Source organism: Bradyrhizobium lupini (assembly GCF_040939785.1).
Lineage (GTDB): Bacteria > Pseudomonadota > Alphaproteobacteria > Rhizobiales > Xanthobacteraceae > Bradyrhizobium > Bradyrhizobium canariense_D.
Genome location: NZ_CP162553.1, coordinates 2,094,308 through 2,151,415, shown reverse-complemented (window position 1 = coordinate 2,151,415; position 57,108 = coordinate 2,094,308). Strand labels below are relative to the sequence as shown.

Annotated in this window: 52 protein-coding genes and 2 pseudogenes; 27 read left to right on the top strand and 27 right to left on the bottom strand. The window is 61.2% G+C overall.

Translation table 11 applies throughout. From position 1 onward, the window contains the following. Positions 1-188: 188 nt before the first annotated feature. From AB3L03_RS10415 to ybaK, 3 genes are all read left to right on the top strand, one after another. Positions 189-1,898 (top strand): NADH-ubiquinone oxidoreductase-F iron-sulfur binding region domain-containing protein, encoded by a 1,710-nt coding sequence (locus AB3L03_RS10415; RefSeq protein WP_247410604.1) that lies wholly within the window; start codon positions 189-191, stop codon positions 1,896-1,898. Then, the gene (fdhF, locus tag AB3L03_RS10410) at positions 1,895-4,663 is read left to right on the top strand and encodes a formate dehydrogenase subunit alpha (protein WP_368508534.1); all 2,769 of its coding nucleotides are present in this window, start codon (positions 1,895-1,897) and stop codon (positions 4,661-4,663) included. Before AB3L03_RS10415 ends, fdhF begins: the two co-directional genes overlap by 4 nt. A gap of 245 nt (positions 4,664-4,908) precedes the next feature. Then, positions 4,909-5,382, top strand: coding sequence for a Cys-tRNA(Pro) deacylase (gene ybaK / locus AB3L03_RS10405; protein ID WP_204513746.1), 474 nt, complete (start codon positions 4,909-4,911; stop codon positions 5,380-5,382). Positions 5,383-5,394: 12 nt separating this feature from the next. Here the strand turns inward: ybaK and AB3L03_RS10400 are convergent, their stop codons facing one another. Beyond that, positions 5,395-6,078, bottom strand: coding sequence for a GntR family transcriptional regulator (locus AB3L03_RS10400; protein WP_085350046.1), 684 nt, complete (start codon positions 6,076-6,078; stop codon positions 5,395-5,397). Between the two features lie 154 nt (positions 6,079-6,232). Here AB3L03_RS10400 and tcuA point away from each other — a divergent pair. The 3 genes and pseudogenes from tcuA to tcuB all read left to right on the top strand — a co-directional run bounded on the left by tcuA (position 6,233) and on the right by tcuB (position 9,791). Further along, positions 6,233-7,623: pseudogene (gene tcuA, locus AB3L03_RS10395) on the top strand (FAD-dependent tricarballylate dehydrogenase TcuA). A gap of 28 nt (positions 7,624-7,651) precedes the next feature. After that, a complete protein-coding gene (locus AB3L03_RS10390; protein ID WP_085384376.1) occupies positions 7,652-8,680 on the top strand; it encodes an esterase in 1,029 nt (342 codons plus the stop codon). Positions 8,681-8,684: 4 nt separating this feature from the next. Then, a complete protein-coding gene (tcuB, locus tag AB3L03_RS10385; protein WP_026233095.1) occupies positions 8,685-9,791 on the top strand; it encodes a tricarballylate utilization 4Fe-4S protein TcuB in 1,107 nt (368 codons plus the stop codon). Positions 9,792-9,863: 72 nt separating this feature from the next. Here the strand turns inward: tcuB and AB3L03_RS10380 are convergent, their stop codons facing one another. Both AB3L03_RS10380 and AB3L03_RS10375 read right to left on the bottom strand, forming a co-directional pair. Continuing rightward, positions 9,864-13,268: an acyl-[ACP]--phospholipid O-acyltransferase gene (locus tag AB3L03_RS10380; RefSeq protein ID WP_085350043.1), complete on the bottom strand. Its 3,405-nt coding sequence runs from the start codon at positions 13,266-13,268 to the stop codon at positions 9,864-9,866. 219 nt (positions 13,269-13,487) lie between these two features. Continuing rightward, a complete protein-coding gene (locus AB3L03_RS10375; RefSeq protein ID WP_018456143.1) occupies positions 13,488-13,754 on the bottom strand; it encodes a hypothetical protein in 267 nt (88 codons plus the stop codon). Positions 13,755-13,805: 51 nt separating this feature from the next. Between AB3L03_RS10375 and AB3L03_RS10370 the strand changes: the two genes are divergently transcribed. Continuing rightward, entirely contained in the window at positions 13,806-14,426 is a 621-nt protein-coding gene (locus tag AB3L03_RS10370; RefSeq protein WP_085384372.1) for a TetR/AcrR family transcriptional regulator, read from the top strand. 14 nt (positions 14,427-14,440) lie between these two features. On the opposite strand, the gene AB3L03_RS10365 is transcribed toward AB3L03_RS10370, so the two are convergent. From AB3L03_RS10365 to AB3L03_RS10355, 3 genes are all read right to left on the bottom strand, one after another. Continuing rightward, the gene (locus AB3L03_RS10365; protein ID WP_085350042.1) at positions 14,441-15,748 is read right to left on the bottom strand and encodes a GGDEF domain-containing protein; all 1,308 of its coding nucleotides are present in this window, start codon (positions 15,746-15,748) and stop codon (positions 14,441-14,443) included. 246 nt (positions 15,749-15,994) lie between these two features. Then, positions 15,995-17,299 carry a nicotinate phosphoribosyltransferase gene (gene pncB, locus AB3L03_RS10360; RefSeq protein WP_368508533.1) on the bottom strand — a complete coding sequence of 435 codons (1,305 nt, stop codon included), beginning with the start codon at positions 17,297-17,299 and terminating at the stop codon, positions 15,995-15,997. Positions 17,300-17,350: 51 nt separating this feature from the next. Beyond that, positions 17,351-18,295 carry a LysR family transcriptional regulator gene (locus tag AB3L03_RS10355; protein WP_166517555.1) on the bottom strand — a complete coding sequence of 315 codons (945 nt, stop codon included), beginning with the start codon at positions 18,293-18,295 and terminating at the stop codon, positions 17,351-17,353. A gap of 95 nt (positions 18,296-18,390) precedes the next feature. Here AB3L03_RS10355 and AB3L03_RS10350 point away from each other — a divergent pair, with 95 nt between their 5' ends. Both AB3L03_RS10350 and pcaG read left to right on the top strand, forming a co-directional pair. Continuing rightward, positions 18,391-19,044, top strand: a complete 654-nt coding sequence (locus AB3L03_RS10350; protein WP_368508532.1) for a protocatechuate 3,4-dioxygenase subunit beta — start codon at positions 18,391-18,393, stop codon at positions 19,042-19,044. A gap of 4 nt (positions 19,045-19,048) precedes the next feature. Next, positions 19,049-19,675, top strand: a complete 627-nt coding sequence (gene pcaG, locus AB3L03_RS10345; protein ID WP_026233093.1) for a protocatechuate 3,4-dioxygenase subunit alpha — start codon at positions 19,049-19,051, stop codon at positions 19,673-19,675. Between the two features lie 18 nt (positions 19,676-19,693). Here the strand turns inward: pcaG and AB3L03_RS10340 are convergent, their stop codons facing one another. Together AB3L03_RS10340 and AB3L03_RS10335 are read right to left on the bottom strand one after the other, a co-directional pair. Further along, complete coding sequence (locus AB3L03_RS10340) at positions 19,694-20,305, bottom strand: NYN domain-containing protein (RefSeq protein WP_018456136.1); 612 nt, start codon at positions 20,303-20,305, stop codon at positions 19,694-19,696. Positions 20,306-20,665: 360 nt separating this feature from the next. Continuing rightward, on the bottom strand, positions 20,666-21,571 hold the full coding sequence (locus AB3L03_RS10335) for a helix-turn-helix domain-containing protein (protein ID WP_368508531.1): 906 nt from the start codon (positions 21,569-21,571) through the stop codon (positions 20,666-20,668). A 48-nt stretch (positions 21,572-21,619) separates the two neighbouring features. On the opposite strand from AB3L03_RS10335, the gene pobA reads away from it, so the two are divergent. Then, positions 21,620-22,792, top strand: a complete 1,173-nt coding sequence (gene pobA / locus AB3L03_RS10330; protein ID WP_085359785.1) for a 4-hydroxybenzoate 3-monooxygenase — start codon at positions 21,620-21,622, stop codon at positions 22,790-22,792. Between the two features lie 35 nt (positions 22,793-22,827). Here pobA and AB3L03_RS10325 read toward each other — a convergent pair whose 3' ends face one another. Next, positions 22,828-24,969, bottom strand: coding sequence for an adenylate/guanylate cyclase domain-containing protein (locus AB3L03_RS10325; RefSeq protein WP_368508530.1), 2,142 nt, complete (start codon positions 24,967-24,969; stop codon positions 22,828-22,830). A gap of 18 nt (positions 24,970-24,987) precedes the next feature. Further along, positions 24,988-25,659 (bottom strand): hypothetical protein, encoded by a 672-nt coding sequence (locus AB3L03_RS10320; protein ID WP_085384366.1) that lies wholly within the window; start codon positions 25,657-25,659, stop codon positions 24,988-24,990. Between the two features lie 152 nt (positions 25,660-25,811). Between AB3L03_RS10320 and AB3L03_RS10315 the strand changes: the two genes are divergently transcribed. Then, the gene (locus AB3L03_RS10315; RefSeq protein ID WP_161494832.1) at positions 25,812-26,147 is read left to right on the top strand and encodes a hypothetical protein; all 336 of its coding nucleotides are present in this window, start codon (positions 25,812-25,814) and stop codon (positions 26,145-26,147) included. Positions 26,148-26,248: 101 nt separating this feature from the next. Beyond that, on the top strand, positions 26,249-26,707 hold the full coding sequence (locus AB3L03_RS10310; protein WP_085359789.1) for a hypothetical protein: 459 nt from the start codon (positions 26,249-26,251) through the stop codon (positions 26,705-26,707). Positions 26,708-26,747: 40 nt separating this feature from the next. Here AB3L03_RS10310 and galE read toward each other — a convergent pair whose 3' ends face one another. Next, entirely contained in the window at positions 26,748-27,740 is a 993-nt protein-coding gene (gene galE / locus AB3L03_RS10305) for a UDP-glucose 4-epimerase GalE (protein WP_204513753.1), read from the bottom strand. Positions 27,741-27,769: 29 nt separating this feature from the next. Then, a complete protein-coding gene (locus AB3L03_RS10300; RefSeq protein WP_268738914.1) occupies positions 27,770-27,895 on the bottom strand; it encodes a hypothetical protein in 126 nt (41 codons plus the stop codon). Between the two features lie 239 nt (positions 27,896-28,134). Between AB3L03_RS10300 and AB3L03_RS10295 the strand changes: the two genes are divergently transcribed. Together AB3L03_RS10295 and AB3L03_RS10290 are read left to right on the top strand one after the other, a co-directional pair. Next, positions 28,135-28,419: a hypothetical protein gene (locus tag AB3L03_RS10295; protein WP_085384365.1), complete on the top strand. Its 285-nt coding sequence runs from the start codon at positions 28,135-28,137 to the stop codon at positions 28,417-28,419. A gap of 196 nt (positions 28,420-28,615) precedes the next feature. After that, positions 28,616-29,013: pseudogene (locus tag AB3L03_RS10290) on the top strand (CHRD domain-containing protein). Positions 29,014-29,057: 44 nt separating this feature from the next. On the opposite strand, the gene AB3L03_RS10285 reads toward AB3L03_RS10290, so the two are convergent. The 3 genes from AB3L03_RS10285 to AB3L03_RS10275 form a co-directional block, all read right to left on the bottom strand. Continuing rightward, the gene (locus AB3L03_RS10285; protein ID WP_204513754.1) at positions 29,058-29,423 is read right to left on the bottom strand and encodes a VanZ family protein; all 366 of its coding nucleotides are present in this window, start codon (positions 29,421-29,423) and stop codon (positions 29,058-29,060) included. A 115-nt stretch (positions 29,424-29,538) separates the two neighbouring features. Further along, the gene (locus AB3L03_RS10280; RefSeq protein ID WP_368508529.1) at positions 29,539-31,089 is read right to left on the bottom strand and encodes an EAL domain-containing protein; all 1,551 of its coding nucleotides are present in this window, start codon (positions 31,087-31,089) and stop codon (positions 29,539-29,541) included. A 639-nt stretch (positions 31,090-31,728) separates the two neighbouring features. Beyond that, the gene (locus tag AB3L03_RS10275; RefSeq protein ID WP_162847250.1) at positions 31,729-31,902 is read right to left on the bottom strand and encodes a hypothetical protein; all 174 of its coding nucleotides are present in this window, start codon (positions 31,900-31,902) and stop codon (positions 31,729-31,731) included. A 999-nt stretch (positions 31,903-32,901) separates the two neighbouring features. On the opposite strand from AB3L03_RS10275, the gene AB3L03_RS10270 reads away from it, so the two are divergent. The 3 genes from AB3L03_RS10270 (at position 32,902) to AB3L03_RS10260 (ending at position 34,114) form a co-directional block, all read left to right on the top strand. After that, positions 32,902-33,177: a hypothetical protein gene (locus tag AB3L03_RS10270; protein WP_018456121.1), complete on the top strand. Its 276-nt coding sequence runs from the start codon at positions 32,902-32,904 to the stop codon at positions 33,175-33,177. A gap of 41 nt (positions 33,178-33,218) precedes the next feature. Then, entirely contained in the window at positions 33,219-33,635 is a 417-nt protein-coding gene (locus AB3L03_RS10265) for a hypothetical protein (RefSeq protein WP_368508528.1), read from the top strand. Between the two features lie 203 nt (positions 33,636-33,838). Next, on the top strand, positions 33,839-34,114 hold the full coding sequence (locus tag AB3L03_RS10260) for a hypothetical protein (protein ID WP_083926416.1): 276 nt from the start codon (positions 33,839-33,841) through the stop codon (positions 34,112-34,114). Between the two features lie 20 nt (positions 34,115-34,134). Here the strand turns inward: AB3L03_RS10260 and AB3L03_RS10255 are convergent, their stop codons facing one another. Further along, complete coding sequence (locus AB3L03_RS10255; protein ID WP_018456118.1) at positions 34,135-35,358, bottom strand: hypothetical protein; 1,224 nt, start codon at positions 35,356-35,358, stop codon at positions 34,135-34,137. Positions 35,359-35,462: 104 nt separating this feature from the next. Here AB3L03_RS10255 and AB3L03_RS10250 point away from each other — a divergent pair, with 104 nt between their 5' ends. Beyond that, complete coding sequence (locus AB3L03_RS10250; protein WP_231188852.1) at positions 35,463-35,795, top strand: hypothetical protein; 333 nt, start codon at positions 35,463-35,465, stop codon at positions 35,793-35,795. A 323-nt stretch (positions 35,796-36,118) separates the two neighbouring features. Here AB3L03_RS10250 and AB3L03_RS10245 read toward each other — a convergent pair whose 3' ends face one another. Continuing rightward, on the bottom strand, positions 36,119-36,511 hold the full coding sequence (locus AB3L03_RS10245) for a hypothetical protein (protein WP_204513756.1): 393 nt from the start codon (positions 36,509-36,511) through the stop codon (positions 36,119-36,121). Positions 36,512-36,716: 205 nt separating this feature from the next. Between AB3L03_RS10245 and AB3L03_RS10240 the strand changes: the two genes are divergently transcribed. After that, positions 36,717-37,103, top strand: a complete 387-nt coding sequence (locus tag AB3L03_RS10240; RefSeq protein ID WP_231188851.1) for a hypothetical protein — start codon at positions 36,717-36,719, stop codon at positions 37,101-37,103. A 41-nt stretch (positions 37,104-37,144) separates the two neighbouring features. Here the strand turns inward: AB3L03_RS10240 and AB3L03_RS10235 are convergent, their stop codons facing one another. Continuing rightward, the gene (locus tag AB3L03_RS10235) at positions 37,145-37,684 is read right to left on the bottom strand and encodes a hypothetical protein (RefSeq protein ID WP_231188850.1); all 540 of its coding nucleotides are present in this window, start codon (positions 37,682-37,684) and stop codon (positions 37,145-37,147) included. A gap of 183 nt (positions 37,685-37,867) precedes the next feature. Then, entirely contained in the window at positions 37,868-38,605 is a 738-nt protein-coding gene (locus AB3L03_RS10230; RefSeq protein ID WP_085359805.1) for a metallophosphoesterase family protein, read from the bottom strand. Between the two features lie 192 nt (positions 38,606-38,797). On the opposite strand from AB3L03_RS10230, the gene AB3L03_RS10225 reads away from it, so the two are divergent. Beyond that, entirely contained in the window at positions 38,798-39,421 is a 624-nt protein-coding gene (locus tag AB3L03_RS10225) for a transglutaminase-like cysteine peptidase (protein WP_085359807.1), read from the top strand. Between the two features lie 10 nt (positions 39,422-39,431). Here AB3L03_RS10225 and AB3L03_RS10220 read toward each other — a convergent pair whose 3' ends face one another. From AB3L03_RS10220 to AB3L03_RS10210, 3 genes are all read right to left on the bottom strand, one after another. Then, a complete protein-coding gene (locus AB3L03_RS10220; protein WP_085359809.1) occupies positions 39,432-40,712 on the bottom strand; it encodes a hypothetical protein in 1,281 nt (426 codons plus the stop codon). A gap of 171 nt (positions 40,713-40,883) precedes the next feature. Beyond that, on the bottom strand, positions 40,884-41,159 hold the full coding sequence (locus AB3L03_RS10215) for a hypothetical protein (RefSeq protein ID WP_085359811.1): 276 nt from the start codon (positions 41,157-41,159) through the stop codon (positions 40,884-40,886). Positions 41,160-41,233: 74 nt separating this feature from the next. Beyond that, the gene (locus AB3L03_RS10210; protein ID WP_094183325.1) at positions 41,234-41,695 is read right to left on the bottom strand and encodes a hypothetical protein; all 462 of its coding nucleotides are present in this window, start codon (positions 41,693-41,695) and stop codon (positions 41,234-41,236) included. 390 nt (positions 41,696-42,085) lie between these two features. On the opposite strand from AB3L03_RS10210, the gene AB3L03_RS10205 reads away from it, so the two are divergent. The 7 genes from AB3L03_RS10205 to AB3L03_RS10175 all read left to right on the top strand — a co-directional run bounded on the left by AB3L03_RS10205 (position 42,086) and on the right by AB3L03_RS10175 (position 49,609). Next, complete coding sequence (locus AB3L03_RS10205) at positions 42,086-43,288, top strand: polysaccharide biosynthesis/export family protein (RefSeq protein WP_085359815.1); 1,203 nt, start codon at positions 42,086-42,088, stop codon at positions 43,286-43,288. 219 nt (positions 43,289-43,507) lie between these two features. Further along, positions 43,508-44,026 carry a hypothetical protein gene (locus AB3L03_RS10200; protein ID WP_368508527.1) on the top strand — a complete coding sequence of 173 codons (519 nt, stop codon included), beginning with the start codon at positions 43,508-43,510 and terminating at the stop codon, positions 44,024-44,026. 23 nt (positions 44,027-44,049) lie between these two features. Further along, positions 44,050-45,537 (top strand): O-antigen ligase family protein, encoded by a 1,488-nt coding sequence (locus tag AB3L03_RS10195; RefSeq protein ID WP_368508526.1) that lies wholly within the window; start codon positions 44,050-44,052, stop codon positions 45,535-45,537. Positions 45,538-45,673: 136 nt separating this feature from the next. Beyond that, the gene (locus AB3L03_RS10190) at positions 45,674-46,297 is read left to right on the top strand and encodes a hypothetical protein (RefSeq protein WP_368508525.1); all 624 of its coding nucleotides are present in this window, start codon (positions 45,674-45,676) and stop codon (positions 46,295-46,297) included. Positions 46,298-46,577: 280 nt separating this feature from the next. Further along, entirely contained in the window at positions 46,578-48,311 is a 1,734-nt protein-coding gene (locus AB3L03_RS10185; RefSeq protein WP_368508524.1) for a GumC family protein, read from the top strand. Next, the gene (locus AB3L03_RS10180) at positions 48,308-48,823 is read left to right on the top strand and encodes a CpsD/CapB family tyrosine-protein kinase (RefSeq protein ID WP_368508523.1); all 516 of its coding nucleotides are present in this window, start codon (positions 48,308-48,310) and stop codon (positions 48,821-48,823) included. Before AB3L03_RS10185 ends, AB3L03_RS10180 begins: the two co-directional genes overlap by 4 nt. A gap of 69 nt (positions 48,824-48,892) precedes the next feature. Then, positions 48,893-49,609, top strand: a complete 717-nt coding sequence (locus AB3L03_RS10175) for a hypothetical protein (RefSeq protein WP_368508522.1) — start codon at positions 48,893-48,895, stop codon at positions 49,607-49,609. 430 nt (positions 49,610-50,039) lie between these two features. Here the strand turns inward: AB3L03_RS10175 and AB3L03_RS10170 are convergent, their stop codons facing one another. The 5 genes from AB3L03_RS10170 to AB3L03_RS10150 all read right to left on the bottom strand — a co-directional run bounded on the left by AB3L03_RS10170 (position 50,040) and on the right by AB3L03_RS10150 (position 56,698). Beyond that, positions 50,040-51,932: a right-handed parallel beta-helix repeat-containing protein gene (locus AB3L03_RS10170; RefSeq protein ID WP_368508521.1), complete on the bottom strand. Its 1,893-nt coding sequence runs from the start codon at positions 51,930-51,932 to the stop codon at positions 50,040-50,042. A 62-nt stretch (positions 51,933-51,994) separates the two neighbouring features. Then, a complete protein-coding gene (locus AB3L03_RS10165) occupies positions 51,995-53,257 on the bottom strand; it encodes a hypothetical protein (RefSeq protein WP_368508520.1) in 1,263 nt (420 codons plus the stop codon). Between the two features lie 98 nt (positions 53,258-53,355). Next, positions 53,356-54,204 carry a hypothetical protein gene (locus tag AB3L03_RS10160; protein WP_368508519.1) on the bottom strand — a complete coding sequence of 283 codons (849 nt, stop codon included), beginning with the start codon at positions 54,202-54,204 and terminating at the stop codon, positions 53,356-53,358. After that, on the bottom strand, positions 54,204-55,319 hold the full coding sequence (locus AB3L03_RS10155) for a glycosyltransferase family 4 protein (RefSeq protein ID WP_368508518.1): 1,116 nt from the start codon (positions 55,317-55,319) through the stop codon (positions 54,204-54,206). Before AB3L03_RS10155 ends, AB3L03_RS10160 begins: the two co-directional genes overlap by 1 nt. After that, a complete protein-coding gene (locus tag AB3L03_RS10150; RefSeq protein WP_368508517.1) occupies positions 55,316-56,698 on the bottom strand; it encodes an oligosaccharide flippase family protein in 1,383 nt (460 codons plus the stop codon). Before AB3L03_RS10150 ends, AB3L03_RS10155 begins: the two co-directional genes overlap by 4 nt. Between the last annotated feature and the right edge of the window lie 410 nt (positions 56,699-57,108).

Sequence of the window (57,108 nt, the reverse complement as noted above, 5' to 3'; positions counted from 1 at the left end):
ATCATTCTAGAGACGCTCTAAATTCTCTTGCATCTGGCATACCAGAGATTAGAGTTGCGTCGAATTTGGCTTGATCGGCGGGACGCAGGAACCGGTGGTTCCGTTTGATCGAGTCGGGAAATGAAGACTGATCGCCTTGGCGGTCCGGTCCAAACTCATCACGCATTTGAAGAGAACGCGACGTCTCCATGAGCAGCAACGACGACGTTCACAAGGTTCGCGAGTTCGAACATCCCGGCCAGGGACGGAAGCGCGCCAAATCCACACCCAAGGGACGGCAGGTCGATCCCACCGCCTCTCATGAGATCGCGCAGTTGCTCGGCGACCGACCGCGGCGTCGCGACCTGTTGATCGAATATCTGCACCTGATCCAGGATCAGTACCGCCAGATCTCGGCCGCGCATCTCGCCGCGCTCGCCGACGAGATGAAGCTCGCCTTCGCCGAAGTGTTCGAGACCGCGACCTTCTATGCGCATTTCGACGTGGTGAAGGAAGGCGAGCCCGATATCGCGCCGCTGACGATCCGGGTCTGCGATTCGCTGACCTGCGCGATGCTCGGCGGAGAGAAGCTGCTCGCGGATTTGCAAGACGCGTCGGGTCCCGGCATCCGCGTGGTGCGTGCGCCCTGCGTCGGCCGCTGCGATACGGCGCCTGCCGCGGAAGTCGGACACAACTTTGTTGACCATGCGACGGTGGCCAATGTCATGGCGGCGGCGAAGGCTGGCGACACCCACGCGCATCTGCCCAAATATATCGGCTATGACGCCTATGTCGCCGGCGGCGGCTACAAGCTGCTCAATCGCCTGTGCTCGGGCGAACTACCGACGGACGACCTGCTGAAGGCGCTCGACGACGCCTCGTTGCGCGGTCTCGGCGGCGCCGGCTTCCCGACGGGACGTAAATGGCGCGCGGTGCTTGGTGAACCCGGCCCGCGCCTGATGGCGATCAACGGCGACGAGGGCGAGCCCGGCACGTTCAAGGATCGCGTCTATCTCGAGAGCGATCCGCACCGTTTCCTCGAGGGCATGCTGATCGGTGCGCATGTGGTGCAGGCCTCGGATATCTACATCTACCTGCGCGACGAATATCCGGCCTCGCGCGAAATCCTCGAACGTGAGATCGCGAAGCTGCCGCCGGGCGGTCCGACGCTGCACATGCGCCGCGGCGCTGGCGCCTATATCTGCGGCGAGGAATCCTCGCTGCTGGAAAGCATCGAGGGCAAGCGCGGCTTACCGAGGCACAAGCCGCCTTATCCATTCCAGGTCGGTCTGTTCGGCCTGCCGACCTTGATCAACAATATTGAGACCTTGTGGTGGGTGCGCGACATCATCGAGAAGGGCGCCGACTGGTGGAAGGGCCACGGCCGGCATGAGCGGCACGGCCTGCGCAGCTTCTCGGTTTCGGGCCGCGTCAAGAATCCCGGCATGAAGCTCGCGCCTGCTGGCATCACCGTGCGCGAGTTGATCGACGAATATTGCGGCGGCATGGCCGATGGCCATCAGTTCTACGCGTACCTCCCGGGTGGTGCGTCCGGCGGCATCCTGCCGGCGGCGATGGACGACATCCCGCTCGATTTCGGCACGCTTGAAAAATACGGCTGCTTCATCGGCTCTGCCGCGATCGTGATCCTGTCGCAAAAGGACAGCGTGCGCGCGGCCGCATTGAACCTGATGAAGTTCTTCGAGGACGAGAGCTGCGGCCAGTGCACGCCGTGTCGCGTCGGAACCCAGAAGGCCGCGCTGCTGATGCAGCAACCGGTCTGGAACCGCGCTCTCCTGGACGAATTGAGCCAGGCGATGCGCGATGCCTCGATCTGCGGGCTCGGACAGGCGGCATCGAATCCGCTTGCCACCGTGATTAAATATTTCCCTGACGAGTTCAAGGAAGCGGCCGAATGACGAAGATTACGTTCGAGCTCGACGGCAAGCAGGTCGAGGCCAATGCAGGCGAGACGATCTGGCAAGTCGCAAAACGCCAGGGTCGCGAGATTCCGCATCTGTGCTACTCGCCCGCGCCGGATTATCGCCCCGACGGCAATTGCCGCGCCTGCATGGTCGAGATCGAGGGCGAGCGCGTGCTCGCGGCGTCCTGCAAGCGCACGCCATCGGTCGGCATGAAGGTGAAGACCGAGAGCGCGCGCGCGGTTTCCGCGCAAAAAATGGTCATGGAGCTGCTGGTCGCCGACCAGCCGGCGCGCGAGACCTCGCACGATCCGGACTCCAAATTCTGGCACTGGGCCGAAACCACTGGGGTCACCGAGAGTCGCTTCCCCGCCGCCGAGCGTTGGGCGACCGACGCCAGCCATCCGGCCATGCGCGTCAATCTTGACGCCTGTATCCAGTGCGGCCTGTGCGTGCGCGCCTGCCGCGAGGTCCAGGTCAACGACGTCATCGGCATGGCCTATCGTAGTCACGGCTCGAAAATCGTGTTCGATTTCGACGATCCCATGGGCGAGTCCACTTGCGTCGCCTGCGGCGAATGTGTGCAGGCCTGTCCGACCGGGGCCCTGATGCCGGCCGTAATGCTGGACGAGAAGCAGACCCGTGTCGTCTATGCCGACAAGAAGGTGGATCTGCTCTGCCCGTTCTGCGGCGTTGGTTGCCAGGTGACCTATGAGGTCAAGGACGAGAAGGTGATCTATGCCGAGGGCCGTGACGGCCCCGCCAACCGCAACCGCCTTTGCGTCAAGGGCCGCTTCGGCTTCGACTACATCCATCATCCGCATCGCCTGACCAAGCCGCTGGTGCGGCTGCCCAACGCGAAGAAGGATTCCAACGACCAGGTTGATCCGGCCAATCCGTTCACGCATTTCCGCGAAGCGAGCTGGGAAGAAGCGCTCGACATCGCGGCCAAAGGCCTGGTCAAGATCCGCGACGAGAAGGGCGTGAAGGCGCTGGCCGGCTTCGGTTCGGCGAAGGGCTCCAACGAGGAGGCCTATCTGTTCCAGAAGCTGGTGCGCACCGGCTTCGGCTCGAACAATGTCGACCATTGCACCCGTCTGTGCCACGCCTCGTCGGTCGCGGCGCTGTTCGAAGGTCTGAGCTCGGGCGCCGTGTCGGCGCCGTTCTCGGCTGCGATGGACGCCGAAGTCATCATCGTGATCGGCGCCAACCCGACCGTGAATCATCCGGTCGCCGCGACCTTCATCAAGAACGCGGTCAAGCAGAACGGCGCAAAGCTATTCGTCATGGACCCGCGCCGGCAGACGCTGTCGCGCCATGCGACCAAGCATCTGCAGTTCAAGCCGGGCTCCGACGTCGCCATGCTGAACGCGATGATCCACACGATCATCACCGAAGGGCTGACCGACGATCAGTACATCGCCGGCTACACCGAGGGGTTCGAGGAGCTCAAGGAGAAGATCAAGGAGTTCACACCGGAGAAGATGGAGCCGATCTGCGGTGTCCCGGCGCAGACCCTGCGCGAGGTCGCGCGAACCTATGCGCGGGCAAAATCGTCGATCATCTTCTGGGGCATGGGCATCAGCCAGCATGTCCACGGCACCGACAATGCGCGCTGCCTGATTGCGCTGGCGCTGATCACCGGCCAGGTCGGGCGTCCCGGCACCGGCCTGCATCCGCTGCGCGGCCAGAACAACGTGCAGGGCGCTTCCGATGCCGGTCTGATCCCGATGTTCCTGCCGGATTATCAGCCGGTCGGCCGCGACGACATGCGCGGCGCCTTCGAGAAGCTGTGGGGCCAGGATCTCGATCCCGTGCGCGGTCTGACCGTGGTCGAGATCATGAACGCGATCCATGCCGGCGAGATCAAGGGCATGTATATCGAGGGCGAAAATCCAGCGATGTCCGACCCCGATCTCCAGCATGCGCGCCAGGCGCTTGCCATGCTCGACCATCTCGTGGTGCAGGATCTCTTCGTCACGGAGACCGCGTTCCACGCCGACGTCATCCTGCCGGCCTCGGCGTTCGCCGAAAAGGAAGGCTCCTTCACCAACACCGATCGCCGCGTGCAGCTCGCACGCCAGGTGATCAAGCCGCCGGGCGATGCGCGGCAGGATCTCTGGATCATCCAGGAGATCGGCAAGCGCATGGGGCTGCCGTGGAATTATGCCGGTCCCGGCGAGGTCTTCACCGAGATGGCGGAGTTGATGCCGTCGCTGAAGAACATCACCTGGGAGCGGCTGGTGCGCGAAGGCGCGGTGACCTATCCCGTCGACGGTCCCGACGTGCCCGGCAACGAGATCATCTTCACCACGGGCTTCCCGACCGCCAGCGGCCGCGGCAAGATCGTTCCGGCTCACGTCATCCCGCCGGACGAGATCCCCGACACCGAATATCCGATGGTGCTCTCGACCGGCCGCGTGCTCGAGCATTGGCACACCGGCTCGATGACCCGCCGCGCGCAGGTGCTTGACCAGATCGAGCCCGAGGCGGTCGCGTTCATGTCGCCGAAGGACATGCACAGGAAGAAGCTCGCGCCGGGCGATTTCATCCGGCTCGAGACCCGCCGCGGCGCGGTCGAGGTCAAGGTCCGCTCCGACCGCGACGTGCCCGAGAACATGGTGTTCATGCCGTTCTGCTACGCTGAGGCGGCGGCCAATCTCCTGACCAACCCGGCGCTCGATCCGTTCGGCAAGATCCCGGAGTTCAAGTTCTGCGCGGCCAGGGCGGAGCGGGCCGAGATGCGCGACGCGGCGGAGTAGGCTGCGCGCTCGCCGGTTATTTGGCGGCACAATGCCTGCGGTGTCGTCCCGGCGAAGGCCGGGACCCACACCGCGAGGTGTCTCGTTAGCGGATGGTGGGCGTACCGAACGACGAGTCTTCTCCAAACTCCTCCCTGTGGTTATGGGTCCCGGCCTTCGCCGGGACGACGCTGAGGCTGTGGTGCATGTGTCCATCCGTGTCGCCGTCCCTTCGCTTCTCGCAGCGGCGGTGCTAGACATCGTCCATGTCCAAAGCCACCCCAGCCACACGCGCGCTCACGGCCGCCGGTGTTGCCTTCACTGTCCACACCTACGACTACGATCCCGACGCCGAGAGCATCGGCCTTCAGGCTGCATCCGCACTCGGCGAGGATCCCGCGCGCGTCTTGAAGACGCTGATGGCGCTGGTCGACGGCAAGCCGGTCTGCGTGATCGTCCCGTCCGATCAGGAAGTCTCGATGAAGAAGCTCGCCGCTGTTGTTAGCGGCAAGTCGGCGCAGATGATGAAGCCGCCTGAGGCCGAGCGCCTCACCGGCTACAAGGTTGGCGGCATCAGCCCATTCGGGCAGCGGAAGCCTGTGCGCACCGTGATCGAGCAGAGCGCGCTCGCGGATGATTACGTGTACGTGAATGGCGGTCAGCGCGGACTGCAGGTGCGGCTCAGTCCGGGCGATGTGCGGGACGTGTTGAAGGCGATCGTCGCGGAACTGGTCGCCTGAGGCGGCGCTCTGCTATTGTTTTTGCAACAGCTTCAGCCGACAGCGCAGCGCTTCGCGGATGTGTGTGCGCGCGAGCTGCTCCGCTTTGCCGCCGTCGCGAGCCGCGATGGCGTCGATGATGGCCTGGTGCTCGCCGTGGCTGGTCGACGGGCGACCGGATACGGTGAACGTGGTTGGACCGAGCAGGGCGATCCAGTCCTGCAATTCCCGCGAAGCGTTGTCGAGATAGCGGTTGCGCGCGGCGCGGCAGATCGCCTCGTGGAAGGCGCGGTTGAGCCGCGCCATCTCGGCGGGATCAGTCCCCGAGGCTTCCACGAAGGTCTGCTCGATGTCCCTGAGCGCGTCGACCTCGGTCGCAGACGCGTGCTCGGCGGCAAGTCGGGCGGCGGCGCCCTCCATGATCTCGCGCATGGCGTAGAGCTCGAGCACCTCGGAGATGTCGAGGTTGCGTACGATCAGGCCGCGGCCGCCGGCAGGTTCGACGAACCCGCGCGCGGCAAGCCGCCCGAGAGCTTCCCGCACCGGGGTGCGGCTGACCTTCAGCCGCTGGGCGACCTCTTCCTCGCGCAGGCGGTCGCCCGCACGGTAGCTGCCGGCCTGCAGCGCCTCGCAGAGCGAGCGGAACACGGCTTCGCCGAGCGCCACGCCGCCGCCGCGCGCGATCGAGCCGCCTGCCTTTGTCGGGCGTCTTGCCATGCGTCCTCGTGGGCTCGCGCATCCTGCCCATGCAGCGATGGCGCTTGTTGGATTTCTGTATATCTTTGTATACAAAGGTGCGCAATGGCAGACCGGATTGACCGGGCCGCCGGCGGGCAGAATGTCTCCAACTTCGTCGCATCGGGCAGACGGCATGAGCAGCAAATACGATGTGCTGGTGATCGGCGGCGGCAACGCGGCGCTGTGCGCGGCAATCAGCGCGCGACGCGGTGGGGCATCGGTGCTGGTACTCGAAGGCGCGCCAAAGTTCTATCGCGGCGGCAACACGCGCCACACACGCAACATGCGTTGCGCACATGACGAGGCGACCGAAATCCTCACCGGCCCCTACACCGAGGGAGAGTTTTGGGAGGATCTCCTGCGCGTCACCGGCGGCCAGACCGACGAGGTGCTCGCCCGGCACATGATCCGCGAGTCCAAGGACATCTTGAACTGGATCGTGGAGCAGGGCGTGCGCTGGCAGCCCTCGCTCGGCGGCACGCTGGGCCTCGGCCGCACCAACTCATTCTTCCTCGGCGGCGGCCGCGCGATGTTGAACGCACTTTATCTCACCGCCGAGAAGCTCGGCGTCGAAATCGAATATGACGCCGAGGTTATCGACCTCATGATCGAAGACGGCATGTTTCTCGCCGCCCACCTCAGGCGGCCGATCAAGGGCGACACCGAGATCCGCGCGACGTCGCTAGTCGCCGCCGCCGGCGGATTCGAGGCCAACATCGAATGGCTGAAGCAATATTGGGGTGAGGCCGCCGACAATTTCCTGATCCGCGGTACCCCCTATAACCGCGGCTCGATCCTGAAGATGCTGCTCGCCAAGGGCGTGCAGGAGGTCGGCGACCCCACCCAGTGCCATGCGGTCGCGATCGACGCGCGCGCGCCGAAATTCGACGGCGGCATCATCACGCGGCACGATTCTGTCGTGTTTGGCATCGTCGTCAACAAGCACGCGCAGCGCTTCTATGATGAAGGTGAGGACATCTGGCCGAAGCGTTACGCGATCTGGGGCCGGCTGGTGGCCGCGCAGCCCGAACAGATCGCCTACATCATCTTCGACTCCACCGTGGTCACGAGCTTCATGCCGACGCTATTCCCGCCGATCGCAGGGCAGACGGTGGCTGAGCTTGCCGGCAAGCTCGAGCTCGATCCGGCCGCGCTGGAAAAGACGATCACCGAATTCAACGCCGCGGTGCAGCCCGGCACCTTCGACCACACCATTCTGGACGATTGCCGCACGGAAGGCATCACGCCGCCGAAGACGCATTGGGCACGGCGGATCGAGACACCGCCCTACCTTGCCTATCCGGTGCGGCCCGGCATCACCTTCACCTATCTCGGCACGCGCGTGACCAGGAAGCGCGCATGCTGATGGCTGACGGCAAGCCGTCGGCCAACATGTTCGCGGCCGGAGAGATCATGGCCGGCAACGTGCTCGGCAAGGGCTATGCCGCCGGCATGGGCATGACCATCGGCAGCGTGTTCGGGCGGATCGCAGGACGGGAAGCGGCACGCCACGCGAAGAATTAGGCGGAAGAACAGACACGAGGGAGGAACCATGTCACGCATTGCCATTGCTTCGATCGCGGCGCTGCTGACCGTCGGCTACGCCCACGCGGCCGAGCCGATCACGCTGCGAGACATGGGCTCGTTCCATGTCGGTGGCCGTCTTGTCGAAATCTCGGGCAAGCCGGTGAGGGAGGTCGTGTTCGCGCCCGGCGGAGTGCCGGCCAAGGTTGATCCCAACGGCACGTATCAGGTCGAGCAGATGTATGTTCAGTATTTCCTGCCGGCAAACGAGAAGGGTGCCTATCCTTTGCTGATGTGGCATGGCGGCGGACTGACCGGCGTCACCTACGAGACCACGCCTGACGGACGCGAAGGCTGGCTGAATTATTTTCTACGCATGGGGTGGGGGGTCTATAACTCCGACGCAGTAGAGCGCGGACGCGCGGGCTGGGCGCAATATCCCGATATCTTCAAAGGCGAGCCGGTCTTCCTGACCACGGCCAACCCGTTCGAGCGTTTCCGCATCGGCGATGGGCCGAACTCGTACGATCCCGATCCCGCCAAGCGAAAATTGTTGCCGGGCAACCAGTTCCCCGTCGAGGGTTACGAGAATTTCGTCAAGCAGAACGTACCGCGCTGGACCACGACCGACGATGCGACCATCGCCGCCTATATCGCTGAGATCGATCGCGTCGGCCCCTCGGTGCTTCTGTTCCACAGCCAGGCCGGCACCTTCGGCTTCAAGGTCGCGCAAGCCCGCCCTGACAAGGTCAAGGCGCTGATTGCGATCGAGCCGGCCGGCATCGGCGATCCCGCCAAAGCGGATGTGCTGAAGAACATCCCGACCCTCATCATCTACGGCGACTATATCGAGCGCGATTCGCGCTGGCCCAAGATCCGCGCCAACGGCATCGCCTTTGCGGACGCCATCAAGGCGGCCGGCGGCAGCGTCGACATCATCGATCTCCCGCAGACAGGCATCAAGGGCAATTCGCATATGGTGATGATGGACAAGAACAATCTCGAGGTCGCGGCCCTGATCCAGAAATGGCTCGAGGGCAAAGGCCTGACGAAGTAAAGCCATGCACGGAAGCAGAATTTTGGATGAAGGCGACCGCCTGATGACGGTCTGCAATTCCTGCCGTTACTGCGAAGGCCTTTGCGCGGTTTTTCCCGCCATGGAGATGCGCCGCGCCTTCTCCGACGGCGACCTCAATTATCTCGCCAATCTCTGCCATGGCTGCGGCGCCTGCTACGTCGACTGCCAGTTCTCGCCGCCGCACGAATTCAACGTCAACGTCCCGCAGACGCTGGCGATCGCGCGCGCGGAATCCTATGCGACCTATGCCTGGCCGCAGGCGCTGTCCGGTGCCTTCGCCCGCAATGGTCTCGTCATCAGCATCGTCGCCGCGCTCAGCATGGCCGCCTTCATACTCGGCTTCGCTGCCCTAAACGACCGCAGCGTGCTGTTTGGCGTGCACACTGGCCCCGGCGCGTTCTACAAGTTGATGCCGCACAACGCGATGGCAGCGTTGTTCAGCGCCGCCTTCCTTTATGCGATTTTCGCGCTGGTGATGAGCGTGCGTGCCTTCTGGCGGGATATCGGCCCGCCGATCGGCGGCCGTGCGGACGGCGGCTCGATCTTTCAGGCGATGCGCGACGCTGGTGAGCTGCGCTACCTCCATGGTGGCGGCGTCGGCTGCTACAATGAGGATGACAAGCCGACCGACCGGCGCAAGCTTTTCCATCACCTGACCTTCTACGGCTTCCTGCTCTGCTTCGCCGCGACCTCGGCCGCAACGCTGTATCACTATCTGCTCGGCCGCGAGGCGCCGTATCCGTGGTGGGATCTGCCGGTGGTTCTCGGCACGCTCGGCGGCATCGGCCTGATCATCGGGCCGATCGGCCTGTTCGTCGCCAAGATGCGGCGTGATCCGGCGCTGCTCGACGAGCAGCGCTACGGCATGGATGTCGGCTTCATCGCCATGCTGTTCCTGACCGGGTTCACCGGCATGCTGCTTCTGATTCTGCGGGAGACTGCCGCCATGGGACCGCTGCTGGCACTCCATTTAGGTGCAGTGTTCGCGCTGTTCATCACCATGCCCTACGGCAAGTTCGTGCACGGCATCTATCGCTTCGCGGCGCTGGTGCGTTATGCGCAGGAGCGACGCGGAGAAGCCGGTTCTTGAGATTCAGGCGGCGCGGAAGCGGCCGATCGGGGCACCGCGCCTCGCCTGATTGAGGCGCCTCGTGCATCTCTCTTATGCCACCTCGCGCTCTGGTCCAGACGCCTGCTCGCGGGCCATCGTCGTTGCGGTGACGTAGTCGGTCTTGCCGGTCCCGAGCAGTGGCACCTTGTCGACCACCATGATCGCAGCGGGAACGGTCAGCTCGGACGCGCCGATCGCCTTGGCGTGGCCTTGCATGGCGCTGCGCTCGGCGTTCTTCTCCGTCGTCAGCAACACGATGCGCTCGCCCTTTCGCTGGTCCGGGATCGACACGGCGACTGAACCGGCCTGCGGCCACAGCGTTGTCGCGATGTTCTCGACCGCCGACAGCGAGACCATTTCGCCGGCGATCTTGGCAAAGCGCTTGGCGCGACCCTTGATGGTGATGAAGCCGGCCGGGTCGATCGCCACGATGTCGCCGGTGTCGTGCCAGCCGTCGGCGAGCGGCTCGAGCACGCCGGGATTTTCGGCCCGCAAGTATCCGAGCATTACGTTGGGTCCGCGCACCGACAGGCGTCCGCCTTCCTCGATGCCGGGGACCGGGTCGAGGCGGCTTTCCATCAGCGGCGACAGGCGGCCGACCGTGCCTGGACGATTGGCCATCGGCGTGTTCATCGCCAGCACCGGTGCCGTCTCGGTGACGCCATAGCCTTCGAGGATGCGGATGCCGTAACGCTCCATGAAGACCTGCCGGGTGCGATCCTTGACCGCCTCCGCGCCGGCGATCACCAGGCGCAAGGTGCGGAAGTCGTAGGCATGGGCCGAGCGTGCATAGCCCGTGAGGAATGTGTCGGTGCCGAACAGGATCGTGGCTCCGGTCTGGTAGATCAGCTCGGGCACGATCCGGTAGTGCAGCGGCGAGGGGTACATGTAGATCGGAATGCCCGCGAGCAGCGGCATCATCATTCCACCGGTCAGCCCGAAGGAGTGGAACACCGGCAGCACGTTGAACACCTTATCATTGGCGTTGGCATCGACCCGCGCCAGCGCCTGTGCGGCGTTCGCAAGGATATTGCGGTGGGACAGCACAACGCCCTTGGGCGTGCCTTCCGAGCCCGACGTGAACAGCACGACCGCCGGATCGCTCGCCTGGCGGGCGACGCGGGGCGCGGTGCCGGCGAGCAGGCCCTTGATCTTGTCGGCCGTGCCGATCGAAGCACGGACGTCCTCGAGGTAGGCCACGCGAACTTCCGCGGAGATCGCCGCCATCAGCTTGTCGAGCTTGCCCTTCTCGATGAAAGCTTTCGACGTCAGCACGGTTTTGACCTGCGCGGCTTTCATGGCGGCAAGCACGTTGACCGGGCCCGCCGAGAAGTTGAGCATTGCCGGCACCCGGCCGATGTTTTGCAGCGCCATGAAGACGACGGCGACGCCAGCGGAATTCGGCAGCAGCACACCGACATTCTCACCGATAGCGGTGCCGTTCTCCAGCTTCCGGCTCAAGACCTGCGCGCCCAGGATCAGCTTGCGATAGGTCAGCTTGGTACCGAGCGCGTCCTCGACGATGACCTTGCCGGTGTCGCGGTCGCGATAGGCGTGTCCGAGCGCCTCGAACAGGGTGTGATCGAGCATGGCGTTCTTCACCATGGCGTCGATCATCACGTCCTGAAGTGCTGCGCCCGCGGCGTTGCGGCGCGCCTTGCCCTTGAGCGACGGATCGACCGGAAGCTTGACTGGCGGCAGGATGGTGACGGTCACCCGCGGAAACCACGAGCGCTTGATCTGGCTGCCGTTGAGATAGCTGAGATGCGAGCGCTGGGCGCCTTCGATGCGGACCGGGACGACGACTGCGTCGGCCTTGTCCGCGATCATCGCGGTGCCGTCATAGACCTTCATCAGCGAGCCGGAAACAGTGATGCGTCCTTCCGGGAAAATCACCACCGGCTCTCCGGCGGCGACGAGCTTGATGAGGTCGCGCGCCGCCAGCGGCTTGGTGGGGTCCATGGTGTAGTGCTTGACCACCCGCAGGAACGGCTTGGCCCACCAGGCCTTGGCGATGCCGGTATCAACCGCGAAGCTCGCGTCGATCGGGAGCACGGCGTGCAGGAGCGGGCCGTCGATCAGGCTGACATGATTGGGCGCGATCAGCATGCGCGTGCCAGCAGGCGGCAGGTTCTCCAGCCCGCGGACCTCGGTGCGGAACAGCGCGCGGAACAGCAGCCCGCCAAAGTCGCGCACGCCTTCCTTGCCCCACTTGGTCAGCACGAACCAGACTGCGCCGAAGCTGATGACGCCGAGGCCAAAGAAGATCCAGCCGATGTGCAATCCGCCGGCCTGCAACAGCGCGACGAACAGCGAGCCGGCCACCATGAAGGCGGCCTGCAGCACGTTGCCGGCGGCGATAATGCGGGCGCGCTCGGATGGGGCGGACCAGGCCTGGACGGCGGCGAAGGACGGAACGACGAACAGCCCGCCGCCGAATGCGAAGGCGACGAAGTCGAGCAGCATGCGCAGGCCCGCGAACGAAGTTGCGAAGTCGGCAGCAGTGATGTCCTGGCCCTTGGCGGTCACGCCGATCGCCCAAGCGAGGTCGATGCCGGCAAACCCCATCATGACGGCGCCGATCGGCACCAGCGCGAGGTTTGGGCGAACGTGGCTCAGATTCGCGGCGAACAGCGAGCCGATGGCGATGCCGATTGCGAAGATCGCGAGACACAACGTCACCACGCCCTCGGTGCCGCCGATGACCTCCTTGACCAGCGCCGGCAGCAGCGAGAGCACGATGGCGCCCACCAGCCAGAACCAGGAGACGATCACGGTGCCGTCCCACAGCCGGTGGTCGGCGTGCAGCGTCTTCAACAGGCCGAGCGTCGAGGTCCAGGGATTGGCGTTGACCGGCAGATCGGGTGCAGACGGCGTCGTCGCGGGAATGCGGGAGGCGAAGGTCCAGGACAGCAGGGCCAGCACGACCACGGCCGATGCGACCCAGCCCATATGCGCGGAGCCGGCCACGAACTGGCCACCGGCAACGGTGCCGAGCAGGATGGCCATGAAGGTCGCGCCTTCGACCAGCGCGTTGCCGGTCGCGAGCTCGCCGAGCTCGAGCTGGTCCGGCAGCATCGCGTATTTCACGGGTCCGAACAGCGCGGCGATGACGCCGAACAGTGCGAGCGCTGCGAACAGCAGCGGCACCGAGTGCAGGAAGAAGCCGGCCGCGGCAAAGCCCGCGGCAAAGATCTCGGCGAATTTGAGCCGCCTTGCGACGACGGATTTGACGTATTTGTCGGCGAGCTGGCCGCCGAGCCCGGACAGGATGAAATAGGGGAAGATGAACACCGCGCCCGCGACCGTCACCAGCGCATCACCGTGGCCGGTCGCGGCACTGTAAAGCAGGATGATGACGAGTGCGTTCTTGAGCACGTTGTCGTTCAGCGCCGAGAAGAATTGCGCCCAGAACAGCGGCGCGAAGCGGCGTGACGACATCAAATCCCTGATCATGACTAGTCCTGTTTTGGAAACGCTGTCTGAGGTTGTTTCATTGTCGGATGGGCGTCGGGACCCGAGGAGATGCGACGGGCATTTGCGGGTTGACGAACGATCGCCCCGGCCTGCTCTGCGCCTTTACCTTCCGATCCTGTTGGTCTCCGCGTGGCGACGTTTGGTTCGCAAATGGCTGGTCGCGGCTCTATCACGCCCCGGCAAGGAGGCGTGCGCGCCTCAGGTAAGGTGGGCAAGGCGGCGAAAGGGCGAGAGGCGGCCGAGCAGGCTAATGCGGCGGCCCTCATGACGGGCGCGGTCGCGGTTGGCCCGCCACATCCGGAAGGTCGCCCGCCGCTCGGTCAGGACGCCGGCGATGTCGCAGGCATTTGCAATGCGATCGATCGGCCCCGTCGCGAACCGCAGGAGGGCGCGGCCAGATCCGGTCACGAGAGCTGTGGCGTCATCGACGAAGGTGGAGGCGATATCAACAGCGAGGGTTTGCATTTTGCAGATCTCCAGGTTAATTTGAACATTGTTCAAATGAGTACCTTGAAAATGAACAATGTTCAAGACGAATCGTTGCGAGACCGAAAAAAATCTCGCCGGCGGCAGCAGATCGTGGAGATCGCTCGCAGCATTATCGCGACTAAGGGGCTGAAATCGTTGAAAGTCCGGGATGTTGCGGACGCCGCAGGCTGCTCGGTTGGGAGCGTCTACAACGAGTTCGGCGACTTCGACGGGGTGATCCTGACCGTGAATCGGGAGACCGTTAAGGAGCTGACGGTGCGGCTGGGCCAGGTTCCCGCCGAGGATCCCGTTCGCCAGCTCTACGGGCTGGCCGCGACCTACCTCGAATTTTTTGCGGAGCACGCCAATCTGCTGCGCTCGCTGTTCGAACATCGGATGGAGGACGACCGCCCTTACCCCGATGACATCCTTCAGATGGTGATGGACGCCTTCGCGCTGATGCATCCACCCCTGGTGCGGCTGCTTCCGAATGCAGACGACGTGCAGATCGCGCTGCTGTCACGCACCCTGTTTTCCGCCGTGCACGGGATCATCTCGCTCGGCCTCGAAGAACGCATGGTAGCCGTGCCGCCGCAGATGCTGCGCCAGCAGCTCGATCAGTTTCTGGATGCGCATCTCGCAGGGCTCGGGATTGTGCCAGTACGATAAAGTGTGGAGCGCTGCTACGCGCTGGCGGCCTTGCGGTGCCGCGAGGTGACGACGACGACGTCCGTCGTCCCGTTGTCGACCTGAACACGGTTGCGTCCGTTCTCCTTGGCGCGATAGCAGGCGGCATCCGCGCGCCGCATCGCGTCCTCGAGCGTGGTGTTGCCGTCGGTGATGCAGGCAACGCCGATGCTGGCGGTCACTGCAAAGCAACGATCGTCCCACGCGAAGACGGATAGCTCGAGCGACCGGCGCAGCCGTTCGGCGATATCCACGGCGTCGTACGGCGTGCTTTGTGGAAGGATTAGGCCGAATTCGTCACCGCCAAGCCGGGCCAACAGGTCATGCGGCCGTCGTTCCTGTTGCAGGAGACGCGAGATCTGGCAGAGCAGGCGGTCGCCGGCGAGATGACCGCAGCTGTCGTTGACGTCCTTGAATTGGTCGAGATCGAGCAGGACCAGGCCCAGCGAACCCGCCGCGGTGTCGTCCAACTCGCTTTGCAGGCGGGCCTCGAACGCGCGCCGGTTGGACAAGCCGGTCAGCCAGTCGTGCGACGCCTGCCAGACTAGGCGCTCCTTCTCGGCGTGCAGGGCATCCTCAAACGCCTGTCGTTGCAGCACCAATCGCCGCGTGTGCCAGATCAGGAGCAGGATCAGCGTCATGGCTGTGACGATATTGACGCCAGTCAGCGTCATCTTGATGGCGCGCGAGCCTTCGCCGAGAACGGTGGAGAACCGCTTGGCGTGCACCGTGAACTGAGTGTTGAGCTCCGAAAGCCGCGACGACAATAATTGCAGGCGGTTGCCGTCCTGAACCGGTCCGCTCTTCAACTCTGACCGGATGACCTCGCCGAAAACGCTCAGCTCCAGCAGCATGGGGTCGGTGGCAGCCCACTCGCTGATCGCTTTCTTGAGAAAGCTGACCTGTTTGAAGTAGCGAAACAGCCAGATCAGTCCCGGCACGTCATCGGGATGGTTGCCGCCTTGCAGGAAGCCGATGCGGGCGGCCTCGACGTCGACCGGATCGCGCTCGAGCGCCCAGCGCGCGAACTCGTCGCCGATGGGAACGGCCAGCGAGGTCTGATATTGCGCAAACTGGCTGGCGTCGCCCGAATGCAGATAGAGATTGAGGAAATAGACGGCGTTCTTCTGCGAGCGCGACCACAACGCTTCGCCCGCGACATAGGCGCGGACCGAGGACATCACCTCCAGGCTGAATCCGGCGATCGCCGCCTGCAGCAGAACGACCGTGACGAAAGGCGAAACGAGCTTGATGACATGAAGGAAGCTTCGTCCCTTCGTTGACGGCGCTGTTCTGCGAAACACTTTGCATTCCCCAAGTCGCTCAACGACCCCAGCGGAGCGATCCGCTCATAACGCGGATTACGCGCGAAAGGTGCTTAACTCGACTTGAAAATGCCAGGAGACTGCGTCGCAGGGTGAAGGCGTTGTGAAGTGGATGCTTGCAGATCGTCGCAAATGCCGTCGAACCGGAACTGACGCGGCATCGGCGAGCCGATGTCGCGCATTTGCCCCAGATGGTTTACTTGATGGAGAGAGATTGCTCTGGCGCTAGACCAGCACCGGCTTGCGCACGCGGCCGGCGTCGCCGAAGACGCGCAAATAGCGCTCGATCTCCGAAGGCATGCCGGTCGCCTTCTCGGGATTGTCGGAAAGCTTGACGGCCGGACGTCCGTCGACCGACGACACCTTGCAGACCAGCGAGATCGGATCGAGGTTGAACGAGCCGTCCGGCGTGCAGCCGACGAAATCATTGGTGAGATTGGTGCCCCAGCCGAAGGAGAGCCGCACCCGGCCGGCGAAGTGGTGGTAGGTCTCCTCGATCGAGCCCACATCCATAGCGTCGGAGAACACCAGCAGCTTGTCCCTGGGATTGCGGCCCTTCTGCTCCCACCATTTCATGATCTCCTCGCCGGCCTGGATCGGCGGCGCGCTGTCGGGGCGGAAGCCGGTCCAGTCGGCAACCCATTCCGGCGCATCGCGCAGGAAAGCCTTGGTGCCAAAAGCGTCGGGCAGCGCAATCAGGAGGTTGCCGCCATAGGTCTGGCGCCACTGGTCGAGGATGCGATAGGGCGCCCAGCGCAATTCCTCGTCGTCCTTGGCCAGCGCAGCCGCGACCATCGGCAGTTCATGGGCGTTGGTGCCGATGGCTTCGAGATCATTGTCCATCGCGAGTAGCACGTTGGAGGTGCCGATGAAGGACGAGCCCAGGCCTTCCTTCACGGCCTCCACGCACCAGCGCTGCCAGAGGAAGCCATGGCGGCGACGAGTGCCGAAGTCGGAGAGCCGCAAGCCATCCAGCTTGCGCAGGCGTTCCACCTTGGTCCACAGCTTGGCCTTGGCGCGGGCATAGAGCACGTCGAGCTCGAAGCGGCCGCGGCCCTTCATCGCCGCCCGCGAGCGCAATTCGTTGAGGATGGCGAGCGCAGGAATTTCCCACATCGTGGTATGGCTCCACGGCCCGTGGAAGTGCAGCTCGTACTGGCCTTCGACCTTGCGCAGCTCGTATTCGGGCAGCCGGAATTCGGCGAGCCAGCGGATGAAGTCCGCCGAGAACATGTGGGTCTTGCCGTAGAAAGTGTTACCGGCAAGCCAGATCAGCTCTTTCTTGGTGAAGCGGATGGTGCGGGCGTGGTCGAGCTGGGCGCGCAGCTCGCCCTCGTCGATGATTTCGGCGAGCCGGACATGGCGCGATCGGTTGATGACCGAGAATGTCACCTGCTGATTCGGGTAAGATTCCCGAATCATTTGCAACATCAATAGCTTGTAGAAGTCGGTATCAAGCAGGCTGCGGATGATGGGATCCAGCCGCCAGCTGTGATTGTAGGTCCGGCTCGCAATGTCGGTCACTGTCATGGGGGAATTCTAGCGTGGCGGCCCCGGCGCAACCAGTGGGTTTGACGGGGATCAGGTTTTCGCGGGGACGGGGTGCGAGGCCGTTGCCGCCACGGTCTCGAGCTGGCTTCTGATCCAGCGATGCGCCGGGTCCTTCTGATATCGCTGGTGCCAGACCATGAACATCGGCAGCTCGGCCAGGGTTCGTGTGCGCGAGGCCAGCGGAATCCGCACACGCGCGAAGCCGTGCATCACGCCGGGCGCCAGCAGGCTCGGCATGCTCGCCAGCATCTGCGAGCCACGCAGGAAGGACGGCACGCCGGAGAAGCTCGGCACGGAGATCGCGATGTCGCGGTGGAAGCCGTTGGCTGCAAGCCGGCGATCGATGTCGAGCCGCTCATTGTCAGTGTAGACCACCGTGACGTGACGCGCCGCGAGATAGGCGCCGCGCGTAGCCGGCGCGGCGCGCGCTTTGGGGTCGTAGTAACAAACGTAATGGTCTTGCAGCAGGCGCTTCTGCACGATGTCCACGCCGGATGGCGGCAGCGGCGTGATCAGCAGATCGCAGCGGTTTTCGCGCAGCATCGCCGGCGAGGGCGACTGCGAGGGGATCACGCGCAGGTTCAGGCTCGTCACTTGCGCTGCGACATGATCGAAGAACCGCGGCAGCAGCAGGTCGCGCTGGAAGTCATTGGCGGCGATTGTCAGCGAAAGCTGCGCGCTCGCCGGCTCGAACGTGACGCCGCCGGCAAAGCTGCGCATCTCGTCGATCAGCGCTCGCGCCTTTGCCGCGAGCGCCTGGGCGTGCGCCGTAGCGACAATGCCGCGGCCGGATTTGGCAAACAGCGGATCGCCGACGATCCGCCGCAGCTTGTTCAGGGCGTGGCTGACCGCGGATTGCGTCAGGCCGAGCCGCGTTGCGGCCGCCGTCACCGAACCTTCTTCTAACACGGCCAGGAACAGCTCAAGCGCGTGGCCATCGAGCGCCAAATGATCGATTTTATTCATGGAATGCATTATAATCGATCTATTTATCTTGAGAATAGCCGGCGCCATCATCTCCCGATAAGCCGTGCGCCCCAACGGGAGCGCCAGAGGGAGAGACAACGCCGATGCATGCCCAGGCGCCAGCCTTGCGGGAAGCCCGCCCCAACCGTCCCGAGCCGTTCACGCCGCCGCTCGGTGACGGCGGCTTCTTCCAGCGCGACCGTTCCATGCATCCGCCGGCGCACGCGCCGGGCTACAAATCCTCGGTGCTGCGCTCGCCGCGCCAGGCGTTGCTGTCGCTTGAGAACTCGGTCTCGGAGATCACGGGGCCGGTGTTCGGGCACAACGATCTCGGCCCGCTCGACAATGATTTGATCCGCAACTACGCCAAGGACGGCGATCCCGTCGGCGAACGCATCATCGTCCACGGCCGCGCGCTGACCGACGACAGCGGCTACTATTATTTCCGCACCGTGAAGCCGGGACCCTATCCCTGGCGCAACTACGTCAACAGCTGGCGTCCCGCTCACATCCACTTCTCGGTGTTCGGCTCGGGCTTTGCACAGCGTCTGATCACCCAGATGTACTTTGAGGGCGATCCCCTGATCCCGGTCTGCCCAATCCTGACGACGATCCCGGACAAGGATGCGCTGGAGCGCCTCATCGCGCCGCTCGACCTCAACGCATCGACCCCGTTCGACTCGCTCGCCTACCGCTTCGACATCGTCTTGCGCGGCCAGCGCTCCACTTACTTTGAAAATCGCACCGCAGGGAACTAGGTCCATGCCGCAGCCGCTCAACTACCTCAAGGAAACCGCCTCGCAGACCGCCGGGCCCTACGTCCATATCGGCCTGATCCCGGCGATGGCCGGCTTCGACATCTTCGAGAAGAACTTTTCCAACGTGCTGGTGACGCCGAACACACAAGGCGAACGCATCACGCTGGAGGGCAAGGTGTTCGACGGCAGCGGCACGCCGCTGCGTGACGTGCTGTTGGAGATCTGGCAGGCGAACGCGGCCGGCCGCTACAACCATCCGGCCGATCGGTCGACCGGCGCGCTCGACGAGGAATTTCGTGGCTGGGGCCGCGCCGGCTCCGACTTCGAGAGCGGGCTGGTGACGTTCGAGACCATCAAGCCCGGGGCCATCACCGACAAGGCGGGCCGCAAATGCGCGCCTTACGTCAACATCTGGATCGTCGCGCGTGGCATCAATATCGGGCTCAACACCCGGCTGTATTTCTCCGATGAAGAGACTGCGAACGCCGCCGACCCCGTGCTCAGCCTGATCGAGCAGCCGGTGCGACGTTCGACGTTGATCGCAAAGCGCAGCGAGCGTGGCGCCAAGATCGTGTATGCTTTCACGATCAATTTGCAGGGGCCGGAGGAGACGATGTTCTTCGACGTCTGAGAGCCGCCGCCCGAAGGTTCACTCCACCTGGTCACTGCGATCGATCGCTACGCGCGCGTGGAATTGCGGTGACTGACGCATCTCGCGCGATCCCGGCCTATTGGCCGGATCGCGCCCCACTTTTGGTTTCAGTTCTGCCAAATCGATGAATATGTCCGCCTGTCGGCGCAGCTCGTCAGCGACCATGGCCGGCTGAGTGGAGAGTGTGGAGACGACCGTCACGCGGACACCGAGGCGTTGCAGGGCTTCCACCAGCGAACGAAAATTCCCATCGCCCGAGAACAACACGATCTGATCGACGTGCTCGGCGAGCTCCATCGCATTTACGGCGAGGTCGACATCCATGCTGCCCTTCACTTTGCGGCGGCCGGTGATGGCGTCGACGAATTCCTTCGTGAGTTTCGTGACGACGGTGTATCCGTTATAGTCGAGCCAATCGATCAACGGACGGATTGACGAATACTCCTGATCCTCGACGACGGTCGTGTAGTAGAAGGCCCGCAACAGCGCACCTCGGCTTTGGAATTCGCCGAGCAGTCGCCTGTAGTCGATGTCGAAGCCGAGCGCCTTGGAGGTGGCATGGAGATTGGAGCCATCGATAAAGAGTGCGATCTTCTCAATCGAAGACATTATGCACAAATCTCCAGTTGTACGCGAAAGGTGGCCGGTCCAACCGCCGGGGGCGGTGTGTCGGCCGGAAAAACATTGAAGGCACCGATGGCTTGCCGAAAAAGAAGCGCAGACGACCGGACAGGGGCGGCCGTCTTGCGCCCAGGTTAGGGAGGATACAATGCCACCGGCGCCAGGGCGCCGAATGCAGCCAGGCTAAGGCGCGCGCATTCCCTACTCAATTGTACTGAGGTAAAGGGCGCCTATCCAAAGGATAGGGCCCCATATACGAAGGTTAAGTGGCAGCGCTGGCAACAAGGGCCATTGCGGTTCCCAGCGTGGCCTTCGACCACAGGCGCGGCTGATCGATCGGCCGGTGTGTCAGCCTTCATCGCCATGAAGCTGGGCACGAAAGGCCCGCGGTGACACGCCCGTGGCGGCGGCGTAGACCCGGCTGAAATAGGCGGGGTCCTCGAAGCCAAGCGCATAGGCGATCGTCGAGACCGGTAAATTGGTGTAGACGAGGTTGCGCCGCGCCTCGCGGATCAGCCGGTTGAGGATCAGGTGCGAGGCGGTGTCGCCGGTTGCTGCCCGGGTCACACGGTTGAGATGGGTCGGCGTGATCGACAGCGCGCTCGCATAGTCCGCAACGCTCCAGCGTTCCAGATGATGCTGTTCCAGCAGCGCCTCGAAGCGGCGGAATAGTCCGCTTTCAGCCGTGCCGTTGCCACCGCTCTCGCCGGTGAGCGCGCGGGCCACCAGCCCGATCATGGCCGCCGAAAGTGCACGCAGCACATGCGCTCGGCCGAAATCGCGCGCGGCGTGTTCGGCAAAGATCTGCTTCATGGTGGTCCAGATCTGCGGCGTGCCGCGTATCACGGCCGAGCGCGACAAGGCACCTCGCAGCCCTTCGGAGGCGAGCAGCGCTTCGTCCAATATTTCCGCGGCGATGGTCAGCACCCAGCCCTGGGTATCAGGCACGAAACGGAAGCCGTGGACGTGGCCGACGGGCACGTTGACGATTTGCATCGGCTTCAGCTGCACCACGCGCCCGTCGAGCGTCGCTTCGCCGCCGCCGCGCTCGATCAGCAGCACCTGGTGCAGCCGGGCATGGCGGTGCACGGCGAGCGTCCAATCGTGCAGCACCGAGCGCGACGCTATCGTCTCGCAATGCACGACATCGGGCAGATCACCGGATTCGCCGAACAAATTGTAGACCCGGATTGCCGGGGCGGGGGCTGGGTTTCTCATGTTCGAATAGTACAAGACAAAGACGAAAGCCTCCATCCGTCAGCGGCGCTGAATCTGCAAGAAAGTGCCGAGGAGGACGCAAAAATGAAAGTCCAGGTCTGTATCATCGGCGGCGGGCCGTCCGGGCTGCTGTTGTCCCAGCTCCTGCACCTCAAGGGCATCGACACGGTCGTGCTGGAAAAGTACAGCCGCGACCACGTGCTTGCCCGGATCCGCGCCGGCGTGCTCGAGCACGGCTTCGCCAGGCTGATGCGCGAGGCACAGTGCGGCGAGCGGATGGACCGCGAGGGCGAGATCCACAAGGGATTCGAGATCGCCCATGACGGGGTGCTCTCCCAGATCGACCTCCACAAGCATTCCGGCGGCAATTCGGTGCTGGTCTACGGCCAGACCGAGCTGACGCGCGACCTCTACGAGGCGCGCGATCGCCTTGGCGGCAACGTCGTGCACAATGCCGAGGACGTGACGCCGCATGACCTGACCTCGGACCAGCCGTACGTGACCTATCGTTCGAATGCCGAAACCGTCCGAGTCGATTGCGACTATATCGTCGGCGCTGACGGCTTTCACGGCGTCAGCAGGAAGTCGATCCCGAAGGACGTGCTGCGGGAATACGAGAAGATCTATCCGTTCGGTTGGCTCGGCGTGCTGTCGCGCACGAAACCGGTGTCGCCGGAGCTGATCTATGTGAAGCACGAGCGCGGCTTCGCGCTGTGTTCCTTGCGGTCGCAAGTGCTGAGCCGCTACTACGTCCAGGTGCCGCTCACCGACAAGGTGGAGGACTGGAGCGACGATGCGTTCTGGGCCGAGCTGAAGCGCCGTTTGCCGCACGAGGTCGGCGATCGCCTGATCACTGGGTCGTCCATCGAGAAGAGCATCGCGCCGTTGCGCAGCTTCGTCGCCGAGCCGATGAGCTACGGCCGCCTGTTTCTCGCCGGCGATGCCGCCCACATCGTGCCGCCGACCGGCGCGCGCGGGCTGAACAGCGCCGGCTCCGACATCTATTATCTCTACCACGCCATGCTCGCGCATTATCAGAAGGGCGATGATTCCGGGCTCCAGGGCTATTCCGCCAAGGCGCTGGCGCGGATCTGGAAGGCGCAACGCTTTTCGTGGTGGATGACGATGCTGCTGCATCGCTTCCCCGACCGTTCCGAGTATGAAGAGAGGCTTCAGCAGACGGAGCTGGAATATCTGCTGTCGTCCGAGACGGCGCAGCGTCTGCTGGCGGAGAATTACGTGGGGTTGCCGTTCTAGCGGGGAGTGGACCCGAAAAGCGGTGGGACGCTGCGCTACTTTCCTTCTAGGATGTTCACCGGCGTCCAATCCGACCCCGGTGGATTTGTAGCGAGCGCAGTCGCGCGCTTGCCAAAAAGCGCTGACGCCGGATCCATTTCCGCCATTCGCCCGAACGCATCAGCCGCCTTCGCAAACTCCCTTGCCCGCCAGCACGCCAGCCCTTCCGCATACACGGCGGCAACCTTCGTCTGCCCGGCACTCTCCGTGCCCTTCTCCGCGAGGGGCTCGAACACCTTGATCGCCTCGCCGCGTCCTATCACTTTGATGGCGTCGAGCTCGCGCCAGGTGAAAGTATTGCCTGTCTGCGCGACAGTCGTTTCTGAAGCCATGATTGCGGTGCCATAATATTTGTTGGCGCCTTCGAGCCGCGAGGCGACGTTCACGGTGTCGCTCATCACGGTGTAGTTGAAGCGGCGGCGGGAGCCGATATTGCCGACGACAGCCTCGCCGCTGTTGAGCCCGATGCGGTGCGACAGGCCGCGGCCGGCGAAAGCGGCGCTGCCGGCGTTGAGCTCCGCCAGCTTTGCGTGACATTTCAGCGCGGCATGGACGGCGTGGCGCGCATGCGCGGGATCGTCGGCGGGCGCGCCGAACATGGCGACAATGGAATCGCCGATATATTTGTCGACATAGCCGCCATGGCTCTCGATGATGTCGGTCATGGCCGACAGATATTCGTTCATCAGCGTCACCAGTTCGCCCGGCGTCATCGTCTCGGCGATGGAGGAAAAGCCACTCAGGTCGGAGAAGAACATGGTGACGTTGCGCATTTCGCCGCCGAGCACCGGCATCTTGCCGGACGCAACCATAGTGTCGATCACTTCGGGGGCGAGATAGAACGCAAAGCTCTTGCGCAGGAAACGCTCGTCGCGATCGGCCAGCATGAAACGGTAGCCAATCATCATCGCGAGCGCGGCAAGGCTCGCGAGCGCGGGCTCGGCCAATGGTAGCGCCAACGCGTGTACGAAAGCGGCGACGGCTGCAGCGGCGTAAACGGCGGTGAGGACGAACCAGGCGATTAGTGCGCCACCCGGTGCGAGCACGCAGGCCGCGCAGGCCACGATCGCTGCGAACACGATCGTGAGAATGCTCCGCAGTGGAAAGCCGAGCTCGGTCACCGCATCGCGTTCGATCAGATTTCGCACCGCGTTGGCATGCACGAAGACACCGGCGATGTCGCTGCGGGCTTTTTGTTCAGTGGTTGCCGGTGCGGGCAGGGCGCATCTTGCGGCCGGCGTTCCGTCATAGCCGCCGGAAAGACGCATCGAGGTGATCTTGCGGTCATCGACATTGAGGATCGTGCCGAGCACCACAATCTTGCCACCGAAGGCGCGGCGGAAGAAGTCGCGGTCGTTCTTCTCGACGCAGGCGTGCAGGTCTGCGAACGAATATGTCGGCACGTCGCGGCCGAGTCCTCGGAAATTGAGCGTTAGCGTGTTCGGCACCGCGCTCGGGATCGTATACCCGGACAAAGCAGTCACGCCAGAAGGCGCGGTCTGCGGTTTTGCGCCGAGCGCGCGGGTGGCGAGTTCGACGGCCATTGCGGGAGCTGGCATGTCGCCGACAGGAAAACTCAGCGGCATTCGCCGGATTACATGGTCGGTGTCGGTATAGACGTTGAGGCCGCGGACGTTATTCCCCACAGCCAATTGCTGTGCGCGGTCCGGATGATCGCTGCTGAGGACCTCGCCCAGCACCAGCTTGCCGTCACTAGAGAGTTTCCGCAAGGCGATGAGATAGTCTCGGTCGAATCCCTTCAATCGCGCGCCAAGCGGCGCATCGCCAAAGGGAATCTCCGACCGCTCGATCGAGCTCGGAAAGATGACATCGAAACCGATCACCTTGGCGCCGCCGTCGGCAATGCTGCCGAGCACCCGGCCGATCTCGCGCGTCCAGGTCAGCGTCGGCGACCCCTGAAACGGCGGAGTGTCGTAGGTCTCGCCGTCGATGGCCACGACGACGACCGGTGATGTCGCGGGATCGCGGTGGTCGCCGACGAGCTTGCCGCGCAGTGCCGTGAGGATGTCGAGCGACAGGCCCTGCAGCGTCTGGAACGGCGGAGACGTGACGACGGCGCCTGCAAGAAGCGCAATCAGGATCGCTGCAACGATGTCCCGTCTGCCGATCCGCCGCATCGCCCCGTCGCTAGCTGCCTATTCGAGCCGCAGCAGGCGTCCCACGATCGGCGTCGGCGACGACGTGGCGCTGGGATCGACCTGGAAGGCGTAACGCTTGGTGCCGAGGATGGCGAGATAGCTGCCGCCCGGCGTCAGCGACTTCCCGGCCTTGGCGAAGTCATAGAACTTGCCTCCGACCATGGTCTCGCTCTTGAGCGGCACGCTGATCGTGGGCTCCTTGCCATCGGTGCGCTCGATCACCAGGGTGCTGCCGCTCTTGGCCTGCACCAACGGCGCGACACCGTAGAGCGTCGGCAGCTTGGCCGGAGCGCTGCCCTTGGCGTCCGACCGCATGGTGCGGAAGGTCGTCGCGGCACTCTGGTTCGCCTCGCGCTCCGACAGTTTTGCCGCGTTGGTATCGCAGGGGACCTTTTCCCGCTTGACCTCGCCGAGTTGCACGGTGCTCTGCTCGGTGCCGACCATGACGACGCCTTCGCTGATGGTCTCGCGCTGGCACGATTTGAGATAGCTGAGCGTAATGGTTGCCTTGGGCCCCAGCTTGATGATCTTGCCCGGCACCACATAATCCATGAACGCGACACCGTCGACCTTGCCTTGCACGTCCTCGACGATGGCGGTCGGGCTCTCCGCCAAAGCCGGAGCAGCAAGACAGCATGTGCCGACAACAGCGCCGATCAGGCTTTTCATGGCAATTCTCATCCAATTCGACCAATATTTGCCGGTCCCCATCCAGGCCCGATGCTTAGCAGCGAAACGCCCAGGCAAGTGTGACCGGAATCACTCTTTGATATTGGTGCACTCTATCAGGAAGAGGTTCAAGCCGGCGACCCGAGAAGACAGTGCGCCGGCAAGCTGGATGGATAATTTCATTCGGCTGGGACGGCCTCAACCGGGTGGCTCTCCATATCTATGATGGGCGCGAGCGTAGCCTCGGTCTTCTGATACGGCGTCGCCTGCTGACCGGCGGCGATCTCGACCACTTCCTCCCGCGTGACAGGCTAGCTGTCACGAGCTGGCTGGAGTTGATAGCGGTTATATGCGTGCTGCCAAACGAGGTCGGCACGCCGATCGTTTTTAGCGCGGTATGCAACGAGGTCCAGCTCCAGCTTTCTTGCCCGCCGCACGGGAAGCGTGCGCCCGCGTCGCTGCGCCTCGGCGTCAAATTGACGGGTTGATTTTGCAGGGCGTTAACCGTGGCGGAATGCTCCCCGCGCGGGTCATTGTCGCGCCCCAGAGTTGGTTGCAAATACGTTGGAGTTTTACGGTGGATGTTTTCATGCTGAGAGACGGCAAATATGCGGCCTGGTTCAGGACCCCGCGCGGTCAGGGCACGGGCGTCGTGCATCTGGCGGAGGGACGAATCTCCGGCAGCGACAGCTTCTTCACTTATGGAGGCTCTTACCGAATTGACGAGCAGCGCTTCACGGCGGTTCTGACCACGCGGCGTCATGCCGAGGGGCCGCCGACCGTGTTCGGGCTCGACGAGGTCGAGGTCAAGCTCTCGGGCGTGTGCAGCGGTGCGATGGCGACCTGTTCCGGAACGGCCGAGCAGGCCCCCGATGTGACCTTCGAGGCGACGCTCATCTACAGCCAGGACGAGGTGCCGGCCGTTGACGCCCGAGGTGCGGTCGTGAAGCTCAACGCCGACAAGCTGCCCAAGGGGCTCGACGGCCGTTCGCGATCGCGCCATCCGTTTGCGCCGGGATCGCTCGGCTCAGAACGGAATAGACCATAAGGCCACGTCTTATCCCGCCTGATCGACTTCGAGGATGTTGTCAGGGCTGCTTAAGCGGATGAGCCCTCTGGTGCCAGGCCCAGGCGGTGCGGATTACAGTCGGCAGATCCGAATATCGCGGCACGAAATTCAGCGCTTTTCGCGCTGCGGAGGGATCGGCGACCAGATAGGTGGGATCGCCGGCGCGGCGCGGTTTGACGGCGTGGGGCACCTCGCGCCCGGTCTCGTGCCTGATGGCGGTCAGGATCTCCCGTACCGAAAAGCCGGAGCCGGTGCCTAGATTGAAGCTGCCGCCGGCATGCCCTTGTTCCAGCAGCTTCAGCGCCGCGACATGCGCTGCGGCGAGGTCGGTGACGTGGATGTAGTCGCGGATCGCGGTGCCATCGGGCGTGTCGTAGTCCTGACCGAACACGGCAAAATCGACATGGCCCTGTAATGCCATCATGGCGCGCGGAATGAGATGGGTTTCATTGTCACGCAATTCGCCGATGCCGCCGGCAGGATCGGCGCCGCTGGCATTGAAATAGCGCAGGCAGAACGCGCCGAAGCCGTAAGCGGCGCGGTAATCGGCGAGCATGCGCTCGATCATCCACTTCGATGCGCCATAGGGGTTGATCGGCGCGCAGGGGAAGTCTTCCGGCAGTTCCTTGGAATCGGCATTGCCGTAGACGGCGCCGGTCGAGGAGAACACGATACGATGGCAGCCCGCATTGCGCATCGCCTGCAATAGCGACAGCGTGCCCTGCACATTGTTGATGTAGTACTTTTGCGGGTCGGTCATGGACTCGCCGACGAGACTCGCCGCCGCGAAATGCATGACCGCCGTGATTTTGTGCTCGGCGAAGGCGCGCGCCAGCGTGCCGCCGTCGAGCAGATCGCCTGTTACCAGCGGGCCGGCGACGAAGCCGCGATGACCTGTCGACAGATTGTCATAAACGACGGGCTGATAGCCGGCGGCGGTCAGGGCGCGACAGGCATGCGAGCCGATATAGCCCGCGCCTCCCGTAACGAGGACAGTCGGTCGGTCGGTCATGTCTGCTTACCTCGAGGTGAAATCAACGATCATCCATGCGCCGCGGCCAGCACCAAATCGGCACCCGGCACGAGCACCGCAAGCGTCAGCCATGCGGGACGTTTGCGGAAGGCGAGGACATGCCGCGTGGCGCCACGGGAGACGACATCAATCAAGGAGAGGGCTTCCGAAGTGACCTGTCCCAATGCGATTGCCTCAGTTCAATAGTTGATCGATCTGGTGAGCATAGATTGATCTTCGCTGTATGCAACCCACCGGCGGCTCGGCACGATCGTCCTTCTTCGTTTAGCTCGCATTGACCCTATCGCTGCGAAACGGTGGGCGCGCGCATCGCGGCAACCGAAGCTTTAAGAACCAAAATTAAGCTGATGCCGAGTAAAGGAGTGACTGAAACATGGCACAGATCTGGATGACCTATGACGAACTCGCCGAGCTTAGCGGCTGCACGTCTGCCGAGGCACGAATGCGGGCCATCCATTTGTCACTTGACCGCCGCAAAAGCCGCGACGGCGCAACCCGCGTCAAGCTCGATCTGGCGCTGACGGCCAAATATTTCGCCTCTGTCCGGGACGCCGATTTTGATCTGGACGGCGCCATCGAGGCGCTCCAGGCCACCCATCGGCAGATGGCAGAACTCCTGACGCCGAACCAGTTCCTGGGCCGGCGCCGCTCGGCTTAGCTCCCGCACGCAATCCATCAGGCTCCGGGTATAAGGAGCCGAGATTCTCGCGATAGTTGTTCCGAATCAGGCATAAATCTCCATCCGGAATTTTCATTGCTGGCCGGGGTTTAACCGCAGCGGGCCGTAGAGCCTGCAGGAGGATGCCATGAGGAACGACAGCGATCGAGGCTACGCGACACTGTTGGCAGCGGCGATGCTGGGTGCGCTGATCATCATGACAGCCGCAACGGCAAATGCAGAGCTCGTGAAGTTGCAGGCCGATTTAAAAGGCAGCAATGAAGTGCCTCCGAACAACTCGCCTGGAACAGGCAAGGCCGAGGCGACCTACGATACGGAGGCGAAAACCCTGACCTACACAGTCAGCTTCGCCGGCTTGACCGGGCCAGCCATGGGGGCACATTTCCATGGCCCCGTGGAGGCCGGCAAGAACGCCGGCATCGTGCTGCCGTTCAAGACGGTCCAAAGCCCGATTCAGGGAGCGCAACGCTCACCGAAGCTCAGGCTGCGGACCTGCTGGCTGGGAAATGGTATGCCAACATTCATACGGCCGCGAACCCGGGCGGTGAACTACGCGGACAAATGATAAAATAAGGACGGTCACTTCCCCGATGCAGACGTGCGGGCCATGCATCTGCTCAGGAGGGCGGCCTCGGTAAGAAGGCCAGGATTGTTTGAGCGAGGAGGACCCCGACGGTCCCGCCTGCTGCTTTTTGCAGCACGTCCAGGAAACCCGGATCACGATCGGGCGTCATTGCTTGCAGAATTTCCAGCCCCATTGCGACCGCCACGACAAGCGAGCATGCGAGGGTGAGCCGACCGGGCAACAGGAAGGACAAGAGAAATCCCAGCAACCCGTAGGCGCTGAAGCGCTCGATCACGACGACCCAATAAGCGTCGTGATGGCCAATAAGCACGGGTCTCCCCGCCAGTCTCGCAAGCGTGGCATAGACGATGAGCGCGAAGCAGACGCCTGCGGCTGCGATAAGGTGGTTGCGGCGCATTGGACGACCATAGCCGGACCGGAGCCAGGCCGCGTTGAAAGATGAGAGTATCGTTAAGGCTGATTGAGCAAGGGGCGCGGCGCGTTTGCCGTCCCGGGTTAACGGCTCAATCCTTTCAGGCCACCAACGCCGCGTCGGTCGGCAATTTAGCGCTCTGCGCCAAGCAGCGTGACTCGACCAACTCGTTGAATCGAGGGAAGGGCAGTGGGGCGGAGACCAGATAGCCCTGCCCCTCCTCTACGCCGGATGAAATAAGCGCCCGGACCTGCTCCTCCGTCTCGATGCCTTCCGCGACCACCGTCATTTGGAGGTCCTTCGCAAGTGCGACCAGCATCTCCACGATCGTGGCAGTCGATGCGTCCACGGTGATCGTGTCGACGAAAAATTTGTCGATCTTGATTGTATTGGCGCCCAGGCCCTTGAGCCGGGATAGCCCGCTATGACCGACGCCGACGTCATCGATGGCGACGCGAAACCCGTAGTCCCGCAATTCGCTGACTACGGCTGCGGCGCGTGCGAGGTCGTCGAGCTCGTCGCGCTCGGTCACCTCGATGACGATCTGGCGCGCGGAGACTTGCGCCGCCATGACCGTGCGGCGGAGCGTTTCAATGAAGCCCGCACTCAAGAGATGCTTTGGTACGACGTTGAGGGAGAGCTTAAAATCCTTGTTCGCTTTCAACAGCGGCTGCAGATCCGACAGCGCTGATCGCAGGATCTGCCAGGTCATGACCTGGATGCGGCCGCTGGATTCCGCGAGCGGGATGAAGTTCATCGGAGGCACGACCGATCCGTCTTTGAGGAGCCACCGAGCCAACACCTCGCAGCCTTTGATCCGACCGGTCTTGAGCTCGAAGATGGGCTGGTAGTACGGCTTGAATTCGTTCGCGGCCAGCCCGCGGTCGAGATCGGCGACGGGCCCTTCCATGCGGCGGCTCCGCGCGAAAAGCCCGCCGAAAAGGGCGCCGATTGCAAATGCTACGGCCAGCGTCGGCCAGTAAGCCTCGTTGTTCCACGTCGAGAGGATGCCGCGTTCGAGGCGAATGGTCGCATGGAGTGGGAATCGAGCTGAATTTTTGTCGAGATCGATCGGGGCCTGCAAGGCTTTGTCGGGATCGAGCAGGAATTCGCCAAGTTTCTCGCCGTTGCTCAACGCGAGGATCACTTCGCTGTGGGCGCGCAACTCGGCGGGCATGATGTCGAACAGGCTGGCGTTGACGCCAAGAATGGCGACCAATGCGGCATTGCCGTTGATGTCTTTGAGCACGCCCAGAGCATCGCCGCCGAATTGCTCAACACGGAAGAGCGAAAGGTTCTTGTCGTGCGAGGGAAGCATATCGCGGCGGTCGATCCATCCCTTGTCGAATTCCAGCGTTTCGGAATAGGCCGAACAGATCACCGAGCCATCTGGGTTGACGAGGCGCACATCCTTGATTGCGGAACGTTGGTAGACGTGGAGCCGGATCGCCTGCAGCGTCGCGGGCCCACAATCGGCAAGATCGCGCCGCGCGAGTTCGCCCAGGCTCGCGCCGGCAAAGTCGACCGCAAATTCGGCGCGACGCAGAACCACCTCGGTCAATTCGTCGAGCTGGTGGGCCTGCTGGTACCGAATGAACGAAGTTGCCGCAAAGTGGCCAGCCACGCCGAACGCGGCCGCGCTCGCGAGCACGAACGCCGCAAATACGAAAGTCGGTCGCTGCAATCTCATTCGGCCCGGCGGAACAGAGGGAAGCGTCGGCCGATCCTAATCAGGACGCGCTAAGATAGGGTTTAATGCGCGGGCGAGGCATGTGGAACCGGCCTTTGGGGGTGGGCAGGCGAGGGACCCGTCTGCCCCCGGACCGGGGGACCCTATCGAAAATGCTACTTAACCTTCCGCTCCCAAGTTCTGGCGGCCCATTCGATGGCGGAGGGAAGCGGGTGCGGGAGTGTAGGGCGCGATGGAAGCCTGCCGAGGGCTGCCACCATGCTGTGGCCGGGTGGCTCGCAAGCGCAAGACCACGAAGGCGATATTGATAGCCAACCAGACCAGAATGACGGAAATGGCAAGATGGGCCACGGCCAGACCTCGCGATGAAGTTGGAGTCAACGCGAGCGCGCTGGTTCGGTTCCCTGGCGAACCGGGCTAGAGCGCATCTATTTCATGTAGCCGGAGTCGAGCCTTCGGGGCGGACGGCGACCTCACCTTGCCTTGAGGTCCTTGCTCTACTCCGATCAGCAACACGACGCATTCGTTCTTCGTCAGAACCGGCGATCGCGCGCCCGCGGCCATCATGACGTCGTTGGCGGAACGCCGCCGCACGCTCGCTTAGGCCTTTTTTCTCGCCTTCGTTTTCAACGAAAGACCAAGGCGCAGGGCCATGCGCTTGATCGCATCGGGCGATCGTCCGAGCTGTTTCGCCGCCTCCTCCAATGAAGCCGAAGACTTAGCCAACTCCATCAGCCGGCGGTCTTCCTTGAACGACCAGGGCTTGCGCGCCATAACCGAAATCATCCTCTCGTCGCGACAAGGACAAAGCCGCCAAGCGGACCCATGTCGCTCGACGGCTTTGCTTGGGTGGGGCCGAGCTTGGGGGAGCCCGGTGAGACGATGGGATAAGTGATTAGTGAGAATTCGCAACAAACAACGCGGATTAAGCTAACCGCTCAACCTTAACGCGTCTAATCCGGCTTTGTCGCTCCGTACTATCACGGAGGTGTCAATGCTGATCAGCGGCGGCCGTTACCGCGCTTTGAATGGCTGGAAGCCGAATTGTCGGGCGCCGGTTCTGAAGGCTGCATGGACTGCGTGAACCCCGATTAACATCCGGCCGGATCCAACTTCAATCAGTGAGACGTTTTGTCATTCCCCGGCCCGCGGCTGTCCGGCAACGACCAAACTTCAATCAGCTCCTTGCACAAATTTCGTCATCGCCTGGCAAAACTTTCAGCGGTGCCGATCTTGAAGTCGTCACAACGACAAGATGAAATGCAATGGGAGGAACGCGCCGAAAAAATGGGACGTTCAAATGTTGGCAATTGTGGTTTTGGGTTCGATCTTCGCGGGCGGTTTTGCTTGCGGCTATGGTGCGAGGGCGTGGCGCTCACGCAAGCGATCGGCAAGATATCGTCTCTATGCGCCCTATACTCCCGCAACAGGGGCGGGACGAAGTCGGTCGCCCTCCTAATGATGGTATTTCGCGCCTGGCCTGTTTGCCGAGCGATCTCTGTAGCATTATCGAAATAACCATGTGCGGTTAGGTTAACTTGTCGCAATTCTTGAGAGCCTAGCCAATGCCACCTAGAACATCTCGATTCACGGCGGAAGCTTAGCCGCCCCGATTTTTCCGTGGCCCCGCGTTAGAGTAGGCGTAAATGACGTATCTGATTGCATTGCTGGGCGCGATAATTTGCATCGTTATTTTGATGGTTTTCGTTCGCGCCTATGATCGACACCTGAAAGATCTTCCAGGTCCTTGGATCATGGACGAGGCTCATTCGAATGACTGAAAGGCACAACGCGCCCCGCAGGTATTTCGTTGATGCGCAAGGGAAGCGGGTGCTGATAGGGCTGTCGCTTCCGGAAACGGCGGAGTTCGAAGCGCTGGACATCACATCGGGAGAGACGGTTCAAATCGGTCCGGGCGATGGGGCCGCCGCGGCGCACGAAGCTCGATGGCTTGAGCTTTATTCGAAACACGAAGGAGCCTGGCGGGCGTGGATCGTACAAAGCCAGGCGGAGCAGCCACAAGATTCAAGCTTTGTTAACTATGTCTGACCGATGTTAGCGGTCCAAATCTCGAACGTGGGATGGCCCAAATGTTTCAGCTGTTCCTGAGAGCGCGCGCACACAATTTTCTCAGCTCCCGCCGTGAGGACAAAGGCTTCAAGGCCCGTACCATCGAGCGCGATGCGGAGACGGACCGCGTTCAGATCGATGCCGTCATGGTCGCGATCGATACGGCATTGCGCGATGCGGAGAGGGAGCAGGTCGGCCTCGGACGACGTGTTGATGACGCACTCGCGCGTGCATCCGTCACTTTCGGAAACGGCACCGATGAATATCTCGAACGGGAGCCGATCGACAGTCATCATCAAGATCTCTTTGCCGCCGACATCTCCAACGGCCAGCGGCGGCTCAAGGAATTGGCAAACACCATCGCTCATCTGAGGTTTATCAGGACCGCGATGCTCACGCGCTTTCCGAACCTGAAGCCGCCGCAGCTCAATAGCTAGGATCGAGGGTTTGGCTCGGCACCCTTCCGTCTGCTAAACGCAGCAGGTTTGGGCACGATGGATATCTCGGTCCGAAAAGCATAATCTCTCGCTGAACAGCTTTGCCACGGGACAATTCGGGCGCCGCTTTGCCGTTTGGCTCTTCTGCCGGTTTTGATATGGTCCCGTCCAGCGTTCTCGGACGGATTGAAGGAGCGAGCCAGGTGATCTCCAGAAATTTGCAAAGGTCTATGGGATTGGCATTTGTTTTGGCTATTGGCGCGCCAGTAACGGCGTCGGCCGTCACTGTAGAAGTAGCGCGTGCATGCGACGCAGCTTTGGCCAAGGCCTTTCCTCCAAAGCAAATCGGCAATCCCGCTGCCGGCAGCGCAGGGACAGCCAAGGAGCGGCGCGATTATTTCAGCAAATGCGTCACGAACAACGGCAAGGTCGATGATGCGCCCGCGGATGCGCCTAAAGACGCCAAGGCCAAGAAATAAACGGAACGGGTCGCGCCACTTTAGCGTCGCGGCGGGCAGGGGGAGTAGAATGCGCCGTTCGTTGCATTGATGCGTTCGACGCATTGATTGGGATCAGTCGGCGTCCCGGCCACCGTGAAGTCATAGCCCATACCTTTGACGACCACGACGTAGCGACCCGGCGAAAGCGTAAAGCCGTCCTGCTCCGGCTGCAGCGATAGCATTCTCGGCTGATCCTCGACCGGACCTACTTTGTAAGGGAAGGACATGCTGCGGATGACCCAGGTGTCGCCGGCAGAGACCATGGCCGCTTTCCCGGTTGCATCGACGCCCATCGCTCGGGAGACTTTTGCGACTACTCGAACCTCGGTCCCGGTTGCATCGACACCACCGTCGGGCCTGAAAACAATGAAGCTGACATCTCCGCTTGTCAGGGTCGTCGCGCTCGGTGTGGTGATTGCTGCTGAGATCGCGACACGACGATCCGGAATCTTCCCGGGGACCGGCTTGAGCTCCTGGAGCTGGCCCTGGCTCAGGGCGTAGACGCCGAAGGTCGTTGGCAACGGCATCGAGGGTTGCGCAGGCGTCACCGGCTCCTTCGGTTGATCCGGTGTCCGTTCGACGCTCTCACCGCTCGATGGAGTCACAGCCCCGGTGGGGTGAGGCTCGGGGCTTGTGGAGGTGCGCTTGGACAGCGTCGCGGACTGCCACAATGCGAGGGATTGTGTCCTCAACCGCGGCCAATAAGTAACCGCCGCGCTGGCACCGGCAATGACGACCAGGATGGCGGCTAATCGGATGAGGGAGTTGAGGATGCCGCTTCGCCGAGATTGGTCGGGCGGGCTTGGCGGTGCGACAGAACCGCGCCCTGTTTCCGCAGGCTTCGGGACGGGCGGCGAGGGCGGAACGGGCGCCAGATGCGGAACGGGCTGAGGAGCCGGGGGACTGGGTGGCGACTGATGCGAAGCGACGTCTAGCGCCAACTCCGGCGCTTTGGACAGCGCGTCGCGCTCGCTACGGTCAAATGAAAGCTCAACCTCCCGGATGGCGCGCTCAAGCACTTGCTGGAGCTCGCGGGACTCCCGTGCGTCGCCATGCGTTAATTGTTCCAGAAGCTTGATGCGAGCCAGCTCGTATACGATTTCGCGGATCTGCCGGGGGTCGCTGGATATGTCGCGAATCCGCCCGGACAGGAGACGCACAAACCCGGCCTTGATCGCGTGCATATTTGGCGCGCCGGCGGCGGTGTCGCTGGGGTCGGTCATCAAGGCCGATCAAGTAACCCGGAACAGGCTGTTTCGCTAGGCTTTTCCGCGTCAAAATCCTATCTCGGCGAAAGCCGCTCTGATCGCCAGCCTTGCAAGAGCCCATGGTCGAACAGCTTCGGGGGCTTGCTTTTGGGCAGAAAGCTGTGACAGTTCGACGAGCTCCTCTTTCCGGTATTTTGATCATGCGCGACGGTTTCATAGCACTCACGTTTGTGGCTCTCCTGGTGCAACCTTCTTTTGCACAAGGGACCAAGGACAAAGCCAATTTGACGAGCACCAGCATCGTGACCACCCCTACGAAGAAAACCCAAACGGCCCAGAGCGCCTCACGACCCACAGCCACCCGAAACCTGGCGCCGGGCAAGCTGCCGAGCGGGATGGCGGCTCAGGGGGTCTGGAGAGACGGCAAGTTGATCGCCGTGCCTCGGCAATGACGACCCAAGCAACCGTGAAGGAACGGTGATCGCCTCCCGATGTTCTCGCTTGGGAGACATCTTATGAAACGATTAGTCCTGACCGCGTTTACGCTTCTTGTGACGGCAAGCACGTGGGCCCTCAGCGCTCGGGCCCAGGGGGTCAATGATCCATCGACCCCCGATCGAAATGTAATTATCGTCAATCCCTCGCAGCCCGCGCCGAGCACGGCTACGCGGAATATTCCGAGCCAGATTCAGCCGCCTCTGGTCAGTGGAGGGCGCGCGCGCCCCTATTACGGCAACAGAACGCGGACTAGTGGGTCGAGCAGGCGTTAGTCTGGCTACTGTACGTTGGGTGTCATTCCGCCGCCGGCGGGGAAGTTGCTGGATTTGAGCGCCATCCCACTGACGCGAAAGCGGACATTTCCTGCCAGATACAGATAGTCCGACGTCGTGCTGCTGACGGTCCGCACCTCGACATAGGTCAGTGTGATCGAACCCACGCTTGGGGTTACCTGGGTGATGTCGACAAACCGAGCTCCCGGGAAAAGCTTCTGGTCCAGGCCATAGAAGATCTTTTCCCGCTCCGACCACAGCACGAAGTGACCCCCGGTCTTCTGATCGACGGCTTCGTATTGCGTATGGATCACTTGCGGGTATTCGATCTGGCCTGCTGTCGCAAAGTGAGTGCCTAAAAAGATCACCAGAACCAGGAAAGTAACGTTGCGGACCACTGGTCAATATCCTCGCGAGCTAAAGCACGAAGCTTGCCCGCGATTTGGCTTTCGTGCAATCGGCAAACGTATAGATTGAAGGGAATGGACGAGAAGTTTCCGGCCCTTGCTCGTTCTTCTCGCTCTGCCCTGGAGTTACAGCGTGCCAACCGCGCGACCTCACACCTTTCTAGCTCATGCCAGGCGGCTTGGGCAGCTGGCCGGAGTGGTCCTGACCGTTGCCGGTGCAATCGACTTCGGTCTCGCCAATCCGCCCTCGTGTTTTGCGCAGACCGAACCGGAGCCCTCGGTCAGCGACTATCTTCCACCAAGCGAGCCGGAAGTCAGCCGTGACGAGTGGCGTCAGCGTATCGAAGATGCGCGGCGACGAGCCAAGGAGCTCTCGCGCGAGCGGCGGGACCATCCAGAGCTCTATAAACCGGTCCCGGAGGATCCGGACCTTGTCGCGACCGAACGCCTCCTCAACGACGACAGCCTGCAGCGCGGCGACATCGTCTCGACCAAGAAGGGCATGTTCGTCTACCAGGGGCGACCGGATCAACCGCGCCGTGAGCGGGATTTCGTGCCGATCGCACCAAAAGCGACGCGCTGAAAAATTGACTGCAAGCCAGCAGGCTAACTCGCGCTCGAACTTCAGTACCGCCGCAAAATCTGATTGAACTTGGGATCGGTCCCCTGCGTGGTCTCCAGAAGCAGCGACTTGCCTTGCGGCGTGGCCTGCAGGTAGGCAGCGATCAGGAGCTGCTCGTAGCGAGAGCGGTTGGCAAGCGCCGCGCGGACGTCCGATTGCGCCAGCAGCTTGATCTCTTCGTCGGCTGCTGCCGCGTTCGATGTGACGGTTTGGAGCCGTGCGAAGGCGACGGCGATCGGCACCGCGCCGGCCAGGTAAGACATTTTCACTGCAGGCGTCGCCAGCTCACCCGCCTGCGTCTTCAGCGTGCCGAGCGTCAGCCAAAGCGCGGGCCGGATGGGCGATACTTTCAGAGCCGCAACAACGGCATCCTGGGCAGCCTTGTTCTCGGCGGCCCTGCTGTTCACATCGGCTGCAGGACGGTGAAGAAAATCCGCGGCTTTGGCCGCCGCATAATTCGCCAGCAAGTCGCCGTCGAACGAAAGGGGCGCCAGAACGCCCGAAGCGGCTACGTTGACCTTCTCGGGCGGAAACTCGCCCAAGAACAAATCGCTCGCCCGAAAGTTCGACCGCGTGAGATCGCCGTAAAACCCCAATGCTGCGTAAAGCAGCAACATCACTGCGATGCAGGCGCCAATGATGCGAAGCAAGGTCATGCGGCTCATGATGAATTTCGATGCCCGTGTGGAAGGGCGCAGGAGTTGGCCAGCAACTCTGCAAAAGTCCTAAATTGCGAGCAGACTATCGCCCTGGATCGTGAGCAAGGTCAAGTTGCCGGTCGCGTAAGCGCCGGTGTCGATATTGATCCGGTTTGAGCGGATATCCGGGACGCTGACCGGGGTATGGCCGTGGACGATATATTTGCCGAAGCGTCTTTCGGACTCGAGGAATTCCTCGCGGATCCAGAGCAGATCCTCCTCCTTCTGACGTTCCAGGGCTACGCCCGGCTTGACGCCGGCGTGCACAAAGAAGAAGTCGCCACACGCGAAGGACGGGCGGAGCTGCTGAAGAAACGAAAGATGCTCCCGCGGAAGCGCCTGCCTCAACCCTTCGATCAATTCAATCTGCTGCTCCGGCGTCGGATTCATCGTCGGGTTGATGCCGTATGAAACAAGGGTCAGCAGGCCTCCGTAGCGACGCCATTCCTCCAGGCGCGCCGGGTCCTTGAGGACCTCGAGCAGGAACACCTCGTGATTGCCCTTGAGGCACACTGTCTCATGCGACTTCGAGCGCTCGATCAGGAGATCAATCACAGCGCGCGAGTCCGGGCCCCTGTCGACGTAGTCGCCAAGAAAGACCTGAATCGCTCGTTCGGGAGCGGAGCGGGCAAGGTCGGCGTCGATGACAGTTAAGAGCGACTGAAGCAGGTCGGCGCGTCCATGCACATCGCCGATGGCATAGATCCTCACGCCGTCGGGGAGCCGCGGCTTGACGTTCTTACGAAAACGCTTGGAAAGGCCCATCAGCTGGTCGAATCGGGTCTGGCGTCATGAATGGAGGGCATGGTCGCTCATAGCAGAACAAGTTACGCATCGGTATTCTTAATTGTTTCTGACGGAGTCGCAGCGGTTTTGATTAAAGGATCGCTCGGCTTTTGAGCCGGATTTCAAGACGTGTCCCGTAGCGTTTCCCCAACAAGAAATGGGGAGCGCGACATGCGCAAGACTTTAAAGTTCCTGGCGATTGCCGCCGCTCTGTTGGCTGGGGCGGCTCAACACAAGGCCGAGGCCGCCTTTGTCGGTGCGCCGTCGGCGTTGCGCGGCGCCATCCAGTACATCAAGTTCGACCAGCCGACCCTGGCGCCGATGGCTTTCACGCTCTTTTGCCTGAAGTACGAGGGCGAGTGTAAGCCGCGACCGCAGCAAATCGTGTTCAGGGGCGGACGTCTCAAGCTCACGGCCGAGCGCATGGCCCAGCTTCAGGAGGTCAATCGGCGGGTCAACAGCGCGATCCGACCCGAGCCTAATTTGGAGGGGCTGCGCGGCGAGAAGTGGCTGCTGCATCCCACCAGCGGCGACTGCAACGACTACGCCGTGACAAAACGCCACGATCTGATTGCCAAGGGCTTCCCGGCGCGATCGGTGTTGCTCAGCGAGGTCGTGACGACCTGGGGTGAGCATCATCTTGTGGTCGTGGTGCGCACGTTCGCCGGCGATCTCGTGCTGGATAACCTCACCGGGCACATCCTGCCCTGGTCGAAAAAGTCCTATCGGTGGGTCCGCATCCAAATGCCCAAGAACCCGACCTACTGGGCGTCACTGGCTGATCGCGACGTCTAACGACGAACGACTAATGACCCGTGCCGCGTGGGGACTGGGTGATGCTTTGGGACAAGCCGAGTCCCATGATCGTTGACAGGCAAAGGATTGCTGCCGGATGCAGCAGTCCTGAACCGGCGAAGCCCTCAACCAGCGCGAAGACAAGGCAGGCCGCGGCCGCCGCAGGGAAGAACGAGTCGCGGCCGCGCTGCAAAGCCCCCAAAAACAAGCGGCCCAAAGCCAACATGCCCGCCAGCAGCGCGGCGGAAAAACCGATCCATCCGGTATCCGCGAAGATGGCAAAAGCCGTCGAGGGCGCCATCAAAGCCGCGCCGGAATCGCTTTGGTAGATCCTGCCAACGGCAGAAAAGGTGCCTGCCCCCGCACCGAACCACCTGGTGTCGGCCAACATTCGCTCCAGCGCGGCTCTGGTTTCGGCCCCCACCTCCGCGACGAGCCGCAAAAGAATCGGCCCTGCATTCTTTTCGAACAAGAAGCTCAGGACAATGATCGCTCCGACCAGCGCGGCTAAGGACAGCGCGCCTGCGGCCAACGGGGATAGGTCGATCCTTCGAATGACAAGGATCAGCAACATCAACACGAGGCCAAAGGCCGCGGCGATCGCGCTGTTCGTCCCCGACAAGCCAAAAACCGCGACCGCGCTGGCCAGAGCGCCCACAAGGCCGCAAAGGCCGATGGCGACCGATCGAACGACCGAGTGGCGCGTTTCGGCCCGCTCGGCGGCCAGCTGCATGACGGCTATATTAAGCATGACGCCAAGACCGGCCATCGTTGTCGCCAGGTCGGAAGGAACGGCGGTTGCAAGGGCGGATGAGAACGGACGCAAATCCAAGGTCAGAGCCGACACCGCTGTTACCCCGCTCAGCACGAACAGCACCAGTTCGGCACGGCTGCGGTCACGGACCACGACGATGGTCACGCTGAGCAACGAGATCGCTGCGAGGGCTTGAAACAGCGCATTCAGGGTGAGGCCGAGATCCGCCGTCACTGGCCCAAGCGACAGGCCAGCCAGAGCATCGTGGCTGCTCGCCCAGATCGGATGCGCCCAACTCAGCCACAGCGGCACCAGCTGAGCCGCGATACAAAGGGGAATGCCGATCAGGATCCAACGGCCCCAGACCGTGGCACGCAGATAGTGCTCGTAGTCGGCCTTTCGTGCGCTGAAGACCGCTGCAAATAGCCCCAGGGCCGTAGCCGTCATCCCGAGCTGTACGCCGAATTTGGCGCCGGCAATGTCGAGAGCGGATGCAGAAACAAGGCAAACGATGAGGGCAAAATAAGCGAAGGACAAACGTGCGCCTGGAAGGAATCCTGAAAGGGTCAGGCCACCATACAAGCCGGAGGCAAGTTTTCAAACAGAGCTCTGCAGCCAACGCAGCTCCCAACCCCAACCCAACCCAACCCCACATTAAGGCAGCGTCGCGTGCGGGGGATCAGACGGACTCTTGATGCGCCAAAGAGGTCAGCGGGCGGTCTTGAGCGGACGGGCAAACACGCGGGCGGCACGACCGGCGGCGAGAGCAAAGCGGGCGGCCGAGCCGAAGAGATAGCCGGCCTGGAGCGCGATAGCCGCGAACGCCACGCCCTTCAGGCCGTCAAGGAAGCCCAGATTGGCCATCCAGCCGACCGGGATCGCGGCGAGCAGCATGACGAATGTCAGCGGCAGGAGCACCAGGACGCGAAAGCGTTGGCCCAGAACTGCGCCCACGAGAAAGCTGAAGATCAAAAGCTCGGTCATCCGAAACACTCCGTGCTCCGGACCTTAGGTTCCCCACCCTAAAAAGACCCTTAAGTCGTATGGCTAAATTTTGTCTATTGGCCGCAACTTGCCGCCAGAGAATTATAGGCTTCACGAAGCCCGCTCAGGGTCACCACGCCTTTGATTTCGGTGTCACTTTCCTTCACCACCACGGAAAGCGAGGGCGTCGTCTGCCACTTACCGGCCGCGAACGCAGAAACTTCGTCGGGTAATAGGACGGCAGCGCCGGCCGCCGCCATGCTGGCCTCGAACGTCTGGGTACCGCCGCCAGTTGAGGAGATCGTCACTCGCGGGTGGCTCCGTGGCGGGAACGGCCGGATCAAGGCGACCAACACGTCGATCTTGCCCTTGGGAGCGCAGCGGACGATCAGGCCGGCGAACTCCGGGTCAGACTGCATCGTCTCGGCTGTCTTGGAAATGGAAGCGAAGCTCTCGCCCTCTTTGGGGCCTTGGGTGCGGGTGAATTTCCAGATCGAGGATGGGCTTGCCACCGCAAACGTGCAGACCGAGTGCAATCCTGATGGCCCGACGGCGCAATCACCTCTCAAGGGGGCAGAGCCCGCAGCAGGAGGCGATGAAAGTCCCCCAAATAAGGACGACAACAATCCAAGAAGGGCCAAAGCCAGAATCGGCACGTCGGAAATCCATCAAATTGGTGCTGTCGGCTTTACTAGCAGAAGGGCGGGGGTTTTGGAGAAGGTCTCTTCCTGGGCATGGTGCCCGTACATCGGGCAAAAGGATGTCAACAAACAGTCACAAAGGGTTAGCGGGGTTCCGAACCGTGGCTTGCACGCAACAGTTGGGGACTCATTGGGCCGTTAACCATTCGCTCAGGGCCGGGAACCCTTGTCGCACTGCCCACTAGGCCGTACCAATCGATGCAATTGGAACTACGGGGGCCATTCATGCATACCTTTGCCAAAACGTATCTATTCAAGCCGGCTTTCCTGGCCGTCGCTTTGGCGCTGGGGGCGTGTTCGACCAACCCTGGCTCCGGCCCGTTAACCGACGACGTCAACAACAAGATCCAGACCGAGAATGCACCGGCGTACGAGTTGGTGCCGCTCAACCCGGCCACGGTGAAGATCCTGCACACCCATGAGCCCAAGGGGCTCGCGGGAGTGTTCACCGATCGCCGTCCGCCCGCCAGCATTGTGTTCGGCATCGGCGACGTTGTCAGCGTCACCATCTTCGAAGCCGCGGCAGGCGGTTTGTTCATCCCGGCAGAAGCCGGCGTCCGTCCGGGCAACTTCGTCACCATCCCGGATCAGTCGGTCGACAATGACGGCTTCATCACTGTGCCCTACGCCGGCCAGGTCAAGGCGGCGGGTCTCACTGCGGTACAAATTCAGCGCTCTATCGTTGAGAAGATCTCCAACCGCGCCATTGAGCCTCAGGTCGTGGTTGCGATGTCCTCGCAGCGGACACAGCTCATCAGCGTGCTCGGCGAGGTCAACGCGCCGGCGCGTTATCCGGCGAGTGCGGCGGGTGCCAAGGACAAGGTGCTCGACGCGATCACCCGCGCTGGCGGCATCAAGGGCCAGGGTTTCGAGACCTGGGTCATGCTGGAGCGCGGCGGGCGTAGGGCAACCGTGCCTTTCGAGAATCTCGTCATGGCGCCTGAGAACAACGTCTATGTTCGGCCTGAGGACAGCATCTACGTCTACCGCGAACAGCAGAAGTTCCTGGCGTTCGGTGCCAGCGGTCAGAGCGGCGAGTTCAACTTCGACGCATGGCGCATCAACCTTGGCGAAGCCGTGGGCAAGGCCGGTGGTCTCCTGGATGGCCAGGCCGATCCGGCAGCCGTTTATCTCTATCGCCGCGAGCCGCGTGAGGTTGCTGCCCAGCTTGGCGTCGACGTCAGCAAGTACACCTCTGAGACGATCCCGGTCATCTTCAACGTGAACTTCCGCGATCCGGGTGGCTTCTTCCTGGCCACCAAGGTCATGATGAAGAATGGCGACGTGCTCTATGTCTCGAACTCGCGCAACGTCGAAACTGCCAAGTTCCTGCAGTTCCTGCGTGTGATCATGGCGACCGGCAGCGATGCCGTGAACCTCTCCAACGACGCCCTGATCTTCCGCAACAACATCAAGCTGGCGCCGTAAGGCCGGAGCCAACCTGATCCACGAAACGATGGCACCGGGGCTTCGTCCCGGTGCCATTTTCGTTTAGAAATCACAGCGGTTCTGTTCGGGGTGGATCAAGGCTTCACCGAGCAAGATTTATCGCCGATCGGTCACCCCGCAGGTTGCAAGGTCTTCATGTGCTTTGGACGGCAAGCAGCTCGGTGCTTATTGGCTCTCGTCATCGCGGGGCCGTCTCTGATGGGCAAGGCTGCCGGCGAAACCCAACAGCTCGGTGTCCGCCACCGGATCGACGTGGTGGTCTCGGCTGAGCCTGATGCACCAATTTTTCGGCACTTGCGCGAGGCCAAGGGCGAGCTCTCCTTCACCGTCCGGCTTTCAGCAAACGCCAAGGAGAGTCGCTTCTTCGGAATGCTGCACCCTGCCTTCTCAGACATTGTTGTTCCCGACGGCGCGGGCAAACCTCTCGTTCGGCAGACCAAGCTATGGGAAGAGGAGGTCTGCCATCAGCGCCGCGGGCTGCCGAAGGTGACGGTGACCCAGCTCGCGGGACATTTCGGCGAGGGGGACGGGCGAGTCGAGATATCCGGCATCAACCGCCACATCGGGCTGCTGGTCCCGCCGGATGAATTAACCCCCGGAATAAAACTCGACTCGGGGAGTGATAATCTTGGGCTATTCTACGGCTTCCGGGCGCAGACCCGGATCAGCCGCTTGAACGTGGATCTGAAGATCTATCCGATCGATTGCTTCCTCTAGAGCCGAAGGCCGGCTAACCGACGATGCGCTTTCCGCTTCCCCATATGCGTTGGTCGTGGAGCTGGCCTGCGACCTTCATCCTGTTCTTCGTCGCCGCCGGCGCGCCGTTTCCGTTCGGCTCGACCAACGACCTCTCGATCGCGTTCTGGTGCCTGTGTCTGGCCCTCGCCTTGATCGTGGCGCCGACGCGCGACTTGCGCCGCCCCCATTTCTGGATGATCGCGGGCATCGGGGTGATCGTGGCCGGATACGCCTTCGTGCTGCATGAGCAGCTGTCCGATCATCCCTGGATCGCGCCGTTCAATCCGATCTGGAAGCAGGCGTCCGACCTCCTGGGCGTGCCGATTGCGCCTTCGGCGTCCATCGTCAAGAACGAGGCGTTCTTCGCATTGGGCGCGCCGCTCGCGAACATTCTGGCGATCCTCCTCGGCATCACCGTCGGTGCCGAGCGTGAGCGCGCCCGACGTCTGCTTTGGGTCATCGCCGTCTCCGGCAGCCTTTATGGGCTTTACGGCGTCGCTTCGTTCCTGATCGAGCCCACCATGATCCTGTGGCGGGACAAGACGGCCTATATGGGCAGCGTCACCGGCACCTTCATCAACCGCAACACGGCCGCCGCCTATTTCGGTTCTTGCGCCGTGATCTGGATGCTCTTGATCCTCGAGGATGTCCGCCGGCGCTTGCCTGAGCGGCACATCGAGTGGAAGCGCGTTTCCCGCGACGTCGCCGAGATTCCGCCGCGCCAGATCCTGCCACATCTCGGAGCGCTGTTGATTTGCCTGATGGCGATGTTCATGACCGGCTCGCGCGCCGGCGTCAGCCTGTCGCTGCTCGCGATGATCGCCTCGTTCACAATATTCCTGCGCAAGGACCTGCCGCTGCGGACCGGAATCTGGATCTCGCTGGGCTCCGGCGTGGTGGTGGCGCTCGGCCTGATGCAGCTGCTCGGCGGCCAAGTCTCCAGCCGGTTCGACAGCCAAGGGCTGGTCGACGAGGGCCGCATCGAGGCCTGGAAGTCCACGCTTCAGATCATCGCCGACAACCCGTGGTTCGGGACCGGCATGGGCACCTTCCAATGGGCCTTCCCGCCCTACCGCAGCCCCAACATCTCGATTCGCGGAATCTGGGATATCGCGCATTCCACGCCGCTGGAGCTCGCCTCCGACGTCGGCATCCCCATGGCGCTTTTGGTGGCGGTTGCATGGGCGGTTATGTTCGTCATCCTGGGCCGCGGCGTGTTCGCCCGGCGGCGCGACGCCATCATCCCGCTGGCGGCGGCGGCGACCGCGAGCCTGTCGCTGCTGCATTCCTGCCTGGACTTCACGCTCCAGATCCCCGGCTATTCCATTCCGTTCTTTGCGCTTTTCGGCGCCGGCCTTTCGCAATCGTTCCGCTCGACCGAGCCGGCGCGGCCGCAAGGCGAAGCGGTCGCCGTGCCGGACCAGCAGGGGCGCCGGACCCAGCCCGCGCGGGGCCAACGCCGCGCCCGCGAGCTTCACAAAACTGTCTAGTTTTGAAGCAGTTGCGCCGTTTACGAAGTCTTTAGAATAAGTGGACAGCGATTTGCTCTTCCGCTAGGTTCCGACACTAACAGCCACTTGCCCGGGCCGAGACGTAAAGTGGGCAGACGTTTTTTGGAGGTTTATTATGAGCGTTATCAAGATTGCGCTTCGCATGGCTGCGGCCGCGGCCCTGGCCGCGACGATTTCGAGCGCCGCAAGCGCCGCCGTCTATCCGCCGCAGCGCCAGCTGCCGGGCACGGTCATTTCCGAGTTCAAGGCGGCACCAGGCACGCTGTTGACGCAATATCCGGCCGGTGCGCAGCTGATCTCGCGCGTGCGCGACCTCGGCGCGTCTGATCCGACCACGGTTCCGGCCCTGATCGCGCTCCTCAAGGACCCCGCGACCACCAAGGACCAGATCCGCGCGATCACCGCCGGCCTGGCCCAGCTCGCCCGCATGGCCGCGGTAGCCGACCAGGCTTTCGCCAATGAGATCCAGGCGGCGATCGCCGGCACCAACAACCCCGACGTGATCGCAGCCTACCAGGCCGCAACCGGCGACGTCGCGATCGCGGCGGCCGGCGGTGGCGCGGGCGGCGGCGGCTCCGGCGCGGGCGGCCCCACGGGCGCGGGCGGTTTTGCGAACGGCGGACAGGGCGGCACTACCAGCACGTTCGGCGGCCTTCACTACGCGACGCAGGTCAGTGGCGGCGCCTCGGGCGGCGTGAGCGGCACCACCAACGCCGCTAACCGTGTCAGTGACCGCTGACCGTAATTGCACGGAGGCCACAAACCTCCTGGCTGCCTCATTCGCGATCTAGTCAAGCGGCGCTTCATCGCGCCGCTTTGCTTTTTTGCCGTTAAGCTTCCCACAAGATCCCAGCCCAGCGGCACGGTGCGCCGCATCAACAACGTTCAATTGCAGCCGGCATTGTGCTAGGCTTCTTTTCCGCGCGGGTTTTGCAGATCAAGTTCGCCTCGAGATACCGCGGAACTGTTGGCAGACTACCAATCCTTAAACACAATCGATCCATTTCAGGAATTGCCGGATGTTGCAGCTGAACAAGCCGACCTCGGAGATCAACCGTGATTTCGCCGAGGCTGACGGTTCTCCATCCCAGACGCTGACCTCCTATCTCGACATTATCAGGCGCCAGTTTCCGACCATGATCGCGATCGTGTCGGCCTGCGTGATCCTGGCGCTGCTTTATCTCTTCACCGCCGCGCCGCTGTTCACCTCCACCGCCGCGATGGTGATCGACACCCGCAAGGTGCAGCTGTTTCAGCAGCAGTCGGTGCTCGGCGACATCGCGGTCGATTCGGCAACCATCGAAACCCAGGTCGAGATCCTGAAATCCGAGAACATCAGCCTCGCCGTGATCCGCGATCTGCACCTCACCGAGGACCCCGAATTCAGCGGCAGCGGTGGCGGCCTGCTCGGCGCGATCACCGGCCTGTTCTCCTCCGGCCATGCGGCGTCCGAATTCGAACAGACGCGGAGAGCGCTGGGGCGCTTCGAGAGCAGCCGTACCATCAAGCGCCTCGGGCTCACCTATGTGATGGAGATCGGCTTCACCTCGCGCGATCCGCAAAAAGCGGCGCGTGTCGCAAACGCCATCGCGGATGCGTATATCGTCGACCAGCTCGAGGCGAAGTACCAGGCCACCCGCCGCGCCAGCGTCTGGTTGCAGGACCGCATCAAGGAGCTGCGCACCCAGGCCTCCGCGGCGCAGAAGTCCGTGGTGGATTTCAAGATCGCCAACAACATCGTCGACAGCGGCGGCCGTCTGATGAACGAGCAGCAGCTCGCCGAGGTCAACAGCCAGCTCATCATGGCGCATGCCTCGACCGCCGAGGCCAAAGCGCGGATGGACCGCATCAACGATATTCTCAAGCAGGAGATTCCGGACGCCAGCGTCGCCGACGCGCTAAAAAACGACACCATCGTCAAGCTGCGCGGCCAATATGTCGACATGGCCTCCAAGGAATCGATCTGGGCGATGAAATATGGCTCGGATCATTTGGCCGCGGTCAATCTCCGCCGCCAGATGGCCGAGATCAAGAAGAACATAATTGACGAGCTGAGGCGCATCCAGGAATCCTACAAGAGCGACTACGACATCGCCCAGACTCGCGAGGAGAGCATCAAGTCGAGCCTCGCTAGTGTCGTCTCGGAATCGCAGCTCACCAACCAGGCGCAAATCCAGCTCCGCGAGCTCGAGAGCACTGCGCAGAGCTACCAGGCGATGTACGACAATTTCCTGCAGCGCTACATGGAGAGTGTGCAGCAGCAGTCGTTCCCGATCACCGAGGCGCGCGTGATCAGCGCCGCAACGACGCCGCTGGTCAAGAGCGCGCCGAAGTCGCTGATCATCCTGGGGGCCGCACTGCTCGGCGGCCTGCTGCTAAGCTTCGGTGCCGCGATGGCGCGCGAGCTCTCCGACAAGGTGTTCCGCACCACCGGCCAAGTTGAGGAGCAGCTCGGCGCCAACTGCCTCGCCATCCTGCCGGCGCTCGGCGCGTTGCCGCCCGCGCCGGCCTCGCTATCGAGCAAGCTCGGCCGCAAAAAGAGCAATCCGGAGCCGGATCTGCTACGCTATGTCGTCGACAATCCCTTGTCACGCTTTGCCGAAGCGGTACGCTCGCTGAAAGTGGCGATTGATCTCAACTCTATTGTGCGGGAGAATCGCGTCCTGGCTGTGACCTCGACCCTTCCCAACGAGGGCAAGAGCACGCTCTCGACCAACCTTGCGCAGCTCATCGCCCATGGGGGGCGCGGGTGATCCTCGTCGACGCCGACCTTCGCAACCCTTCGCTATCACGTGCCTTGCTGCCGGATGCGCAAGGCGGCCTCGTGGACGTGGTTGCGCACAAGGGGCAGCTGGAAAATGTCATTAGCATTGATCCGCAGACTGGGCTTGCGGTCCTGCCCGCCGGCACGACCTCGAAGCTGCTGCATACCAACGAAGTGCTGGCCTCGAAGCCAATGCGCGATCTGATCGCGCTGCTACGCTCGAAGTACGATTATGTCGTTCTCGACATGCCACCGATGGCGCCCGTTGTAGATGTGCGCGTTACATCACCTTTCGTCGATTCTTTCATATTCGTTGTGGAATGGGGCAAGACCAAGATCGATGTCGTGCGGCACAATCTGCGCGGCGCACCAGAGATCCATGACAAGCTTTTGGGCGTGGTGCTGAACAAGGCGGACACTAAGCTCCTTGCTCGCTACGAGTCCTACCACGGGCGCTATTATTATCAGAAATACTACGCCCGCTATGGCTACGTTGAGTAAAGCAGAGGGCGCTCATCTCAACGACTTTGACGGCGGTGCAAGGGGGGCATTGTCCGGGCGGGCTTGCTGTTGCTCGGCGCCATTTGCGTGAGTTGGTCAGCTTTCTCGCTGCCGGCATTTTGGTTGGCGATTCCCGCAAAAGAGATGGCAGGACGCATCTTGGCTGGAGATAACTTCAAGTCAGGAACATTGGGCGGCGTCTTGACTTCGATGCAATTCGCCCCCGAACTTCCCGTCCAGCTCAGCGCTCTCTTGCGGTCGGAGGCACTCGTTCGGTTGCGGATTGCGGAAGACCCTTCAGGACGAAAGACCGTCGAGGTCGCGAATAATGATGCAGCCGCAGCGCTCGATAAAGTGAAAAGAGCCTTGGCGCTCAACCCGAGCGACTCGTTTCTCTGGCTGATGCTCTACTCTACGGAGAACGTAAGCCGCGGCTTCGATATGCGATCTCTTCGCATTCTCGATGAATCCTATGCCACGGGGCCGCTTGAGGGATGGATTTCACTTCGACGCAATAGCCTTGCGCTCGCGGTGTTTCCAAGCTTAGGTGAGCAAGCGAAATTAAAAGTTGTAGTAGAATTTAAGAAACTCGTAGATGGCGAATTTATAGATCTTGCGGCCATTAATTTGACAGGGATCGGTTGGGCCCACAGAGAGCGCCTACTCGCTAGTCTTGAAACGATCAATTCCATTCCCCGAGAAGCGTTTGCGAGGAAATTGGCGCAGGATGGGGTGAAGGTAGCGGTACCGGGCACACCAACTGACGAAAGGCTATGGCATCGATGAGTTGGGGTAAGATCTTTTTTGCTTTGAGTTGGGGTAAGATCTTTTTTGCTTTGCTCTTATTACCACTTCTATCGCCGTTAGAAATGGTGAGTGCGCAAAAGTCCGGTGCGAGCACCCCTAAACTGACCTTTCAAGGCCCTGCTGAACAATCTACAGCGCCGATAATTCGCGATGCTCTGAACCGACCTTGTCTAGATGTAGAGGCTATTGCTCGCTCTCACGTCGTGAATACAACTGTTGTTGATCACGTCGTTAGCGTGCGAAACAACTGTCCGAGACTGATAAAAGTGAAAGTCTGCTACTTCAATTCCGATAGATGCAATGCTTTTGACTTGCAGGCCTATAAACGCGAAGATGCAATATTGGGAACGGCAATGGGCATCAAGTTCTTTCGGTACTCCATCTATCAAAGATAAGCTCGTGCCGCAGGTTAGTGATTGAAGTACAAGAGGCGCGCCAAATTCTCTTCACGAGAAGCAACGGGCAGTTTCGATTTGGCGGCAAGCTGCATTAGCTGTTCCGCCAACCGTGAGGCGTACAAGTCTGTGGTGGCGGGGGCAGGGTAGTTGGTGTTCCCTTCCAAGCCCAAATAGACCGCGTCAGAAGCGAGTCCATACTCAGCTAAGGCACCTCCGATCACAAGATTACGGCTAACGATATTGTTGAGCGGGGACGCTGGGTCTTCCTGAGGTAGGCGGGCTAGCTGAGGATATCGCTTGGTCCAGATATTACTCATGTAAGGGACGGCATTCAAACGATTTTCCAATGTTCCCCCGGTCAGCCCTTCACCCCTTCTATGAATCCAAACGGAGCCATGGGCCGACAGCAGAAATGCATTTTCTGTTATGAGGTTGTCTCGACCGCCGTGAATGACGACAGGCCGATTTACGTTTAGGAAGACGTTTCGGCGGATCAAATAGCCACTCTCTTGATCGTCAAGATAAATTCCCGAGACAAATGACGGGCGGCCGTCACTGCCTGGCGGCATCCCAATATCGTGAAAAAAATTGCCTTCCATGACGTTTCCACGTTCGGTCCAGTCTCTGCCGGTGTAGATAGCCCCTGCATCATCGGAACCCCACACTACGTGACTGATCTCGTTGCGAGCGAGAATGTTTTCGTTCCCTGTCACGAGGACTGCAGAATGAGATCCGTTCGTTAGAAAGCATCCCTCAACGCGATTTCCAACTCCTTGCAGTTTCACCGCCGGCCGGTAGGTGAGCGAATCCATCCCAAAATTCCTGACCACAGAATCGCGCAACTGATGTCCAGAGGGCGTGAGGCTAACGCGATTTCCGCCCACGAGCGAGACGCCCGTTTCCGCTACGTCTCGGACGACGCAACGGTCAATAATCACGTTGACACCGCCGTCCACCGAGATGCCGTCAACACCGCTAAGGCCGACGAAGCAGTCGCGAAGGATAATATTTGAGCTATTTCGGATCTTAACCGTGGTGCCGGAGGTCTTCTCAAACGATACGCGCTCTATTACGACATCGTGTGCACCATCAATCTCCAGAAGTGTGTCTGTAACCGCAATTTCGAATGAAGCCTCTGAAGCGTTCGGTAGCACAGTCGCCGTTAGCTGGTTGGCATCGAAAACAAATTCCCCCGGCTGCGAAAGCTCGCTCTTTGCGTTTTCGATGAAGAACGGAAAGTGGCCGCGTACCTTGCCTTCCCCTCTCACGGGGCCAGCTCTCGCGGTACCATCAGAAAGAAACTGAGTTAGAGGTAATTTTTCGAAGGCCCAATCTGCCTTCCAGTAGCCACCTATCCATACCTGTTGCTCTCTCTTCCACTTCTCGAAGAGCGGTGCGGTGAAAGTGATGATGCTGCTCTCACCGTCACTTGTAGCGACTAGTTCCTTTGAGAACCCATGCTTTGGCCACCGCGCGGGGCGGAGACGAGCTTCACCTTGAAAAAGCTCCAAACTAGAATGGTCTACGTTTACATAGGAGCCCCTAGGAGTCAGCCTTGGCAGAGGACTTCCCGCGAGGGGCGTTAAATCTAATACTACTGGGGTGTTGGGATGGCGCTGCTGAATACCAGAATAACCGTGCTTTATTGGCAAAATTCTTGATCCGGCTAAGATCGTTTTCCCGGCGGCGCTACCTCTGATGATCGTCGGGTTGTCGGGTTGGCCAGAGTGAGCGGCCGTGATTCGGATGGGGGCCGTTAGTCGGAACGTACCGGCCGGAAGTTGGATAATCCGGTCCGCGGTTGATCCTGTCGCGGTGCCGTCAATCAGCTCGAACAGATTCTCCTGGTTGAGTGGCTCTGCGAAGATCCGCGATCCGTTGGCCGATCCATAGGTCAGGAGCATCCAGCAAACGAGCAGGACTGCAGACATTACTCTCAGGGTCGCGCGTCCCTTGGAGTTCACGCCTAGCATCTCGGTCCGCGCTTCAACTTGGCCAGCAAGCTCTTGCTACCGGCCAGCAAGCCAACACCTATTCCGTACCACATGCAAGTCGGACGATCGCCAAATGTGCCTGCGAGGAACCCGTACGTAACCATGCCTATTACGATAGTCGATCCCCAGGCGCCGAGCTCCACTAAGCTCCTTTCGCTAAAGATGACGTTACGGCAACTCTGCAAAAACGATACTGCCTCGTAGGCTTGCCAAAACAAAAGCGCTAGGAGTGGTGCTCCACCCACGATCCCACCGATGAATAGAATGCTCCAGTAATTCTGATGACCAAAACCAAGGCTATGAACCTTGGCAACGCTGTCGCGTCCAACGAGTAGCGCTGCGATGCCCGCATCGGTGCCCACCAGGGATGTTTCCGCTGCAATTCCGTTTCCAAACAGAAATTCAGTTCCTCCGCGTGTAAATGAGTCACTCATAAACTCGACTTCTGCGCGACGAGTAAGCAATGTGGGATCGGCGCCAAGCTCATTGGAGGCGAATATTCGAGCTATCCAGCGGTCGGTGAACCCGGCGTCAAAGGCTTGATCTGCTCCAATCAGTGCAAGTAGTAGGCATGAAAGCAATATGGCCCGCCCAACGACCGCTGGTTTCAGAAGAATGTTGGGTGTTTTAAGATAGATGAAAGTCTGTGTAGCCGCGACGAGAAGTTGTGATCTGGTTACCGAAACCAGCACCAATCCGAGGCTCGTAACAATGACGGCTAAGTCGAGGAAGCGGGTTTTAAATAGGAATCTGAGGGCGATAAGTCCTAACCCAGCGTTTATGGAACCTGCGAGAATCTGGTAGCGGACAGTAGTTACATCAATTCCGATAGTGGACGCGATGATTGCAAATCGTGACAGGAGAAACAGGAGGCACAATCCCTTCAGTTGCCTAAGAAGTAGCTCTTGATCTGTGGACGCCTGAATCGCACGAACCGTCAGATAGATCGAAGTCACGAATAGGCATGCTGGAATTGCGCTTGTAATGATCGAGTAGAGTTCCTGACCTCGAACGTAACCGACGAAAGCGCCGAGGAGGCAAAACCAGCTGACGGCAAAAAATGGCAGGGGAGAGTAGCCGTCATTGGTTGTGGCTGCGGTCCTTGTGCGAAGCAGAAATAGAACAGAAAGCGCCAAATACAGCGCCAACAGAATCCCCTGAACAATAGCTCCTGCGCCGGCGCCCTCGCTTTTGAAATCAAAGGCCATGGGAATCATCGCGATGATGTACAGCAACGACGTCCGGCCAGCGGGTCGCGTAGCCAACGACAAAGTGGATATCTGCTGGAGAGGAGTTGGTCTCATTTTCGTCGCTCTCGATGGAAAGTGCTCAACTAGTGGTGCTGTCCCAATATTAAATCGCGGATCGTCTCAGCGACGAATCGGTTTCCATGAAGGTTCAGATGTATCCTATCCGATCTAAGTGCTACTGGTATGATGTCGTCTGCGTTTGATGTACAAGTGGGCTGACATTCAAGCGTGTTGCCTCTGTCAATCAATGCACGGCGGATGTCCAGGTAGTTGTCGTTGTACTTCGAGTGCAGGGCTTCATTGATCGCCTGAATTTGGGCGTATGACGCACTACCTCGCGGCTCGTCTGCTGCATTGGGTATGCTCAAAATGTAGAACCGTTGCGTGCGCCAGTGCAGAACGATTGCCGCTATGTCGGAAAGCACATCGTCTACGCGCTGAAATCCGTTTCTGCCTGCCCAGAGAACCAGCGTGCAATCTGCGAAGGCAGAAGGGTCGGCTTCGAACTTAGAGTTTTCGGCAGCTGTACCTCGCGGTGTTGCCGTACGTGGCTGGAACCGATATCCAGTAGCTCGATTCCAACTCAAACGACCTGGGACGCCGCTTAGCTTGCCCTCGACCGCGGCGTTCAGGCCTGAGAAGGCAAGGATCTCGGGCTGGACACTTTTGATCGTCAGCCCGTCGAGAGATGGTGTGCGAACATCCATGACAACTGTCACTGGAATTGCTCCAGCGCGTGCCGCTATTGATCTAGAGCTTTGTCCGCCAAGGCCAGCATTAATGACTTCGATTTCAGGCAAGCGTGTTGCAAGCTCAGGAGCATACGCGGCGGTCAAGCTGTCTCCCAATGCATAGATGCAAGGCGATCGAGCATACATTGGGGCAATTGACAAGCAATAGAGCAGAATCGTGAGTGCTGTCTTGGAGCCCATCAGCTAGCCAAAGCGGATTCTCTGGCCAATGCTTTGGCTAAAGATAAATATGCTTGCGATGTCCGTCGTATGTCAAACTCACCGAGTTGACGTGGCGTGCGCTCACCTGTGGAAAGAAGTTGTTTCGCGGCAATCGAAAAATCGGGGCTGTGCGGATCTGCTATCCGAACGTTAGCCATATTTGCCGCAAATCGGAAGGCCGAAATATTGGAGACGAGCGAGGGTACATTGCATGCAAGAGCCTCCAGAAAAGCGATGCCCTGAGATTCTTGATCAGATGGCATCAGAAACAGATCGGCTGCGGATAGAAGGTCAACCACGTCGTCACGGCTGCCTAGAAAGACCACCCGCTCACTCAGAGACTGTCTCGCAAGGACTTCTCGCAGTGTTGCTTCATAGTTCGCATCTTCAGTTAGCCCAGCGAGCCACAAAGTGGCGTCGTAACCCTCGCGTATTAGTGTGCCGAGCGCAGCAACTGATGCGTGTTGCTGCTTAACCGGAGAGATCCTCCCAATCTGAAGCAGTATCTTTTGATCCGGCCGGATGTTCATAGATTCTCGTACCGCGCGTTGCGGCTTCGGCTTAAATTGAGAGAGGTCGATCCCATTTTTAATCACGCTGGTCGGAATTCGACAGCCGAAGCGCCGCTCGTAAGAATTCCGTCCCTCCTCCGAGACGGCAACAACATGGTCCGCACGTCGCCAGATCATGCGCTCGAGCAGCCGGAGATATGCGTCCGAAAAATCGTCGTTGGAGGCGCTGTGCAAAACTGTAACGAATCTAGATTCACTATTCGAGCCTGCTAAGGCTAACCGACCATATAGGGCAGGAAGAACCGAGTGAGCAAAAGTTACCGACGGACGATATTGGCCGTAACACCGAATGAGATGAATGAGACGCTCGTGCTTGCCCAGCTGACGAGCCGGGATGAACAATGTTACTCCAGCCTCCTTCAGGATCCGTAAGTTCTTTTGGAAGGCAGGTTCAGCTGGTGAAAATGCGGCTACAGCGACATCAGTTCCCAGGGATCTATGCTGCAAGCATAGATCGGAAACGAGCGTTTCCGCACCCGAATATCGAGGTGTGTGAACTAGATGAAGAATGCGCAATGTCATAGACGTGCCCTCGAAAGTAGCCGAAGTCGGTGGCGCAAAGTCTCGTTCTGTGTTCGGAACTCCTCTAGGATGATCTTTAGTGCACGACTAATCGACGGTGATAAGCCGACCAAGCAATCGCGACAGTTGAGCACCGTCGTCAGGACTGCACCCAGTCCTAAGGCTGCCGAAGTCATAAGTACGAAGGCCGTTGGTCCAAAAAGCCGTCCGAACAGATATCCCAATAGTGGACTGCCGATGGTTGTGATTAAGTGGCCCGCCAAGTTCCATTTTACTAAGCCTCGAGCCAGGCCGAGATGGTAGGCTGGCGCTCCCAGTGCGTTGAGTAACCAGCCAACGGACAAGAGTACAGTGAACGTTACGAAGAGACCGTTGTAGGAGCCGAGCCAAAGATGAGAGATTAGGGGAGAGAATGCGCCTGTCGAGAGAAGGGCAGTGACCGCAAAGAGTGCAGACTTTGCCAGCGTTTTCTCATAGAGGGCAGCTACCTCATGTGGCCTTTCCTGGCCTAAATGAGCAAATGCAGGAAGGAGCGCCTGCATAGGGGCTACTACGAGGTGACGGGCCTGAAGAACCAGTCGATATGCCATTTCGAAAATTGCTAGGACCTCAAGTCCGCATGCGGACGACATCGCAAGTTTCGTCGCTGGTTCAAATGAAAATGAAATCAGATTGGCAAACTGCAGTTTCATCCCAAAGCTGAAGAGTTCACGAAAGATGCCCAAATCGAAGTGACGGGGGAAAAAAGGCACCAGGTTTGTTCCTACAAGCTTTCTAAAAGTGAGCCATGCGATGGCGATCGAGACTGCGCTTTGTGCGATCTGGCCTAGCCCCATCCCGATAAGGCCAAAAGAGGGTACGCAGATGAGTGCGGTTGCTACTTGGGCGACTGTGCTCAGAAGAACGATCTTGGACTTCAGATCCGCTCTTTGTGCTCCCACTAAAGCACTCAGAATAACAGCGTTGACGTTAAGTAGGGCGAACGAAGCTAGCGCGTAAGGAATCAGTGACGCAGCCTCAAGTGCGGAATCTGCAGGCACTAGCAATTTCACCCCGACTGAGAGCGGAATGGTGAGTATAATGCTGGCGATTGTGTAAATCGCAATGTTGGTGCAGAGTGCGGTCTCCACAAAATCGCGAGCTTTGATAACGTTCTTGTCTGCAAGGGCTTCCGCCACAAAGCGCGCGAGGCCAGCTGACGCGCCGACATCTCCTAGGCGAGCGAGAGATGTCGTAGCCAACACCAAAGACCAGATTCCCAGAGACCTCATGCCTAATGAAGCAAGAACGTATTTATACAGAATGAACAGCGCTACGCCGGAGGTTGCGACCTCGGCGATTGACCATAAAGCAGAACGTTTAAGATTGAAGTCGGTCATGCAGCTCTCTGCCCCCTCAATGTTCGGGCTAGCAGGGCTAGGTCTCGCTCCTTCATGAACTTGATCTTGCGAAGAATCTTAGTGCGATCTTGAGGCTCGGGCTTCCAGGTCGTCAATCGCTCGGACGCGGAGTTGACTTCGCCGAAGGGCAGCCTCAGCGCTGGGTGCTCTAGGATGTCTGCTAGATCGGCTAGGTAAGAGCTCTCGCGCACTAGGGAGGGCTTGCCCAGCTGAAATGCTCTCCCGAAAATGCCAGACGATTGATTATAGTGCGGCGAATAGCAACTCCACACTAGATCGGAAGCTCCATATAAACTCAGAAGTTCTTCATCTGAAACCATTCGGTCAAATACGACTCCGCCTAACGCCTCCATTTGTAGAGCAACTGCCTTTAGCCCCGACGCGATTTT

Bases quoted from the DNA above. Each gene is read 5' to 3' on its own strand.
- AB3L03_RS10415 (WP_247410604.1), top strand. From the start codon at position 189: ATGAGCAGCAACGACGACGTTCACAAGGTTCGCGAGTTCGAACATCCC.
- fdhF (WP_368508534.1), top strand. From the start codon at position 1,895: ATGACGAAGATTACGTTCGAGCTCGACGGCAAGCAGGTCGAGGCCAAT.
- ybaK (WP_204513746.1), top strand. From the start codon at position 4,909: ATGTCCAAAGCCACCCCAGCCACACGCGCGCTCACGGCCGCCGGTGTT.
- AB3L03_RS10400 (WP_085350046.1), bottom strand. From the start codon at position 6,078: ATGGCAAGACGCCCGACAAAGGCAGGCGGCTCGATCGCGCGCGGCGGC.
- AB3L03_RS10390 (WP_085384376.1), top strand. From the start codon at position 7,652: ATGTCACGCATTGCCATTGCTTCGATCGCGGCGCTGCTGACCGTCGGC.
- tcuB (WP_026233095.1), top strand. From the start codon at position 8,685: ATGCACGGAAGCAGAATTTTGGATGAAGGCGACCGCCTGATGACGGTC.
- AB3L03_RS10380 (WP_085350043.1), bottom strand. From the start codon at position 13,268: ATGATCAGGGATTTGATGTCGTCACGCCGCTTCGCGCCGCTGTTCTGG.
- AB3L03_RS10375 (WP_018456143.1), bottom strand. From the start codon at position 13,754: ATGCAAACCCTCGCTGTTGATATCGCCTCCACCTTCGTCGATGACGCC.
- AB3L03_RS10370 (WP_085384372.1), top strand. From the start codon at position 13,806: ATGAACAATGTTCAAGACGAATCGTTGCGAGACCGAAAAAAATCTCGC.
- pncB (WP_368508533.1), bottom strand. From the start codon at position 17,299: ATGACAGTGACCGACATTGCGAGCCGGACCTACAATCACAGCTGGCGG.
- AB3L03_RS10355 (WP_166517555.1), bottom strand. From the start codon at position 18,295: ATGCATTCCATGAATAAAATCGATCATTTGGCGCTCGATGGCCACGCG.
- AB3L03_RS10350 (WP_368508532.1), top strand. From the start codon at position 18,391: ATGCATGCCCAGGCGCCAGCCTTGCGGGAAGCCCGCCCCAACCGTCCC.
- pcaG (WP_026233093.1), top strand. From the start codon at position 19,049: ATGCCGCAGCCGCTCAACTACCTCAAGGAAACCGCCTCGCAGACCGCC.
- AB3L03_RS10340 (WP_018456136.1), bottom strand. From the start codon at position 20,305: ATGTCTTCGATTGAGAAGATCGCACTCTTTATCGATGGCTCCAATCTC.
- AB3L03_RS10335 (WP_368508531.1), bottom strand. From the start codon at position 21,571: ATGGAGGCTTTCGTCTTTGTCTTGTACTATTCGAACATGAGAAACCCA.
- pobA (WP_085359785.1), top strand. From the start codon at position 21,620: ATGAAAGTCCAGGTCTGTATCATCGGCGGCGGGCCGTCCGGGCTGCTG.
- AB3L03_RS10325 (WP_368508530.1), bottom strand. From the start codon at position 24,969: ATGCGGCGGATCGGCAGACGGGACATCGTTGCAGCGATCCTGATTGCG.
- AB3L03_RS10320 (WP_085384366.1), bottom strand. From the start codon at position 25,659: ATGAAAAGCCTGATCGGCGCTGTTGTCGGCACATGCTGTCTTGCTGCT.
- AB3L03_RS10310 (WP_085359789.1), top strand. From the start codon at position 26,249: ATGCTGAGAGACGGCAAATATGCGGCCTGGTTCAGGACCCCGCGCGGT.
- galE (WP_204513753.1), bottom strand. From the start codon at position 27,740: ATGACCGACCGACCGACTGTCCTCGTTACGGGAGGCGCGGGCTATATC.
- AB3L03_RS10295 (WP_085384365.1), top strand. From the start codon at position 28,135: ATGGCACAGATCTGGATGACCTATGACGAACTCGCCGAGCTTAGCGGC.
- AB3L03_RS10285 (WP_204513754.1), bottom strand. From the start codon at position 29,423: ATGCGCCGCAACCACCTTATCGCAGCCGCAGGCGTCTGCTTCGCGCTC.
- AB3L03_RS10275 (WP_162847250.1), bottom strand. From the start codon at position 31,902: ATGGCGCGCAAGCCCTGGTCGTTCAAGGAAGACCGCCGGCTGATGGAG.
- AB3L03_RS10270 (WP_018456121.1), top strand. From the start codon at position 32,902: ATGACTGAAAGGCACAACGCGCCCCGCAGGTATTTCGTTGATGCGCAA.
- AB3L03_RS10265 (WP_368508528.1), top strand. From the start codon at position 33,219: ATGTTTCAGCTGTTCCTGAGAGCGCGCGCACACAATTTTCTCAGCTCC.
- AB3L03_RS10255 (WP_018456118.1), bottom strand. From the start codon at position 35,358: ATGACCGACCCCAGCGACACCGCCGCCGGCGCGCCAAATATGCACGCG.
- AB3L03_RS10250 (WP_231188852.1), top strand. From the start codon at position 35,463: ATGGTCGAACAGCTTCGGGGGCTTGCTTTTGGGCAGAAAGCTGTGACA.
- AB3L03_RS10230 (WP_085359805.1), bottom strand. From the start codon at position 38,605: ATGGGCCTTTCCAAGCGTTTTCGTAAGAACGTCAAGCCGCGGCTCCCC.
- AB3L03_RS10225 (WP_085359807.1), top strand. From the start codon at position 38,798: ATGCGCAAGACTTTAAAGTTCCTGGCGATTGCCGCCGCTCTGTTGGCT.
- AB3L03_RS10215 (WP_085359811.1), bottom strand. From the start codon at position 41,159: ATGACCGAGCTTTTGATCTTCAGCTTTCTCGTGGGCGCAGTTCTGGGC.
- AB3L03_RS10205 (WP_085359815.1), top strand. From the start codon at position 42,086: ATGCATACCTTTGCCAAAACGTATCTATTCAAGCCGGCTTTCCTGGCC.
- AB3L03_RS10200 (WP_368508527.1), top strand. From the start codon at position 43,508: ATGGGCAAGGCTGCCGGCGAAACCCAACAGCTCGGTGTCCGCCACCGG.
- AB3L03_RS10195 (WP_368508526.1), top strand. From the start codon at position 44,050: ATGCGCTTTCCGCTTCCCCATATGCGTTGGTCGTGGAGCTGGCCTGCG.
- AB3L03_RS10190 (WP_368508525.1), top strand. From the start codon at position 45,674: ATGAGCGTTATCAAGATTGCGCTTCGCATGGCTGCGGCCGCGGCCCTG.
- AB3L03_RS10185 (WP_368508524.1), top strand. From the start codon at position 46,578: ATGTTGCAGCTGAACAAGCCGACCTCGGAGATCAACCGTGATTTCGCC.
- AB3L03_RS10170 (WP_368508521.1), bottom strand. From the start codon at position 51,932: ATGCTCCTGACCTATGGATCGGCCAACGGATCGCGGATCTTCGCAGAG.
- AB3L03_RS10160 (WP_368508519.1), bottom strand. From the start codon at position 54,204: ATGGGCTCCAAGACAGCACTCACGATTCTGCTCTATTGCTTGTCAATT.
- AB3L03_RS10155 (WP_368508518.1), bottom strand. From the start codon at position 55,319: ATGACATTGCGCATTCTTCATCTAGTTCACACACCTCGATATTCGGGT.
- AB3L03_RS10150 (WP_368508517.1), bottom strand. From the start codon at position 56,698: ATGACCGACTTCAATCTTAAACGTTCTGCTTTATGGTCAATCGCCGAG.